Origin of the sequence: Luteimonas changyuni (genome assembly GCF_039548395.1) — a bacterium.
GTDB lineage: Bacteria > Pseudomonadota > Gammaproteobacteria > Xanthomonadales > Xanthomonadaceae > Luteimonas.
In genome coordinates this window covers 1-57,190 of record NZ_JBCLUZ010000010.1, presented here as the reverse complement: position 1 = coordinate 57,190, position 57,190 = coordinate 1, and the positions used below count along the sequence as shown (strand labels likewise).

46 protein-coding genes, 1 pseudogene and 1 riboswitch (1 of these 48 cut by a window edge) are annotated in these 57,190 nt (G+C 71.1%); of the genes and pseudogenes, 29 read left to right on the top strand and 18 right to left on the bottom strand.

The window, feature by feature from the left end:
• The 4 genes from acnD to WCD84_RS06020 form a co-directional block, all read left to right on the top strand.
• On the top strand, nt 1-1,307 hold the end of the coding sequence (gene acnD / locus WCD84_RS06035; protein WP_343280756.1) for a Fe/S-dependent 2-methylisocitrate dehydratase AcnD. The gene continues 1,309 nt to the left of window position 1, outside the view; 1,307 of the gene's 2,616 nt are visible here — the last part of the coding sequence; its start codon lies off the left edge, out of view; its stop codon occupies nt 1,305-1,307.
• Between the two features lie 7 nt (nt 1,308-1,314).
• Nucleotides 1,315-2,511, top strand: coding sequence for a 2-methylaconitate cis-trans isomerase PrpF (gene prpF / locus WCD84_RS06030; protein WP_343280755.1), 1,197 nt, complete (start codon nt 1,315-1,317; stop codon nt 2,509-2,511).
• Between the two features lie 2 nt (nt 2,512-2,513).
• Complete coding sequence (gene queD, locus WCD84_RS06025; protein ID WP_343255607.1) at nt 2,514-2,867, top strand: 6-carboxytetrahydropterin synthase QueD; 354 nt, start codon at nt 2,514-2,516, stop codon at nt 2,865-2,867.
• 317 nt (nt 2,868-3,184) lie between these two features.
• On the top strand, nt 3,185-3,583 hold the full coding sequence (locus tag WCD84_RS06020; RefSeq protein ID WP_343255608.1) for a phasin family protein: 399 nt from the start codon (nt 3,185-3,187) through the stop codon (nt 3,581-3,583).
• 123 nt (nt 3,584-3,706) lie between these two features.
• Here WCD84_RS06020 and WCD84_RS06015 read toward each other — a convergent pair whose 3' ends face one another.
• The 3 genes from WCD84_RS06015 to bioD form a co-directional block, all read right to left on the bottom strand.
• A complete protein-coding gene (locus WCD84_RS06015; RefSeq protein ID WP_343280754.1) occupies nt 3,707-6,895 on the bottom strand; it encodes a multidrug efflux RND transporter permease subunit in 3,189 nt (1,062 codons plus the stop codon).
• 5 nt (nt 6,896-6,900) lie between these two features.
• Nucleotides 6,901-8,151, bottom strand: coding sequence for an efflux RND transporter periplasmic adaptor subunit (locus tag WCD84_RS06010; RefSeq protein WP_343280753.1), 1,251 nt, complete (start codon nt 8,149-8,151; stop codon nt 6,901-6,903).
• Nucleotides 8,152-8,318: 167 nt separating this feature from the next.
• On the bottom strand, nt 8,319-9,041 hold the full coding sequence (gene bioD, locus WCD84_RS06005; protein ID WP_449280067.1) for a dethiobiotin synthase: 723 nt from the start codon (nt 9,039-9,041) through the stop codon (nt 8,319-8,321).
• Between bioD and WCD84_RS06000 the strand changes: the two genes are divergently transcribed.
• Together WCD84_RS06000 and WCD84_RS05995 are read left to right on the top strand one after the other, a co-directional pair.
• Nucleotides 9,034-9,519: a GAF domain-containing protein gene (locus WCD84_RS06000; RefSeq protein ID WP_343255612.1), complete on the top strand. Its 486-nt coding sequence runs from the start codon at nt 9,034-9,036 to the stop codon at nt 9,517-9,519. The two genes, bioD and WCD84_RS06000, sit on opposite strands and share 8 nt — an antisense overlap.
• Nucleotides 9,516-9,890, top strand: coding sequence for a TfoX/Sxy family protein (locus WCD84_RS05995; protein WP_343280752.1), 375 nt, complete (start codon nt 9,516-9,518; stop codon nt 9,888-9,890). The genes WCD84_RS06000 and WCD84_RS05995 overlap by 4 nt, the downstream gene beginning before the upstream one ends.
• A 13-nt stretch (nt 9,891-9,903) precedes the next feature.
• On the opposite strand, the gene cobS is transcribed toward WCD84_RS05995, so the two are convergent.
• Genes cobS through cobT form a run of 3 tightly spaced genes read right to left on the bottom strand, consistent with a single transcriptional unit; the run spans nt 9,904 to nt 12,298 of the window.
• Nucleotides 9,904-10,656, bottom strand: coding sequence for an adenosylcobinamide-GDP ribazoletransferase (gene cobS / locus WCD84_RS05990; RefSeq protein WP_343280751.1), 753 nt, complete (start codon nt 10,654-10,656; stop codon nt 9,904-9,906).
• Nucleotides 10,653-11,234 (bottom strand): histidine phosphatase family protein, encoded by a 582-nt coding sequence (locus WCD84_RS05985; RefSeq protein ID WP_343280750.1) that lies wholly within the window; start codon nt 11,232-11,234, stop codon nt 10,653-10,655. Before WCD84_RS05985 ends, cobS begins: the two co-directional genes overlap by 4 nt.
• Complete coding sequence (gene cobT, locus WCD84_RS05980) at nt 11,231-12,298, bottom strand: nicotinate-nucleotide--dimethylbenzimidazole phosphoribosyltransferase (protein ID WP_343280749.1); 1,068 nt, start codon at nt 12,296-12,298, stop codon at nt 11,231-11,233. Before cobT ends, WCD84_RS05985 begins: the two co-directional genes overlap by 4 nt.
• Nucleotides 12,299-12,406: 108 nt before the next feature.
• A riboswitch (cobalamin riboswitch) is annotated at nt 12,407-12,643 on the top strand.
• A gap of 126 nt (nt 12,644-12,769) precedes the next feature.
• Here cobT and btuB point away from each other — a divergent pair.
• Entirely contained in the window at nt 12,770-14,620 is a 1,851-nt protein-coding gene (btuB, locus tag WCD84_RS05975) for a TonB-dependent vitamin B12 receptor (protein WP_343280748.1), read from the top strand.
• A gap of 105 nt (nt 14,621-14,725) precedes the next feature.
• Here btuB and gph read toward each other — a convergent pair whose 3' ends face one another.
• Genes gph through WCD84_RS05960 form a run of 3 tightly spaced genes read right to left on the bottom strand, consistent with a single transcriptional unit; the run spans nt 14,726 to nt 17,428 of the window.
• Complete coding sequence (gene gph, locus WCD84_RS05970; RefSeq protein WP_343280747.1) at nt 14,726-15,403, bottom strand: phosphoglycolate phosphatase; 678 nt, start codon at nt 15,401-15,403, stop codon at nt 14,726-14,728.
• A gap of 53 nt (nt 15,404-15,456) precedes the next feature.
• Nucleotides 15,457-16,746, bottom strand: a complete 1,290-nt coding sequence (locus WCD84_RS05965; protein ID WP_343280746.1) for a sensor histidine kinase — start codon at nt 16,744-16,746, stop codon at nt 15,457-15,459.
• A complete protein-coding gene (locus WCD84_RS05960; protein WP_343255620.1) occupies nt 16,736-17,428 on the bottom strand; it encodes a response regulator transcription factor in 693 nt (230 codons plus the stop codon). The genes WCD84_RS05965 and WCD84_RS05960 overlap by 11 nt, the downstream gene beginning before the upstream one ends.
• Before the next feature lie 104 nt (nt 17,429-17,532).
• Here WCD84_RS05960 and WCD84_RS05955 point away from each other — a divergent pair, with 104 nt between their 5' ends.
• The 5 genes and pseudogenes from WCD84_RS05955 to WCD84_RS05935 all read left to right on the top strand — a co-directional run.
• Nucleotides 17,533-19,233: an ArnT family glycosyltransferase gene (locus WCD84_RS05955; protein WP_343280745.1), complete on the top strand. Its 1,701-nt coding sequence runs from the start codon at nt 17,533-17,535 to the stop codon at nt 19,231-19,233.
• Between the two features lie 100 nt (nt 19,234-19,333).
• Nucleotides 19,334-20,014: a phosphatase PAP2 family protein gene (locus WCD84_RS05950; protein WP_343280744.1), complete on the top strand. Its 681-nt coding sequence runs from the start codon at nt 19,334-19,336 to the stop codon at nt 20,012-20,014.
• Nucleotides 20,011-21,672, top strand: a complete 1,662-nt coding sequence (locus WCD84_RS05945; protein WP_343255623.1) for a phosphoethanolamine transferase — start codon at nt 20,011-20,013, stop codon at nt 21,670-21,672. The genes WCD84_RS05950 and WCD84_RS05945 overlap by 4 nt, the downstream gene beginning before the upstream one ends.
• A 2-nt stretch (nt 21,673-21,674) precedes the next feature.
• Nucleotides 21,675-22,451: a glycosyltransferase gene (locus tag WCD84_RS05940; RefSeq protein WP_343255649.1), complete on the top strand. Its 777-nt coding sequence runs from the start codon at nt 21,675-21,677 to the stop codon at nt 22,449-22,451.
• Nucleotides 22,448-22,738: pseudogene (locus WCD84_RS05935) on the top strand (lipid-A-disaccharide synthase N-terminal domain-containing protein); the annotation flags it as partial. The gene WCD84_RS05940 and the pseudogene WCD84_RS05935, both read left to right, overlap by 4 nt.
• A gap of 20 nt (nt 22,739-22,758) precedes the next feature.
• Here WCD84_RS05935 and dinB read toward each other — a convergent pair.
• On the bottom strand, nt 22,759-23,826 hold the full coding sequence (gene dinB, locus WCD84_RS05930) for a DNA polymerase IV (protein WP_343280743.1): 1,068 nt from the start codon (nt 23,824-23,826) through the stop codon (nt 22,759-22,761).
• 263 nt (nt 23,827-24,089) lie between these two features.
• Entirely contained in the window at nt 24,090-26,891 is a 2,802-nt protein-coding gene (locus WCD84_RS05925; RefSeq protein ID WP_343280742.1) for a bifunctional acetate--CoA ligase family protein/GNAT family N-acetyltransferase, read from the bottom strand.
• Nucleotides 26,892-27,106: 215 nt separating this feature from the next.
• Here WCD84_RS05925 and WCD84_RS05920 point away from each other — a divergent pair, with 215 nt between their 5' ends.
• Nucleotides 27,107-27,532: a DUF2231 domain-containing protein gene (locus WCD84_RS05920; protein ID WP_343255626.1), complete on the top strand. Its 426-nt coding sequence runs from the start codon at nt 27,107-27,109 to the stop codon at nt 27,530-27,532.
• Nucleotides 27,529-28,941, top strand: coding sequence for a PQQ-dependent sugar dehydrogenase (locus tag WCD84_RS05915; protein ID WP_343280741.1), 1,413 nt, complete (start codon nt 27,529-27,531; stop codon nt 28,939-28,941). The genes WCD84_RS05920 and WCD84_RS05915 overlap by 4 nt, the downstream gene beginning before the upstream one ends.
• 5 nt (nt 28,942-28,946) lie before the next feature.
• Here the strand turns inward: WCD84_RS05915 and WCD84_RS05910 are convergent, their stop codons facing one another.
• Complete coding sequence (locus tag WCD84_RS05910) at nt 28,947-30,398, bottom strand: bifunctional 2-methylcitrate dehydratase/aconitate hydratase (protein WP_343280740.1); 1,452 nt, start codon at nt 30,396-30,398, stop codon at nt 28,947-28,949.
• Between the two features lie 133 nt (nt 30,399-30,531).
• Between WCD84_RS05910 and iadA the strand changes: the two genes are divergently transcribed.
• From iadA to WCD84_RS05880, 6 genes are all read left to right on the top strand, one after another.
• Complete coding sequence (iadA, locus tag WCD84_RS05905; protein WP_343255629.1) at nt 30,532-31,731, top strand: beta-aspartyl-peptidase; 1,200 nt, start codon at nt 30,532-30,534, stop codon at nt 31,729-31,731.
• Nucleotides 31,731-32,570: a cyanophycinase gene (locus WCD84_RS05900; RefSeq protein WP_343255630.1), complete on the top strand. Its 840-nt coding sequence runs from the start codon at nt 31,731-31,733 to the stop codon at nt 32,568-32,570. Before iadA ends, WCD84_RS05900 begins: the two co-directional genes overlap by 1 nt.
• Before the next feature lie 16 nt (nt 32,571-32,586).
• Entirely contained in the window at nt 32,587-35,373 is a 2,787-nt protein-coding gene (cphA, locus tag WCD84_RS05895) for a cyanophycin synthetase (RefSeq protein ID WP_343255631.1), read from the top strand.
• Between the two features lie 11 nt (nt 35,374-35,384).
• The gene (locus tag WCD84_RS05890; protein WP_343280739.1) at nt 35,385-37,187 is read left to right on the top strand and encodes a Mur ligase family protein; all 1,803 of its coding nucleotides are present in this window, start codon (nt 35,385-35,387) and stop codon (nt 37,185-37,187) included.
• Nucleotides 37,188-37,343: 156 nt separating this feature from the next.
• A complete protein-coding gene (locus WCD84_RS05885; protein WP_343255633.1) occupies nt 37,344-37,769 on the top strand; it encodes a DUF2231 domain-containing protein in 426 nt (141 codons plus the stop codon).
• Nucleotides 37,766-39,175, top strand: a complete 1,410-nt coding sequence (locus WCD84_RS05880; RefSeq protein ID WP_343280738.1) for a PQQ-dependent sugar dehydrogenase — start codon at nt 37,766-37,768, stop codon at nt 39,173-39,175. Before WCD84_RS05885 ends, WCD84_RS05880 begins: the two co-directional genes overlap by 4 nt.
• On the opposite strand, the gene WCD84_RS05875 is transcribed toward WCD84_RS05880, so the two are convergent.
• The 5 genes from WCD84_RS05875 to glmS all read right to left on the bottom strand — a co-directional run bounded on the left by WCD84_RS05875 (nt 39,172) and on the right by glmS (nt 45,115).
• On the bottom strand, nt 39,172-39,702 hold the full coding sequence (locus tag WCD84_RS05875) for a DUF2894 domain-containing protein (protein WP_343280737.1): 531 nt from the start codon (nt 39,700-39,702) through the stop codon (nt 39,172-39,174). The genes WCD84_RS05880 and WCD84_RS05875 overlap by 4 nt on opposite strands.
• Nucleotides 39,692-40,354 carry an OmpA family protein gene (locus WCD84_RS05870; RefSeq protein ID WP_343280736.1) on the bottom strand — a complete coding sequence of 221 codons (663 nt, stop codon included), beginning with the start codon at nt 40,352-40,354 and terminating at the stop codon, nt 39,692-39,694. Before WCD84_RS05870 ends, WCD84_RS05875 begins: the two co-directional genes overlap by 11 nt.
• A complete protein-coding gene (locus WCD84_RS05865; protein ID WP_343280735.1) occupies nt 40,351-42,423 on the bottom strand; it encodes a DUF802 domain-containing protein in 2,073 nt (690 codons plus the stop codon). The genes WCD84_RS05870 and WCD84_RS05865 overlap by 4 nt, the downstream gene beginning before the upstream one ends.
• Nucleotides 42,420-43,202 carry a DUF3348 family protein gene (locus WCD84_RS05860; RefSeq protein WP_343280734.1) on the bottom strand — a complete coding sequence of 261 codons (783 nt, stop codon included), beginning with the start codon at nt 43,200-43,202 and terminating at the stop codon, nt 42,420-42,422. Before WCD84_RS05860 ends, WCD84_RS05865 begins: the two co-directional genes overlap by 4 nt.
• An 83-nt stretch (nt 43,203-43,285) precedes the next feature.
• Nucleotides 43,286-45,115, bottom strand: coding sequence for a glutamine--fructose-6-phosphate transaminase (isomerizing) (gene glmS, locus WCD84_RS05855; protein ID WP_343280733.1), 1,830 nt, complete (start codon nt 45,113-45,115; stop codon nt 43,286-43,288).
• Between the two features lie 195 nt (nt 45,116-45,310).
• Between glmS and WCD84_RS05850 the strand changes: the two genes are divergently transcribed.
• Genes WCD84_RS05850 through WCD84_RS05820 form a run of 7 tightly spaced genes read left to right on the top strand, consistent with a single transcriptional unit; the run spans nt 45,311 to nt 52,861 of the window.
• A complete protein-coding gene (locus WCD84_RS05850; RefSeq protein WP_343280732.1) occupies nt 45,311-46,612 on the top strand; it encodes an efflux RND transporter periplasmic adaptor subunit in 1,302 nt (433 codons plus the stop codon).
• Between the two features lie 2 nt (nt 46,613-46,614).
• Nucleotides 46,615-46,830 carry a hypothetical protein gene (locus WCD84_RS05845; RefSeq protein ID WP_343280731.1) on the top strand — a complete coding sequence of 72 codons (216 nt, stop codon included), beginning with the start codon at nt 46,615-46,617 and terminating at the stop codon, nt 46,828-46,830.
• 38 nt (nt 46,831-46,868) lie between these two features.
• Nucleotides 46,869-47,621, top strand: a complete 753-nt coding sequence (locus WCD84_RS05840; protein WP_343280783.1) for an ABC transporter ATP-binding protein — start codon at nt 46,869-46,871, stop codon at nt 47,619-47,621.
• Nucleotides 47,622-47,631: 10 nt separating this feature from the next.
• Nucleotides 47,632-48,933: an ABC transporter permease gene (locus tag WCD84_RS05835; protein WP_343280730.1), complete on the top strand. Its 1,302-nt coding sequence runs from the start codon at nt 47,632-47,634 to the stop codon at nt 48,931-48,933.
• Nucleotides 48,934-48,949: 16 nt separating this feature from the next.
• A complete protein-coding gene (locus tag WCD84_RS05830; RefSeq protein WP_343255643.1) occupies nt 48,950-50,185 on the top strand; it encodes an ABC transporter permease in 1,236 nt (411 codons plus the stop codon).
• Nucleotides 50,186-50,195: 10 nt separating this feature from the next.
• Entirely contained in the window at nt 50,196-51,551 is a 1,356-nt protein-coding gene (locus WCD84_RS05825; protein ID WP_343255644.1) for a sigma-54-dependent transcriptional regulator, read from the top strand.
• The gene (locus WCD84_RS05820; RefSeq protein WP_343280729.1) at nt 51,551-52,861 is read left to right on the top strand and encodes a sensor histidine kinase; all 1,311 of its coding nucleotides are present in this window, start codon (nt 51,551-51,553) and stop codon (nt 52,859-52,861) included. The genes WCD84_RS05825 and WCD84_RS05820 overlap by 1 nt, the downstream gene beginning before the upstream one ends.
• A 215-nt stretch (nt 52,862-53,076) precedes the next feature.
• Here the strand turns inward: WCD84_RS05820 and glmU are convergent, their stop codons facing one another.
• On the bottom strand, nt 53,077-54,465 hold the full coding sequence (glmU, locus tag WCD84_RS05815) for a bifunctional UDP-N-acetylglucosamine diphosphorylase/glucosamine-1-phosphate N-acetyltransferase GlmU (protein WP_343280728.1): 1,389 nt from the start codon (nt 54,463-54,465) through the stop codon (nt 53,077-53,079).
• A 62-nt stretch (nt 54,466-54,527) separates the two neighbouring features.
• Between glmU and WCD84_RS05810 the strand changes: the two genes are divergently transcribed.
• Together WCD84_RS05810 and WCD84_RS05805 are read left to right on the top strand one after the other, a co-directional pair.
• The gene (locus tag WCD84_RS05810) at nt 54,528-56,621 is read left to right on the top strand and encodes a hypothetical protein (protein WP_343280727.1); all 2,094 of its coding nucleotides are present in this window, start codon (nt 54,528-54,530) and stop codon (nt 56,619-56,621) included.
• Complete coding sequence (locus tag WCD84_RS05805; protein WP_343280726.1) at nt 56,618-57,001, top strand: GtrA family protein; 384 nt, start codon at nt 56,618-56,620, stop codon at nt 56,999-57,001. The genes WCD84_RS05810 and WCD84_RS05805 overlap by 4 nt, the downstream gene beginning before the upstream one ends.
• Nucleotides 57,002-57,190: the final 189 nt, after the last annotated feature.

Here is a 57,190-nt window from a genome sequence, read left to right as displayed (position 1 = left end):
CGCGCAAGCCCTGGGTGAAGACTTCGCTGGCACCCGGCTCGCGCGCGGTGCAGCTGTACCTGGAAGAGGCCAGGCTGCTGCCCGAGCTGGAGCAGCTCGGCTTCGGCATCGTCGGCTTCGCCTGCACCACCTGCAACGGCATGTCCGGCGCGCTGGATCCGGCGATCCAGCAGGAAGTCATCGACCGCGACCTGTACGCGGTGGCGGTGCTGTCGGGCAACCGCAACTTCGACGGCCGCATCCATCCCTATGCCAAGCAGGCTTTCCTGGCCTCGCCGCCGCTGGTGATCGCCTATGCCATTGCCGGCACGGTGCGCTTCGATATCGAGAAGGACGTGCTCGGCATCGACGCCGACGGCAATCCGGTCACGCTCAAGGACCTCTGGCCCAGCGACGAGGAAATCGACGCGGTGGTGAAAGCCAGCGTCAAGCCGGAGCAGTTCCGCCGCGTGTACGAGCCGATGTTCCGCATCGCCGTGGACGACGGCACGCGCGTGGAGCCGCTGTACGACTGGCGCCCGATGTCGACCTACATCCGCCGCCCGCCCTACTGGGAGGGCGCGCTGGCCGGCGAGCGCAGAATGAAGGGCATGCGCCCGCTTGCGGTGCTCGGCGACAACATCACCACCGACCACCTCTCGCCGTCCAACGCGATCATGGCGTCCAGCGCCGCCGGCGAATATCTGGCGAAGATGGGCCTGCCCGAGGAGGACTTCAACTCCTACGCCACCCACCGCGGCGACCACCTGACCGCGCAGCGCGCGACCTTCGCCAACCCGAAGCTGCTCAACGAAATGGTGCGCAACGACGACGGCAGCGTGCGCCAGGGATCGCTCGCGCGCATCGAGCCCGAAGGCAAGGTCACCCGCATGTGGGAGGCGATCGAAACCTACATGGCGCGCAAGCAGCCGCTGATCATCATCGCCGGCGCCGACTACGGCCAGGGCTCCAGCCGCGACTGGGCCGCCAAGGGCGTGCGCCTGGCCGGCGTTGAAGTGATTGCGGCCGAAGGCTTCGAGCGCATCCACCGCACCAACCTGATCGGCATGGGCGTGCTGCCGCTGGAGTTCGAGTCCGGCACCACCCGCGAAACCCTGGGCATCGACGGCACCGAGACCTTCGACGTCACCGGCATCCGTTCGCCGGGCGCCACGCTGACGCTGGTGATCAATCGCACCGACGGCAGCAGCACCGGCATCCCGGTGACCTGCCGCCTGGACTCCGACGAGGAAGTGCTGATCTACGAGGCCGGCGGCGTGCTGCAGCGCTTCGCGCAGGATTTCCTTGCCGCCAACACCACCGCCTGAGCACTCGATGAGCAACCGTCCCCACGCCCCGCAGCTGAAAATCCCCGCCACCTACATGCGTGGCGGCACCTCCAAGGGCGTGTTCTTCCGCCTCGAAGACCTGCCCGAGGCCGCGCACGTGCCCGGCCCGGCGCGCGACGCGCTGCTGATGCGCGTGATCGGCTCGCCCGACCCCTACGGCAAGCACACCGACGGCATGGGTGGCGCGACCTCGTCGACCAGCAAGTGCGTGATCATCGGCCCGTCCACGCGGCCCGGGCACGACGTCGACTATCTCTACGGCCAGGTGTCGATCGACACCGCCTTCGTCGACTGGTCCGGCAACTGCGGCAACCTCAGCACCGCGGTCGGTCCGTTCGCGATCGCCAACGGCTTCATCGATCCGGCGCGGCTGCCGGAGAACGGAAGCTTCGCCGTGCGCGTGTGGCAGGCCAACATCGGCAAGACCATCGTGGTGCACGTGCCGGTCACGAACGGCGAGGTGCAGGAAACCGGCGACTTCGAGCTCGACGGCGTGACCTTCCCGGCGGCCGAGATCGTGCTCGAGTTCATGGACCCGTCCGACGACAGCGGCGACGACGGCGGCGCGATGTTCCCCACCGGCAACCTGGTCGACGACCTGGAGGTTCCCGGCGTCGGCACGCTCAGGGCCACGATGATCAACGTCGGCATCCCGACGGTCTTCGTCAACGCCGCCGACATCGGCTACGCCGGCACCGAGCTGCAGGACGCGATCAACGGCGATGCGAAGGCGCTGGCCATGTTCGAGGCCATCCGTGCCCACGGCGCCCTGCGCATGGGCCTGATCGACGACCTCGCCGGCGCCGCCACGCGCCAGCACACGCCCAAGGTCGCCTTCGTTTCGCCCGCTGCGGACTACGCGTCGTCCAGCGGCAAGGCGATCGCCGCGGCGGACATCGACCTCAACGTGCGCGCGCTGTCGATGGGCAAGCTGCACCACGCGATGATGGGCACCTGCGCGGTGGCGATCGGTACCGCGGCGGCGATCCCGGGCACGCTGGTTGACCTGGCCGCGGGCGGCGGCGGGCGCGAGGCAGTCCGCTTCGGGCATCCCTCGGGCACGCTGCGCGTGGGCGCCGAGGCGCAGGAAGCCGATGGCCGCTGGACGGTGGCGCGGGCGATCATGAGCCGCAGCGCGCGGGTGCTGATGGAAGGCGCGGTCCGCGTGCCGGAAAAGGAATGAACATGGATATCTTCAAGGTCTTCACCATCGAGTCCGCGCACCGGCTGCCGAACGTGCCCGAGGGCCACAAGTGCTCGCGCCTGCACGGCCATTCGTTCCGGATCGAGCTGCACGTCTCGGGCGAGCCAGGCGCGGATACCGGCTGGGTCATGGACTTCGCCGACATCAAGGCCGCGTTCAAGCCCTTGTACGACCAGCTGGACCACCACTATCTCAACGACATCGAGGGATTGGAGAACCCGACCAGCGAGCGCCTGGCGGTGTGGATCTGGGAGCGCCTGCGGCCCGCGCTGCCGCAGCTGTCCGAGGTCGTGGTGCACGAAACCTGCACCTCCGGATGCCGCTACCGCGGCTGACGCCCAGTGCGCCGGGCCTGTGGGAGCGGCCCTAGCCGCGATGAGCAGCGTGTGGGAGCCGGCTATAGCCGCGATGGGTGGCCTGTGGGAGCCCCGGCTATATAGCCGCGCGATGAACGGCCTGTGGGAGCGGCTATAGCCGCGATGGCGGCATTCGCGGCTGTAGCCGCTCCTACGAAAAAGCCCCGCTCCCACACATGCCCTTGGCCCCGAACCTGAACATGCCGACGAGCGGTTGTTGCACCGCAACATCGGCTGGTTTATGCTGCAACGCACAAACCGGCACTCCCTGCCGGATACTCAGCAGGAAACCCGCCATGTACCAGAACACCAACGAGCAGTTCTCCGCCGCAGCCCGCCAGTTCGCCGACACCGCCGCCCAGGTCAACCGCTTGGCCCTGGCCGGCGCCGAGAAGGCCTTCGGCCTGCAGCTGTCGACCATCGAGCAGAACACCAACGCCGCCTTCGCCTTCTGGGGCGAACTGGCCGAGGTCCGTGACTTCGACGGCCTGAAGGCCGTGTGGCCGAAGGGCGTGCAGGTTGCCCGCGAGAGCGCCGAGCGCTCGGTCAGCGCCAGCCAGGAAGCCTTCGGCCAGACCGTGGCCACCAACGAAGCCATTGCCCAGATCGCCAAGGGCCAGGTCGAGTCGGCCGCCGCGCAGGCGCAGGAAGCCGTCCAGGGCGCCACCAAGGCCGCCGCCGGCAAGCGCAAGTAAGCAAACGCGTCACAGCGGTCCCGGCAACGGGACCGGGGCATCGCGCGATCCTCTCCCCGCGCGGTGCCCGCTTCAAGCGACCCGGCAGCTTCGGCTGCCGGGTTTTTTCATGCCTGCATCAGATCATCCGGCAGCCGGCGGCGTTGCGCCTCCACCACCCGGTCCCGGACCCGGTGCCGGATCATCCAGCCGCTCGCCCAGCAGGCGGCGCACGCTGACAAAAAACACCGGAATCAGCAGCAGGCCGAGGAAGGTCGCGAACAGCATGCCGCCGATCACGCCCGTGCCCAGCGCGTGGCGCGCGTTGGCACCGGCACCGCTGGACAGCGCAAGCGGCGTCACGCCCATGATGAAGGCAAAGGACGTCATCAGGATCGGGCGGAAGCGCATGCGCGCGGCCTCGATCACGGCCTCGCGCAGACTCTTTCCGGCGGCGCGCTCCAGCACCGCGAACTCGATGATCAGGATCGCGTTCTTGGCCGCCAGGCCGATCACCGTGACCATGCCGATCTTGAAGAAGATGTCGTTCGACAGCCCCGGCCGCAGCATCGTGAACACCACCGCGCCGAGGATGCCCAGCGGCACCGCCAGCAGCACCGCCACCGGGATCGACCAGCTCTCGTAGAGCGCGGCCAGGCACAGGAACACCACCACCACCGACAGCACCAGCAGCAGGGTCGCGGTATTGCCGGCGATGATCTCCTGGTAGGACATGCCCGCCCAGTCGTAGCCGAAGCCCGCGGGCAGCTCTTCGTCGACGATCCGCTCCATGGCGCCCATGGCCTCGCCCGAACTGTGGCCCGGCGCCTGGGAACCGACGATGTTCACCGCCGAATAGCCGTTGTAGCGGGTCAGCGAGGGCGTGCTCATGGTCCATTTGGCGCCGACCACGCTGGTCAGCGGGATCATGTTGGGCGTGCCGTCGGCGTTCGGCGCGGCCGGCGTATAGAAGCGCGACAGCGAGCCGGGGTCGGTGCGGTAGGGCGCATCGGCGCGCATGTTGACGCGCTTCACGCGGCCGTCGGCGAAGTAGTCGTTGACGTACACCGGCGCCAGCATCAGCTGGATCGCGCTGTAGATGTCGTTGACCGACAGCCCCATGGCCTGCGCCTGCACGCGGTCGACGGTGAGCTTGAGCTGCGACGCGTCCTCGAGCGTGTTGGGCCGCACCGCGGTCAGCGATGGATCCTGCGCCGCCGCGCCCAGCAGCTGGTTGCGCGCCGCCGTCAGCGCCTCGCGGCCGAGGCCGGCGCGGTCCTGCAGGTACATGTCGAAGCCGCCGAACTGGCCCAGGCCCTGCACCGTGGGCAGGTTGACCACGAAGATCTGCGCGTCGCGGATGGCGTACAGCGCGCCGTTGGCCTCCTGGATGAAGTCCTGCACCGTGCCGTCGCGCTCGCCCCAGTCGGTGAGTTTGATGAACGCCATGCCGACGTTCTCGCCCTGGCCGACGAAACTGAAGCCGGCGATCTGCATCATGCCTTCGTAGCCGGGCACCTGTTCCAGCGTGGTGCGCACGTCTTCGAACACCGCCTGCGTGCGCTGCAGGGTCGAGCCCGGCGGCAGCTGCACGATGGCCATGGCATAGCCCTGGTCTTCTTCGGGCAGGAAGCTGCCCGGCAGGCGCGCGAGCAGCACGCCGGCGAGCACGGTCAACGCGGCGAACACCAGCATCCAGCGCGGCGCGTGGCGCACCGCACCGCTGATGTGGCGCACGTAGGTGCCCGCGATGCGGTCGTAGTGCTTGTTGAAGGTGCGGTAGACCACGTTCTGGCGCTTGCCGCCGTCGGGCGCGTCGGGGTCGGGCTTCTCGTGCTGCTTCAGGAACGTCGCGCACAGCGCCGGGGTGAAGCCCAGCGCCAGGAACGCGGAGAAGCCCATCGCCACGGCGATGGTGATCGCGAACTGCTTGTAGATCTCGCCCGACGCGCCGCCCTGCAGTGCGCTCGGGATGAACACCGCCGCCAGCACCACGGTGATCGCGACCACCGCGCCGGTGATCTGGTCCATGGCCTTGATCGTGGCCTCGCGCGGCGCCAGGTGCTCCTCGGCCATGATGCGTTCGACGTTCTCGATCACCACGATCGCGTCATCGACCACGATGCCGATCGCCAGCACCATCGCGAACAGCGTCAGCTGGTTGATGGTGAAGCCGATCATGCTCAGGCCCAGGAAGGTGCCCAGCAGCGCCACCGGGATCACCAGCGTCGGGATGATCGTGGCGCGCAGGTTCTGCAGGAAGATCAGCATCACCAGGAACACCAGCACCATCGCCTCGATGAGGCTCTTCACCACTTCCTTGATGGAGATGGTGACGAAGGTGGTGCTGTCGAACGGGCTGAACCACTCCACGCCCTGCGGGAAGCTGCCCTGCAGCTCGTCCATGCGCGAGGTCACGCCCTCGGCGACGGTGAGCGCGTTGGCGCCGGGCAGCAGCTGGATCGCGAATGCGCCCGTGGGCTGGCCGTTGAACTTGCTGTCGAAGCCGTAGCCCTGGGCGCCGATCTCGATCCGCGCCACGTCTTTCAGGCGCACCGTGCTGCCCTCGGCATCGGCGCGCAGGATGATGTCGCCGAACTGCTCGGGGGTGGAGAAGCGGCCCTCGGCCGAAACCGTGGCGGTGAAGCCCTGGCCCTCGGGTGCCGGGTCGGCGCCGATCGATCCGGCGGCGAACTGCACGTTCTGGCCGCGCACCGCCGCCAGCACCTGGGTGGCCGACAGGCCGTAGCCCTGCATCCTGTCCGGGTTGAGCCAGATGTTCATGGCGTACTCGGAGCCGAACTGCTGGGTGCTGCCGACGCCGGGCACGCGCGCGATCTGCTCCAGCACGCTGGCGCCGATCAGGTTGTTGAGCGCGTTGCGGTCGAACGACGGCGTCGACGAACGCAGCCCCACCACCATCAGGAACCCGGCATTCGCCTTGGCCACCACCACGCCCTGCTGGGTGACCTCGGTCGGCAGGCGCGGCGTCGCCAGGGCGACCTTGTTCTGCACCTGCACCTGGGCGATGTCGGCGTCGGTGCCGGTCTGGAAGGTCAGGGTGATGCTGGCGCGGCCGGACGAGCTTGAGCTCGAACTGAAGTACAGCAGGTTGTCGATGCCGGTGAGCTGCTGCTCGATCACCTGGGTGACCGCGCGCTCGGTGGTGGCGGCGTCGGCGCCCGGGTAGCTCGCGCCCACGGTGACCTGCGGCGGCGCGACGTTGGGATAGGACTCCACGCCCATGTTGAGCAGCGCGATCACGCCCGAAAGCGCGATCAGGATCGAGATGACCCAGGCGAAGACCGGATGGTCGATGAAGAAGCGAGGCATCGGGGTCAGCCCTGCGCGGCGGCGTCGGCGGCGGTGTCATCGCCCGCGGGCGTGGCCGCGTCGGGATGGCCTTCGGCCGGTTCCGGCGAAGCCGCCGGGGCCGACGGAGGCGCGGCGTCCTGCCCGGCCGGCCCGGCGCCGGGAGCGCCAGGCGCCGCGGACGGCTGCCACGGCGTGGCGGTGGCAGGCTGGCCCGCCTGCGCGCGCTGCAATCCCGAGACCACCACGCGGTCGCCCGCGGCCAGGCCTTTGCTGACGATCCAGCTGCCGGCCTCGGCGCGCGCGGTGGTGATGTCCTTGCGGACCACGATGCCGTCGGCGCCCACGACCATCACATAGGGGCCGGTGGCATCCCGCTGCACCGCGGCCTGGGGCACGGTGAACACGCCGTGCTGCACGCCCAGCGTCGCCACCAGGGTCACGTAGGTGCCCGGCAGCAGGCGGCGGTCGGGATTGGGCAGGGTGGCCCTCAGCGACACCGCGCCTGTCTCGGGATCGACGACGTCGCCCGAGAAGTCGAGCTCGCCGGCGTGCTCGTAGACGCTGCCGCCCGGCAACAGCACCTGCACGGCCACCGGACCTTCGCGATCGAGCTGCATGCCGCGCACTTCATCGAGTTCGCCGGCGCCCATGCTGAAATTCACGTACAGCGGGTCGATCTGGTCGACCGTGGTCAGCAGCGTCGCCGTGCCCTGCCCGACCAGCGCGCCTTCGGTGACCTGCTGCTTGCCTGCTCGGCCGGAGATCGGCGCGCGTACGGTGGCGTAGCCGAGGTTGATGTTCGCGCTCTCGACCGCCGACTGCGCGGCCTGCACGGCGGCGTTGGCGCTGCGCTCCGCGGCCAGCGCGTTGTCGAGGTCGGACTGCGAGATGAAGCGCTCCGGCGCGAGGCTGCGCGCGCGCGTGGCGAAGGCGCGGGCGTTAGCCTGGTTGGCGCGCGCCTGGGCGAGCGCGGCCTGCGCTTCACCGGCGGCAGCGCGCAGCGGCGCGGGGTCGATCTCGAACAGCACCTGGCCTTTCTCGACGTCGCTGCCTTCCTGGTAGACGCGGCGCTGGATCACGCCGGGGACACGGGCGCGCACGTCGGCGCTGCGGTAGGCGGCCAGGCGGCCGACCAGGTCGCGGCGCAGGGGCTCGTTCGAGGGCTGCACGGAGACGACGCCCAGTTCGGGCGGCGGCGGCTGCTGGGCGTCCTGTTCGCCGCCGCATGCGGCCAGCGTCGCGGTCAGGATGGATGCAATCAGGGTGCGCCGCATGGGTGCCTCTCGGGGGAATGGCGAAACAGGTCGGCAAGTATGACGCCGCCGGGGGCGCTCGCGCCGTGCCTGAAGTCAGGGATCGCCAACGAGCACATGGTGCCGCCCACAGGGCACAACGATGTGAATGCCGCGTGTTCGGCCCGTGGACGCGGTCGCGGCGCCCCTTACTGCGTCCGTTCCGCCACGGCGACCGCACGCGCTGCCGCCGCCAGGCCGGCCGCCAGGGCGCCTGGATCCACGACTGGCCCGGCATGTGCGACCACGCCCAGGCAGGGCGCCGGCAACGCGGCGTCGAGCAGCCCCAGGTAGTCATCGCGGCGATCGAACGCGGGGTCGACCGCGCAGCCCACCCAGCCCAGCAGGCGACAGCCGTCGGCGGCGATCGCGCGGGCGCTGAGCCGGGCGTGGCTGAGGCAGCCCAGGCGCAGGCCCACCACCAGCAGCACCGGCAGCTCCAGGGCACGGGCCAGGTCGGCATGCTCGATGCCGTCGGCAAGCGGCGACAGCCAGCCGCCGGCGCCTTCCACCACCACCGCGTCGGCACCCGCCGCGAGCCGCGCGTAAGCCGCCACCACGGGGGGCACGGAGACCTCGATGCCAGCCGCGCGCGCCGCGAGCTGCGGCGCAGTGGCTTCAACCAATGCCCAGGGATTGACGTCCGCGTAGGTCGGCACGGGGTCGCTTGCGGCCTGCAGGGCCAGCGCATCTTCGTTGCGCAAGCCCTGTGGCGTCGCCTCGCAGCCCGCGGCCACGGGCTTCATTCCCACCGCGCGCAGCCCGCGCGCGCGCAGCGCATGCAGCAGGGCCACGCTGACCACGCTCTTGCCGACGCCGGTGTCGGTGCCGGTCACCAGGACCCCGCGCGCTACACTTCCGGTCATGTTCACCACGCAGAGTCTAAGCGGCGACAAGCCGCAGCAGTACGCCCAGCTGGCGGCCCAGGCACGCGCGCTTCTCCACGGCGAACGCGACCGCATCGCCAACGCCGCCAATCTTTCGGCGCTGGTCTACCACGCGCTGCCGGAGCTCAACTGGGTCGGCTTCTACTTCTTCGACGGCACCGAACTGGTGGTCGGCCCGTTCCAGGGCCAGCCGGCCTGCGTGCGCATTCCGCTTGATCGCGGCGTCTGTGGCGCCGCCGCGCGCACCGGCGAAACCCAACGCGTCGAGGACGTCAACGCGGTCGCCGACCACATCGCCTGCGACGCCGCATCGCGTTCGGAACTGGTGGTTCCGCTGTTCCACGCTGGTGCGCTGGTCGGCGTGTTTGACCTCGACAGTCCGGTTCCGGCCCGCTTTGACGTTGAAGACCAGAGGGGACTCGAGGAGATCGCACGCGTGTACGTGGAATCGCTGGGAGCATGAGCGCCCAACCGCTCAAGATGCGCAACATCGGGCCGAAGTCGGCCGCATGGCTGCGCCAGGTGGGTCTGAGGACGCCGGAAGACCTCATAGAAGCGGGTCCGCTGGAGGCATTCATGCGCATCAAGCGCGCGGGCTTCAAGCCCAGCCTCAACCTGCTGTATTCGCTTGAGGGCGCGCTCTGCGACTGCCATTGGCAGGACGTACCCAACGAGCGCCGCCTTGAGCTGGTGACCGCCGCGGAAGCCGCCATCGCCGAACTGCCGCCGCCGCGCAACCGCCCGCCTGCCGGGCCGGTGACCACCACGGTCATGCAGGAAGACGACGACGCGATGCCTGCGCCGGACTACTTCGACCGGCCCGACGGCGACTGAACCCCGCCGCGCGCTAGAAGGCCTGCCACCACGCGCCCGGCGACCAGCCGGCCGCGAGCACCAGCGCCAGCAGCAGCAGGCTTTCCACCACCTCCACGCTCGCGCCCAGGCAGTCGCCGGAAATCCCGCCGAGGCGGCGGCGCCAGTAGGCCGCGACCAGCGGCGCCAGCGGCAGCGCGACCAGCAGCGGCGGCACCAGCACGCTGGCCGCGGCCAGCGCGATCGCCCACAGCCAGACCACGTGCAGGTCCAGCTTCCAGGAGAAGCGTTCGGCCATGCCGGCCTGCTGGATCGGCGGCAGCAGGCGGCTCCACCACAGCGTGCCCCAGCGCGCCCAGGCCGGCACCAGCACGATCCCGAACCACCACGGCGATCCCGCGAGCTCGGCCAGCAACACCAGCTTCACCAGCAGCTGCATCACCACCGAGACCACGCCGAACACGCCCATGTGCGGATCCTTGAGCACCGCCAGGAAGCGCTGTGGATCGCGGTGCGCGGCGCCGAAGGCATCGGCCACGTCGCCCAGGCCGTCCAGGTGCAGCGCACCGGTCACCCACACCCACATGAACAGTGCCAGCACCGCCGCCAGCCACGGGCGCTGGTCGAAGCCCCACAGCGGCAGGGCCAGCAGCAGCCCGATCAGCACGCCGACCAGCGGGTAATACCCCGCGGAGCGCGACAGGTCGTCGTCGCGGAAATCACGCACCTGCGGCGTCGGCAGGCGGGTCAGGAACTGCACCGCCAGGATCAGCCGGCGCAGGCTCATGGCTGCGCCAGCTCGAGCACTTCGCCCCAAGGGCGGCCGTCGTCGCCGGCCTCGAGGCGCAGGCGCAGGCGCGTGCCGTAGTCGATGCGCAGCGCCCAGGTCGACACGAGCGGCAGGCCGCAGGCGAGCGCCAGCGCCATGCGCAGCGTGCCGCCATGGCTGACAACCAGCTGCGGTCCTGGCGCCGCATGCGCGAGCAGCGCCTGGAGTCCGCGGCCAATGCGCGCTTCGAACGCATCCCAGGCTTCGCCGTTGGGCGGCGGATTGGCGCGTGGATCGTGGTGGAACGCGGCCAGCGCGGCAGCCGGCAGGTCCGCGCCCGCGCGGCCGTCCCAGTCCCCGAAGTCGAATTCCACCCAGCCGTTGTCGAGTTCCACCGGCAGGCCCGTGGGCAACGCGAGCGCCAGTGCGGTGTCGTGTGCGCGGCGCAGCGGCGAGCTGGTCACCCGCGTCCACGCGATGCCGGCATGGCGCCGGCACGGGCCGTCGGTGGCGCCGTCGCGCAGCGGCGGATCCTCGCGTCCGTCCAGGTGCCCGCGGCGGCCGGTATCGGCGTGGCGCACCAGGTCGACGATCACGCCGGCGGCCTGTCGGCGACCGCGGCCTCGGCGAAGGTCGCCATGTCGTTGTGCAGCGCGCAGGCCAGGCGCAGCAGCGGCAGCGCCAGCGCTGCACCCGAGCCTTCGCCCAGACGCAGGTCGAGCTGAAGCAGCGCCGACGCGTCCAAGGTGTCAAGCACGCGCTGGTGGCCGCGCTCGGCCGAGCGGTGCGAGAACAGCAGCCAGGCGCGCACGCCCGGATTGAGCCGTACCGCCGCCAGCGCCGCGACCGAGACGATGAAGCCGTCGACCAGCACGGGCGTGCCGCGCTGCGCCGCGGCGAGCATCGCTCCGGCCAGCGCGGCGATTTCGAGGCCGCCGACGCGGCGCAGCGCTTCCAGCGCCGGCAGCGGCGCCGCCTCGATCGCCGCGCCGTGCAGCGCCAGCGCGCGCTCCACCACCGTCTGCTTGTGGGCCATGCGCGCGGCATCGAGGCCGGTGCCGGCACCGACCAGGTCGGCGACCGGCAGCGCGGCCAGCGCGCAGGCCAGCGCGCTCGCCGCCGTGGTGTTGCCGATCCCCATCTCGCCGGGCAGCAGCAGGTCGGCACCATCGGCCAGCGCCTCGTCGACCGCGCGGCGTCCGGCGGCCAGCGCATGCGCAAGCTCGCCGGCCGCCATCGCCGGCTCCACGCTGAGGTCGCGCGTACCGCGGCAGGGCTTGTCGACGACAGCTCCGGGCAGGGGCCCCTCGGCCAGCGTGCCGACGTCGCGCAGATGCAGCGGCAGGCCGAGTTCACGAGCCAGCACAGCGATCGCCGCACCGCCGGCCGCGAAGTTGGCGAGCATCTGCACCGTGACTTCGGCCGGATACGCGGAGACGCCCTGCGCCACCACGCCGTGGTCGGCGGCGAACAGCAGCACCGGGGCACGCGACGCCGCGGGGCGGTCGCTGGACTGCAGCGCCGCGAGTTCGACCGCCAGCGTTTCCAGCCGGCCGAGCGCGCCGGCAGGCTTGGTGAGCTGCTGCTGGCGCGCGACCGCGCGGGCGCGGTGCGCCTCCGAAGGCAGCGCGCAGCGCTGCGTGAACCATGACTCCGTCATTGCGCCCCGATGTGCATATCGCAGCCGCGCATTCTATCCGCCCGCCGCGGCCCGCCCTGCCCGCCCCGCAGGGCCGGGTGCCTTTGCCGCGCCGCGGAGCGATGCCGTAGACTGCGCGCTCTTTCTGGTGACCGGCGGGGTTCTCCCCAACGGTTGAAACGGGAAGCCGGTGACCTTCCGCCCGCCGCCACGGCGCACGAAGCATTCCGGCGCTGCCCCCGCAACGGTAAGCGTGGAACACCCCGGCAAACCGCCACTGTGCATCGCACGGGAAGGCGCCGGGGCTGGAGCAGCTGCAGCGCTCCGCCCGCGAGCCCGGAGACCGGCCTGGAAGACACACACTGGTTGTGACGCGGAGGGCGTTGCGGCGGTAGCGCGCCGTGTCGTCCACGTCACCCTCCCGTCCCCTGTTCCCTGCCCGCAACCCCACGACACAAGTCGCGCGGGCGTGCGCGACGCATGGAGAACCCGATGAAGCCGCAGCACCAGATCCTTTCCCTCGCAGTGGCGTTCGCCCTGTCCCCGGCCGCGATGGCCAGCGGTGCAATGCAGGCCACCGACCTCGACGAGGTCATCGTCACCGGCACCCGCACCGAGGTGGCGCTGGCTGACAGCCTCGTCCCCGCGCAGGTCATCGATCGCGACGAGATCGAGCGCAGCCAGGCCACCTCGCTGCAGGAGCTGCTGCGCGGCCGTGCCGGCATCAACCTGACCAACAGCGGCGGACTGGGCAAGCAGTCTTCGCTGTTCCTGCGCGGCACCAACTCCGCGCATACGCTGGTCCTGGTCGATGGGATGCGCATCAATACCGCCGACCTGGGCATGGCCACCCTCCAGGACCTGCCGCTGGAACAGATCGAACGCATCGAGATCGTACGCGGCCCGCAGTCGAGCCTGTACGGCGCCGATGCCATCGGCGGCGTGATCCAGATCTTCACCCGCCGCAACCGCGGCGATTTCCAGCCGCACTTCCGCGTGGGCGGCGGCAGCAACGGCCTGCGTGAAGCCGCCGGCGGCTTCGGCGGCAGCGGCGAGCGCGGCTGGTTCGGCGCCGACGTCGCCTACCAGCGCACCGACGGCATCGATTCCTGCCGCGGCTCGGGCACGCTGTTCACCGGCTGCTTCGCCGACGAGCCCGACCGCGACGGCTACCGCAACCAGTCGCTGAGCCTGCGCGGCGGCTACGCACTGAGCGACACCTTGGCCATCGAAGGCTCGGCCCTGCGCGCCGACGGTGAGAACCAGTACGACGGCTACTACAACTATTCCGAAACCCGGCAGCAGGTCGTGGGCGGCAAACTGCGCTACACGCCTTCGGATCGATTCGACCTCACCGTCAGCGCCGGCCGCAGCGACAACGAATCCGACAACTACAGCGACAGCACTTACCTCGGCAGCGCCGAGTCCCACCGCGACAGCGCATCGGCACAGGCCGATTTCGGCCTGGCCGAAGGCCATCTGCTCAGCGCCGGCGTGGACTGGAGCAAGGACACGCTGGACGGCAGCACCACCGAGTACACGGTCGACAGCCGCGACAATACCGGCGTGTTCATGCAGTACCAGGGCCGGCTCGGCAGCCAGTCGTTCCAGGCCAGCCTGCGCAACGACGACAACGAGCAGTTCGGCAGCCACGCCACCGGAAGCCTCGGCTGGGGCCTGTCGTTCGGCAGCGGTTTCAAGCTCACCGCCAGCTACGGCACGGCCTTCAAGGCACCGACCTTCAGCGACCTCTACGACCCTTGGAGCGGCGTGCCGACGCTGGATCCGGAAGAGTCCCGCAGCGCCAACATCGGTCTTGCGCAGTACGGCGACGGCTGGCACTGGAGCCTGGATGCGTACCAGACCCGCATCGATGACCTGATCACCTACGATTCGTCGACCTGGATGATGGCGCAGGTGGAGGAGGCGCGGATCACCGGCGCCGAACTGACAGGCGCAATCGAGCTGGCGGGCTGGAACCTCGCCGCGCAGCTCAGCCACACCGACCCGCGCAACCGCACCGGAGGCAGCAGCCAGTACGACAACCTGCTCGCCCGCCGGGCGCGCAACACCGGCCGCGTCGACGTCGACCGGGCCTTCGGTGCGATCCGCATCGGCGCCACGCTCAACGGCAGCGGCGCCCGCTATGACGACGCCGCGAACGCGGTGCGCCTGTCGGGCTACGCCACTACCGACCTGAGGATGGAGTACGCGTTCAACAACGCGTGGTCGCTGCTGGCACGGGCGAGCAATGTGTTCGACCGCGAGTACGAAACGGTGTCGTGGTACCGGCAGCCGGGGCGGGAGTATGGGTTGGCGTTGAGGTACCAGCCGGGGCGGTGACGGGACACTCCCGGAAGCTTCGCCCCCATCTGCCCTTTGGGCATCTTCCCCCGCTTCGCGGGGGAAGAACGTCGGCTTCGGGAGGGGGCTTTTGCGAGCTCGTTTCTACCTGCGCAATCCCATCAACCCCTCCAGGCTGTCCATCACCGCCACCGCACCCGCCCGCTCCAGGTCGAAGTCCCGCGGATAGCCATGGCGCACCAGCACCAGATCCATGCCGGCCGCATGCGCGGCGCCGGCGTCGGCTTCCGAGTCGCCCACCATCAGGCACTCCTCCACGCGCCGTCCGTGCTGCGCCACCAGGTGAAGCAGCGGCATCGCGTGCGGCTTGCGCTCGGGCAAGGTGTCGCCGCCGACGATGCCGTCGAAGTAGCGGGTGATCTCCATCGCATCCAGCAGCGGGCGCACGTAGCGCTCGGGCTTGTTGGTGCAGATGGTCATCCTCACGCCGTCAGCGGCGAGCGCGTCGAGCATCTCCACCGTGCCCGGATACAGTCGCGCATCGAGCAGCAGGCAGTCGCCGTAGTGGCGCATCAGTCGCGGCATCTCCTCGTCCACCGTGCGCTTGCTGCCGACATGGCGCAGCGCGCTGTCGAGCAGCACGTGCGTGCCCAGGCCGATCCAGGCGCGCACCAGCGCCTCGGGCTGGCGTGGATGGCCCAGCTCGTCGAGCGTGCGGTTCACCGCTTCGGCGATGTCGGCGGCGCTGTCGACCAGGGTGCCGTCGAGGTCGAACAGGACCAGTGGATACGGGAACGGCACGCGGCATCTCCTCGGGTTCATGCGAACGCCATTATCGCCGCAGCGGTGGGCGCGGACCAGAGTGCCGGGCGGCGTCAGCGCACGCCGTCGCCCACGCAGGCCATCGACAGGTCCAGGCGCGTGGTGGTGCCCTGCCCCGGACGCGACGTGATCTCGAGCCTCCACCCCAGGTGGTCGCACAGCCGCGAGATCAGCTCCAGCCCGATGCCGCCGCGTTCGCGGCCGCCGCCACGTGCCATCCGCGCATAGATCGCGCTGATCTCCTCCGGCGTCATGCCGTGGCCCGGATCGTCGATGACCACCGCACCCGAATCGATGCGGATGCCGATCTCGCCGCTGTCGCTGTTCTCGATGGCATTGCGCAGCAGGTTGCCGATCGCCGCCTGCACCACCGGCATCGGCGCCAGGATCTCGCAGCGCGGTGTCGGCTGCAGGGCCAGCACCAGGCCCTTTTCGCGCGCCATCGGCAGGTGGTCATCGATGATCTCGGGCAGCAGCTGCGCAAGGTCGATGCGATCGCTGGCCTGCGCCAGGCGTCCCGGCTCCTTGGCCAGGACCAGCAGCAGCGCGATCAGGCGCTCGATCTCGCGGCCGGTGCGGCTGATGCGCGCGATCTGCTGCCGCGCGGCGTCCGGCACGCCGGGCTGCGCGGCGGCAAGCTCCGCCGCGCCCGCGATCACCGAGATCGGCGTCCGCAGCTCGTGGCTCATGCTGTCGATGAACACCCGTTCGCGCTGCACGTACAGCTCGTTGCGGGCGATGTAGTCGTTGAGCGCCTCCGCGATCACCACCAGTTCGGAGCTGGCATCCGCCGGCAGGTCGATGCGCTGCCCGCTACGGTCGGGGCGCAGGTGCCCGATGCGCTGCGCGAAGGCGCGCAGCGGCCGCGTCAGCCGGTCGACGCCCCAGCCGATCGCCAGGCCCAGCAGCAGCACCATGACCAGCATCGCCGCCAGCACGCTCGCGGCAACATAGATCTCGCGACGCTCGAAATCACCGATGTCCAGCGCCAGCGCCCACGGCCGGCCGTCCACCTCGCGGACCAGCACCACCCACTGCTTGCCGTCGAAATGCACTTCGTCGTGCAGCCCCGGCGCCTTGCCACGCAGCGCCTCGGGAAGCGACCGTCCGGCATCGTCTCCGAACAGCGACATGGTCTCGGTGTCGACCCAGCGCTCGTCCGGCGACAGCGCGCGACGACCTTCGATATGGTCGAACTCGGCTTCAAGCAGCGCGGTCCAGACCAGCTGCTCGGCGTGCTCGTTGACGACGAAGCCATAGGCGAAGATCGCCGCCGATGCCAGCAGTGCATAGCCGACCAGCCCCCACACCATCCGCCGGCGCAGGCCGTGCCTAGCCACCATCGTCACTCCCGAGCGGCTCGCCCAGGCGATAGCCGATGCGCGGCAGCGTGTGCAGCAGCTTCACCGGCCAGGGGCCGTCGATGCTGCGGCGGAGCTCATAGACATGCGAGCGCAGCATGTCGCCGTCGGGCGGATCATCGCCCCACAGCGCCTGCTCCAGGCGCTCGCGGGTGACCGTCGCGGGGCTTGCGCGCATCAGCACTTCGAGCAGCTTGCGGCAGGCCGGGTACAGGTGCAGCGTGCGGCCGGCGCGGGTGACGTCGAGCGTGGTCAGGTCGTAGCGCAGGTCGGCGACCTCCAGCACGCGGCCGCGCTGCCGGCCGCTGGCGCGGGCGACCAGGGCCTCGATGCGCACTTCCAGTTCGGGCAGCTGGAAGGGCTTGGTCAGGTAGTCGTCGGCACCGGCGCGGAATCCGGCGATCTTGTCCGGCAGCTCGTCGCGCGCGGTCAGCATCAGCACCGGCACGTCGTGGCCGGCCTCGCGCAGGCGCCGCAGGACTTCGCGTCCGTCCAGCCGCGGCAGCATCCAGTCCAGCACCACCGCGTCATAGGCCTGGGTGGAGGCCAGGTGGTAGCCGGTGGGGCCGTCGGGGGCAGCGTCGAGCACATGGCCGCGCGCCTCGAAATAATCGAAGAGGTTGGCGACCAGGCTCTGGTTGTCTTCCACCACCAACAGACGCATGCGAGCTCCCGTGAAGGCACAGGCTGCGCGCCGCGACGTCGGAACGGTGTCGGAGGCGCAGGCCTCCGACGATTCTCCCACGCGGCGCCCGGCACCATCGGCGGATGACAGCATCGTCCACGCACCGCGCCTCCGTGCCGTACTGGTTCCTGGTCCTGCTGGTGCTGTTCGCGCTGGCCGCGGGCATCGGCCTGCGCGAACCTTCGCCGCCCGACGAGCCGCGCTTCGCCTTGGCCGCACGCGCCATGGTCGAGAGCGGCGACTGGCTGGTGCCACGGCGCGGCCGCGAGGCCTATGCCGAGAAGCCGCCGGTCTTCATGTGGATGCAGGCCGCCAGCTGGACCCTGGTGCGCGACTGGCGCGTGGCCTTCCTGCTGCCTTCGCTGCTGGCCGCAGTGGCAACGCTGGCGCTGGTGCACCGCGCCGCCGGGCGGCTGTGGGCGCGCCGCCACGCGCCCTGGGCCGCGGGCGCGCTGTTCGTGTGCCTGCAGTTCGGCCTGCAGGCCAAGCGTGCGCAGATCGACATGGTGCTGGTGGCGCTGACCACGCTGTCGCTGTGCGCGCTGCTGCACTACCTGCTCCACGGTCGCGAACGGCGCTGGCTGGCGCTGGGGATGTTCGCGGCCGGGCTGGGCACGGTGACCAAGGGCGTGGGCTTCCTGCCGATCCTGGTCCTGCTGCCGTGGCTGGGGCTGCGATGGCGGGAACGCATCCCGCCCGGCCCGCCCCGACGCGGGCCGGGCGATGCCGCCGCAGCCGCCGCCGGGTTCGTGGCCGGCGCCGCGGTCTGGCTGGCGCCGCTGGGCATCGCCTTGCTGCGCAACCCCGACCCGGCGCTGCAGGCCTACGCGCACGAGCTGCTGTTCCGGCAGACCGGTACGCGCTATCTCAACGCCTGGCACCACGTGCAGCCGCCCTGGTACTACGCGCAGACCATCGCCACGCTGTGGCTGCCGGGCGTGCTGCTGCTGCCGTGGCTGCTGCCGGCCTGGTGGCGGCGCCTGCGCCGGGGCGATCCGCGCTACGTGCTGCTGCTCGGCTGGGCGGCGCTGGTGCTGCTGTTCTTCTCGCTCAGCCCGGGCAAGCGCGAGGTCTATGTGTTCCCGGCGCTGCCGGCCATCTGCCTGGCGGCCGCGCCGCTGCTGCCGGCGCTGCTGCGCCGCAGCGGCGTGCGCTGGACGCTGTGCGGCTGGCTGCTGTTGTTCGGCGCCCTGCTGCTGGGCGCCTCGGGCAGCGGATTGGCCGATGCCGCCTGGGCCGCCCGCCTTGGCGAAACGCGCGGCATCGCGGCGGCGGACATGCGCATGCTGCTGTGGGCGCTGGGCGGGCTCGGCGCCGCGGCCTGGCTGCTGGCGGCGGTGCTGCGCGGGCGACGCATCGCCTTCGCACTGGTGCTGTTCTCGGCGCTGACGTGGACCATGTATGGACTGGTCCTGGCCCCGGCGCTCGACGCCTCGAGCTCCGGCCGCGCGCTGATGCAGGACGTGGTGGCGCGGATCGGCGTGGACGGCGAGCTTGGCGCGGTCGCGTGGCGCGAACAGCACCTGCTGCAGGTGGAGCGCCCGATGGTCGAATTCGGCTTCCGCCGGCCGTGGCACCTGCAGTGGCGTGACGCCGCGGCGTGGGTGGCCGAGGCCCCGGAACGGCGCTGGCTGTGGCTGCCGGAGGACGCGCTGGGCCCCTGCGTCGACCGTGGCCGGGCGCGGATGATCGGCCATGCCAGCAGGCAGGACTGGTGGCTGGTGCCGGGTTCCGCGATCGATCCGCAGTGCCAGGTGCCGCCGTTCGCGGGCGACGGGAATTAACGAAGCGCGAACGTCGCTCCAACGGCTCTCCGACAGGCGCACCGCAATCATCGCGCTGCCCACCCTGCCGATGCCTGCAATGCGCACTGCCCTCCCCACCATGGACGCCACGGATGTCACCGCGCACGCACCCCATGCGTCCCGCGCATGGACGCTGCTGCCGTGGGCGCTGCTGCCGGCGGCGCTTGCGGTCCTCGCGCATGCGACGGCGTTCGATACCATCTTCGCCGACACGCTGTTCGCTTGGGAGGGCCACCAGTGGGCGCTGCGTGACGGCCCCATCACCCGTGGGCTCCTGCATGACGGGGGCCTGATGGCCTGCAGGGCCGCCTGGCTGGGCGTCGTGCTGGCGTGGGTTTCGACGCACATCAGCGACCGGCTGCAGCGGCATCGCCAGCGGCTGGCGCGTCTCGCGGTATCGGTCCTTGTCGCCACCGGAATCGTCGCCACGCTGAAACAGCTGACCGCCGTGCATTGCCCCTGGGATCTCGTCCGCTACGGCGGAACCGCGCTGCCGGGAGACGGCGGCGGCGCCTGCTTTCCCGCCGGCCACGCGGCCGCCGGCTATGCGTGGCTCGCGCTTGCCTTCGTGCCGGCAACCCCGCGCGGCCGCCGCATCGGGCTCGCCGCCGGACTCGCCGCCGGACTCGTGTTCGGCCTGGACCAGCAGCTGCGCGGCGCGCACTTCCTCTCCCACGACCTGTGGTCGGCGGCGCTGTGCTGGGCCGTTGCGGTCGTCGTGGCCGCGCTGTGGCCGACATCGGCGGGGATCGCGTCGTGAGCGTGGTCGCACTGCCGCTGTGGCGCCCGCAGCAGATGGTCGACCGGCTGCTCGCCTGGCGGCCCACCATCACCACCGAAGCCCTGGCGCTGTGGGCCAGCCTGTACTTCGCGGTCGCCGGCAACCTGCCGTTCTGGCGCGCGGTGTTCGCGACCGGTGCGCTGGCCGGCGGCTCGGGCGCGCGCGCCGCAGCCTGCCTGCTGCTGCTGGTCTTCGCCCTGCAGGCCTTCCTGTTCTGCATCCTGCTCCACGGCCGCCTGGCCAGGCCGGTGCTTGCCGTGCTGCTGCTGGCGGGCGCCGCGGCCCACCATTACATGGTTGCGTACGGCGTCTATTTCGACACCGACATGGTGCGCAACGTCCTGCATACCGATACCCGCGAGGCTGGCGAACTGCTCGGCTGGAGCCTGCTGCCCTCGCTGCTCGCATACGCCGGCCTGCCGCTGCTGGTGCTCTCGCGCGTGCGGCTGCGGCGGCGGCCCCCGGTACGCGCGGCGCTGCTGCGGCTGGGGATCATGCTGGCACTGGCGCTGCTTGCCGCCGGCAGTGCGCTTGCCGGCTTCCAGGACCTGTCCGCGCTGATGCGCAACCACCGCGAACTGCGGCATCTGATCACGCCCGGCAACCTGGTCATGGCGACCGCAGCCATCGCCCATGGCGACGGCGTTGCGCACGGACCACGCCGCGAACTGGGCCATGACGCCGCGATCGCCGCCCGGCCCGCCGATGCGAAGCCGCGCCTGCTGGTGCTGGTGGTCGGCGAGACCGTGCGCGCGCAGAACTGGGGATTGAACGGCTACGAGCGCCAGACCACGCCGCGGCTCGCCACGTCCACCGCGATCAACTTCACCGATGTCACCGCCTGCGGCACCAGCACCGAAGTGTCGCTGCCCTGCATGTTCTCGCCCGATGGCCAGGCCGGCTATGACAAGGCGCGCCTTGCCAACTCGGAATCGCTGCTGCACGTGCTTGAACATGCCGGAGTGCATACGCTGTGGCGCGACAACCAGTCCGGCTGCAAGGGCGTCTGCTCCGGACTGGCCTTTGAAGCGATGCGCCACGACGCCGCCGCCGGCTGTGGCGCGCACGAATGCCATGACGGGATTCTCCTAGCCGGCCTGGATGCCGCGATCGACCGCTGGCCCGGCGACCAGGTGATCGTGCTGCACCAGATCGGCAACCACGGCCCGGCCTACCACCGCCGCACGCCGCCCGAACTGCGGCGCTACACACCCACCTGCGACAGCGACGACCTCGGCCACTGCAGCCGCGAGCAGGTGGTGAACAGCTACGACAACGCCGTGCTCGCCACCGACGCGCTGGTGGCCGATGCCATCACGCTGCTTGCCGCGCGCGACGACCGCGACAGCGCCCTCATCTACGTGTCCGACCACGGCGAATCGCTCGGCGAAAACGGCCTCTACCTGCACGGCCTGCCCTATGCGATCGCACCGGACACGCAGAAGAAGGTGCCGATGCTGGCCTGGCTGTCGCCAGGCATGGCCGGGGCGCGGCACGTCGATCGCGCGTGCCTGCAACGCCGCGCCGATGCAGCGGCCAGCCATGACGACCTGTTCCATTCCGTCCTCGGCCTGCTCGAAGTGCGCACGGCGCTTTACGACCGCGACCTTGACGTTTTCTCGGAGTGCACCGCATGACCATGAACCCGCCACCGGTACGCGGCCCGTGGGCCCCCGCGCTCAGCGTCGTGGTGCCGGCATGCAACGAGGCCGACAACCTGCCGGCGCTGATCGACGAGATCGATGCCGCGCTGTGCAAGGCCGTCGACAGCTACGAGATCATCTGCGTCGACGATGCCTCCGACGACGACACCGACGCCGCGCTGGCCAGGTGCGCGGCATCGCGCCCGCAGCTGCGGGTGCTTCGCCACCGCGCGCGCAGCGGCCAGAGCGCGGCGCTGCGCAGCGGGGTCAGGGCGGCGCGGGCGGACTGGATCGCCACGCTCGACGGCGACGGACAGAACGATCCCGCCGACCTGCCGCGCCTGCTGCAGGCGCGCGCCGCCGCGGACGACGACGTGCGCCTGTTTGCCGGCTGGCGGGTGCATCGCGAGGATTCCGCCAGCAAGCGCTGGGCCTCGCGCATCGCCAACGCCATCCGCGCCCGCCTGCTGCACGACGCCACTCCGGACACCGGCTGCGGCATCAAGCTGTTCGCGCGCGATGCGTTCCTGGAACTGCCGGCGTTCGACCACATGCATCGCTATCTCCCGGCGCTGATGCAGCGCGCCGGCTGGCGCACGCTGAGCGTGCCGGTCAACCACCGCCCGCGCCTGCATGGACGCAGCAAGTACGACAACCTCGGCCGCGCGCTGGTCGGCATCAGCGACCTGCGCGGGGTGCTGTGGCTGCTGCGGCGCGGAACGCGCGTGGCCGCCGACGAGCGCATCCCGCATGACCTGGAGGTCCTGCCATGAACGAGACCATTGCCGCGCTGGCCTGGACCGGCGTCGCGGTGACGCCCTGGAAGCTGATCGGGCTGTTCGGCGCGCTGCTGTTCGGCGCGCGATGGCTGCTGCAGTTCGGCGCATCGCGGCGCGCCGGGCGCGCGGTGGTGCCGCGCAGCTTCTGGATCATGAGCCTGTGCGGCAGCGGGCTGACGCTGGCGTACTTCGTGTTCTCGGACAAGCAGGACGCCGTGGGCGTGCTGCAGAACCTGCTGCCGGCGCTGACCGCCGCCTACAGCCTGTGGCTGGAACTGCGCCCCGCGCGACGCGAGGCAGCTCAGCAGGAGGCGAACAGCGGCGCCTGGAGCGGCGCTTCCTCCGGATCGCGAAAGCCGGCCAGCCCCACCCCGGCCAGCCGGTAGCGCGTCGACGCCGGCAGCGACACGCGCTCGCGCAGCGCCAGCGCGATGGCGGTGAACTCCGCAAGCGTCGCCGGAGGCACGTCGGGCGTATGGCTGCGGGTAAGGATGCGGAAATCCGAGGTCTTGAGCTTCAGCACCACCGTGCGCCCGACGCGCGGCGTCTTTCGCGTGGCGTCCCAGGCCTTGCCGGCCAGGCGGCGCAGCGCGTCCTCGAACGCGTACAGCGTGAGGTCATGCTCGAAGGTGTCCTCGGCCGAGATCGACTGCACCGGCTGGTCGGGCTCGACCTGGCGCTCGTCGATGCCGCGCGCGCGCCGGTACAGGCCGGCGCCGAAGCTGCCGAAGCGCGCCTGCAGCTCTTCCAGCGCGAACGCGCGCAGGTCGCCGACGGTGGCCACGCCGATGTCGGCGAGCTTCTTCTCCATCACCTTGCCCACGCCGGGGATCTTCGATACCGGCAGCGGCGTGAGGAACGCTTCGACCTGCGACGGCTTGACCACGAACTGGCCGTCGGGCTTGTTCCAGTCCGAGGCGATCTTGGCGAGGAACTTGTTCGGCGCGATGCCGGCCGAAGCCGTCAGTGCCGTCGCCTCGCGGATCTCGGCGCGGATCATGCGCGCGCTTTCGGTGGCGCTGGGAGAGGCGATCTTCGGCGCGGTGACGTCGAGGTAGGCCTCGTCGAGCGACAGCGGCTGCACGAGGTCGGTGTGGCGCAGGAAGATGTCCCGAACCTGCTTCGACGCCTCCTTGTAGCGGACGAAGTCCGGCGGCACGAACACGGCGTCGGGGCACAGGCGCTCGGCGCGCACCGCCGGCATCGCCGAACGCACGCCGAACACCCGCGCCTCGTACGAGGCCGCGCACACCACCGAGCGCGCGCCGCGCCAGGCCACGACCACCGGGCGGCCGCGCAGGGACGGATCGTCGCGCTGCTCCACCGACGCGTAGAAGGCGTCCATGTCGATGTGCAGGATCTTGCGCATGCCCGCATTATCCCGCAGCCGCCGCCCCGGGAAGCCCTGGACCGCCGCGGTCATCCTGTGGGAGCGGCCATGGCCGCGATTTCGCAGGCCCGATCGCGGCCATGGCCGCTCCCACAGTTTTCACAGGTCCCACAGTCTTCCGGTTCCCACAGTCTTCACAGTCTTCACAGTCTTTACAGTTCCAACAGTTCCCACAGTCCCACTGCTTCCACTGCTTCCACTGCTCCCATTGCTCCCACAGCGCCAACGTGGTGCGAGGGACCTCAGTCAGCGGCCTCGACCGGCAACTCCACCAGCATCAGGGTGGCGTCCTCCGGGTCGGGCACGACCTTGAAGCCGAGCTTCCGGCACATGGCGAGCATGGTGCTGTTCTCGCGCAGCACCTGGCCCTCGATGGTCTCGAGCCCCATCCAGCGCGCAACCTCGATCATCTGCTGCATCAGCCGCCAGCCCAGGCCCGCGCCCTTGAGGTCGGAGCGCACCATGATCCCGTACTCGCCGCGCTTGAAGTCCGAGTCGGCCAGCAGCCGCACCGCGCCAAGCATCTCGCCGCTCGCAACGTCGGTCGCCACCAGCGCCATCGAACGCGCGTAGTCGAGCTGCACGAGGCGGGCGATGAAGTCGTGGCTGAAGTCGCGCACCGCGCGGAAAAAGCGCAGGCGGAGGTCTTCGGCGCTGACGTGCTCGAAGAAGCGGCGGAACATGGCGTCGTCTTCCGGCCGCACCGGGCGCACCAAGGCCTGGCGGCCATCGGACAGCGTGAGCGTGCGCTCAAGCTCGCTGGGGTACGGGAACACCGCGAAGCGCGGGTGGCCGCGGCCTTTGTGCAGGCGCGTCGACGGCGCCACCGCGATCCGCGCATCCACCGCCACCGCGCCGTCGGCATCGACCAGCAGCGGGTTGATGTCGACCTCGCGCACTTCGGGAATGTCGGCGGCCAGCTGCGCGAGCTTCACCAGCACCAGGGCCAGCGCGCGCTCGTCGGCGGCGGGCACGTCGCGGTAGGCGCGCAGGATGCGGGCAACGCGGGTGCGGCCGATCAGTTCATGCGCAAGCCGGAGGTCCAGCGGCGGCAGCGCCAGCGCCTTGTCGTCGATCAGCTCGACCGCGGTGCCGCCACGGCCGAACACCACCACCGGGCCGAACACCGGGTCGTCGGCGATGCCGGCGATCACCTCGCGCGCCTTCGCGCGCAGCACCATCGGGTGGACGCTGACGCCGTCGATGCGGGCATCGGGCCGCAGCCGGCGCGCGCGCTCGATGATGTCCGCGGTGGCCTCGCGCACGGCATCGGCGCTGCCCAGGTGCAGGCGCACGCCATCGACGTCCGACTTGTGAGTGATGTCGGGCGACAGCACCTTGACCGCGACCGTGCCGCCGCCGTCGAGCATGGGCGCGGCCAGGGCCACGGCGGCATCCGGATCGGCGGCCTGCACGGGCATGGCGATGTCAATGCCGTAGGCGCCCAGCAGGCGCGCGGTATCCGCGGGATCCAGCCACTCACGGCCATCGGCCAGCGCCGCGTCGACCAGCACCTGCGCCGCTGCGCGATCGAACGCGAAGTCGTCGGGCAGGCTCGGCGGCGTCTCCATCAGCGCCGCCTGGGCTTCGCGGTGGCGGACCAGGTACATGAAGCCACGCACCGCTTCGGCCTCGCTGGCATAGGTCGGCACGCCGGCATCGCCGAGCAGGCCGCCGTCATCGCCCAGCCACAGCGCGAGCACCGGCTTGCGGGCCGTGCCGCGCGGCCGCGCCTTGAGCACGGCGACCGTGGCTTCCGCAGTCTCCCGCGGCGCCGACAGCACGGTCGGCACGTTCACGGCAAGGACGGCGTCGTTGCCGGGATCGTCGAGCAGCGCCTCCAGGCCCGCGGCATAGCGCGGGCCGTCGGCATCGCCAAGCAGGTCCACCGGATTGGTCCGCGACCATCCGCGCTCGAGCGCAGCTTCCAGGCGTTCGACGGTCGACGCCGACAGCACGGCCGGCTTGCCGCCGAGGTCCTGCAGGCGGTCGAGCGCAAGCAGGCCGGCTCCGGCGCCGTTGGTCAGCACCGCCAGGCGCCTGCCCGGCACGCTGCCCAGGTGCGAGAGCGTTTCCGCGGCGGCGAACATCTCGTCCAGCGCGCGCACGCGCAGCAGGCCGGCGCGTCGGAAGGCGGCGTCATAGACATCGTCGGGCGTGGCCAATGCCGCGGCATGGCTGGTGTACGGCGGCGCGCGGCGCAGGTGGCGGCCCGGCCGCACGATCACCACCGGCTTGCCGCGCGACGCAGAGGGAGGGGGAGAAAAGGAAGTGTGCGGACCTCCCCCCTCCCTCCCCCCCCCCCCCTCCTCCCCCCCCCCCCCCCCCCCCCCCCCCCCCCCCCCCCCCCCCCCCCCCCCCGCGCGCGCGGCCGACAGGAACTTGCGCGCATCGCGCACGTGTTCGAGGTACAGCAGGATCGCCCGCGTGTGGCGGTCGACCGCGAACCAGTCGAGCAGGTCGGCGAAATCGACGTCGATCGCATCACCCAGCGACACCACCGCGGAAAAGCCGACCCCGCGTCCCTGCGCCCATTCGATCATCGCCGCGCCCACCGCCCCCGATTGCGACACCAGGGCGACATCGCCCGGCGGCGGCCGGTGCGCCGCGAAGCTCGCGTAAAGCTTCGAGTGCGGCGCGATCACTCCCAGGCAGTTGGGCCCGACCACGCGCAGCCCGCGCGCGCGCGCGACCGCCGCCAGCGCGGCATTGTTCGAGTCGGGGCCCTCGCCCATGCCACGCGTCAGCACGATGACCGCGCGAGCGCCGGCATCGGCGGCGGCGGCGGCCACTTTGGCGACCTTGGACGGCGGCGTCGCGATGATGACCAGCTCCGGCGCGAAGCCGAGCGCGTCAAGCCGCGGCGAAGAGTCGACGCCGGCGATCGACGGATAGCGCGCATTGACCACGCCCACGCGCCCCGGGAAGCCGCCTTCGACGATCTGCTCCAGCACCAGCCGGCCCAGCGAGCGTTCGCGCGGGCTGCCACCAACCAGGGCCACCGAGGCCGGTGAGAATACGGAACCGAGTGCGTAGGTACCCATCGGATGGCAGGCCAGGCATGCGGAACGGCCCCTGACGATATCACCGGCGCGCGACGCGCCTGCACCCGGGCTTCCGGCGCGCCCGAGCCGTCGGCCGCCGCGGCATGGGTCTGCACGCCTTCCTCAGATGCACTGGAGTAGCGTCGTGCAGGATCGGCTCCTGCCGGGAGCCGCAACCCATCCGGACGCTGCCCGTCCATGCAGGAGGCCCGCCCATGGTCGCTACCGTTCCACGCAGATTCGCACCCGCATACCATCCTGCGCACGCAGCCCTGCTCGGCGGCGCGCTGACGCTGTTCCTCGGCGCCCTGCTGAGCGACATCGCCTACGCCCGAAGCTACGAGATCCAGTGGAACAACTTCGCCTCTTGGCTGATTGCCGGCGGCCTGGTGGTGCTGGCGTTCTCGCTGGTGTGCGCGCTCTTCGGCCTGGCGCCGTCCAGGCGCACGCGCGCATCCGTCCTGCACGCACTGCTGCTGCTCGCGGCCTGGATCGTCGGCTTCTTCAACGCGCTGATGCACGCCCGTGACGCTTGGGCCAGCATGCCCGGCGGGCTGGTGCTGTCGGTGGTCGTGTTCGTGCTGATCTGCGTGGCGACCTGGCTTGGCCTCTGCGCTCCACGCCTCGGAGACCCGAAATGAACCGTCCCGGCTTGCCCGTCGTGGCCACCCTCGCCCTTGCCCTGGCCGCCTGCGGCCAGGAGTCCAAGCCCCTCCAGCAGGGCGTCAATCCCGAACTGCCCAAGCCCACGCGCGGGATCCTGCCCGACATGGTCATCGCCGACCCGGCCAACTGGGGCGACCGCCTGCCGGTGGTGCCCGAGGGCTTCGAGGTCCGCGCCATCGCCACCGACCTGCTCATCCCGCGCCAGACCCTGGTGCTGCCCAACGGCGACATCCTCGTGGCCGAAGGCCGCGGCGGCAACGCGCCCAAGCTCAAGCCCAAGGACATCATCGCCGGCCCGATCAAGGCCGCCGGCAACACGGGGGTGACGAGCGGCAACCGCCTGACCCTGCTACGCGACGCCGACGGCGACGGCAACTACGAGCTGCAGACGGTGTTCGCCGACAAGCTCAATGCGCCCTACGGGATGGCACTGGTCGGAAGCAAGCTCTACGTCGCCAACCAGGACGCCGTGGTGCGATTCGACTACCAGCCCGGCCAGACCCAGGCCAGCGCCGGCACGCCGGAGACGCTCACGGAGCTGCCGTCGGAAATCAACCACCACTGGACCAAGGCGATGACCGCCAGCGCCGATGGCCGCTTCCTGTACGTCGGCATCGGCTCCAACAGCAACATCACCGAGCGCGGCATGACCGCCGAAGCCAACCGCGCCATGATCTGGGAGATCGACGCCGAAACCGGCATGCATCGCCCCTACGCCACCGGCCTGCGCAACCCCACCGCGCTGGCGATCCAGCCGAGCAGCGGCCAGCTGTGGGCCGTGGTCAACGAGCGCGACGAGATCGGCCCGAACCTGGTGCCCGACTACCTGACTTCGGTGCGCGATGGCGGCTTCTACGGTTGGCCCTGGGCCTACTGGGGCCAGAACGTGGACGACCGCGTGCGGCCGGAGAATCCGGAGAAGGTCGCCGCATCGATCACGCCCGACTACAGCCTTGGCGCGCACGTCGCATCGCTGGGCGTCGACTTCTCCAGCGCGGTGATGGGCCCGGAGTTCGCCGATGGCGCCTTCGTGGGCATGCACGGCAGCTGGAACCGCTCCGACCCGGTGGGCTACAAGGTGGTCTTCGTGCCCTTCCGCAACGGCCAGCCGGCCGGCGATCCGATCGACTTCGCCACCGGCTTCCGCGAGGACGACGGCACCACCCGCGGCCGCCCGGTAGGCGTGACCGTGGACCCGCGTGGCGCGGTGATCATCGCCGACGACCTGGCTAACACGATCTGGCGCGTGGCACGGACGGGTGGCGCGGCAACTCTGCCGCCGGCAGGCGCCGCCGGCTCGCCGGACGCAGCCGACGCGGCCAATCCGGCCGGCACCACCGACGCCGCCGATGCAGCGGAGGCCGTGCCCGCGGAGACGATGTAACGGCGTCAGATCACATACAGATCGACGTAGTCGTGCACGGGCATTGCTTCCAGCGTCGCCTGGTCCAGGCTGGCGGCCAGGATCGCGGCCTGCTGCTGCTCCGGGAACCGTCGCGCCAGGTTGCGGCGGAACTTGGCCTCCAGCAGCGGAATGCCCTCTTCGCGCCGGCGCCTGTGTCCGACCGGATATTCCACCGCGACCTCGGCAAGTGAGCTTCCGTCGTTGAAGGTCACGGCCAGCGCGTTGGCGATGCTTCGCTTGTCGGGGTCGTGGTAGTCGACGGTGTACCGCGCATCCTCGACGCAGGCGATCTTCGCGCGCAGCGGGTCGATGCGCGGGTCGGCGGCCACCTCGTCCCCGTAGTCGCCTGAGGTCAGGCGCCCGAAGATCAGCGCCACCGCCACCATGTACTGGATGCAGTGGTCGCGGTCGGCCGGATTGTCCAGCGGGCCCTGCTTGTCGATGATGCGGATGCAGGCCTGCTGGGTGCGGATGGTGATCGTGGCGATGTCTTCGACGCCCCTGCCGGCGGCCGCGAGCTGCCCATGCAGGATCATCGCCGCCTCGACCGCGGTCTGGCCGTGGAATTCGGCCGGGAAGCTGATCTTGAACAGCACGTTTTCCATCACATAGCTGCCGTAGGGGCGCTGGAAACGGAAGGGCTCGCCCTTGAACGATACGTCGTGGAAGCCCCAGGTGGGCGCGGTCAGCGCGCTTGGATAGCCCATCTCGCCCGTGGCCGCGATCAGCGCCAGGCGCACCGCGCGGCTGGTGGCGTCGCCCACAGCCCAGGACTTGCGGCTACCGGTATTGGGCGCGTGGCGGTAGGTGCGCAGGCTCTGTCCATCCACCCAGGCCTGCGACAGCGCGTTGATGATCCCGTCCTGCGGCAGGCCCAGCAGCCCGGCCACCACCGCGGTCGATGCCACCTTCACCAGCACCACATGGTCCAGGCCGACGGCGTTGAAGCTGTTCTCCAGCGCGATGCAGCCCTGGATCTCGTGCGCCTTGACCATGGCGCGCAGCACATCCTTCATCAGCAGCGGCGGCCTGCCGTCGGCGACCGCAGTGCGGCTCAGCCAGTCGGCCACGGCGAGGATGCCGCCGAGGTTGTCCGACGGATGCCCCCACTCGGCGGCCAGCCAGGTGTCGTTGAAGTCCAGCCAGCGCACCATCGCGCCGATGTTGAAAGCGGCCTGCACCGGATCGAGCTGATAGCCGGTGCCGGGCACCCGCGCGCCGTTCGGCACCACCGTGCCCGGGACGATCGGCCCGAGCAGCCGGGTGCAGGCGGGATACTCCAGCGCCTCCAGGCCGCAGCCCAGGGTATCGAGCAGGCAGTGGCGCGCGGTCGTCCAGGCCAGCGGTGATTCGACCGCGAAGCCGGTGACGTAGTCGGCGATGTCGACCATGGCCTGGTCGGGCTCCGGACGGACGTTGGGAACGAGCGTGGACATGGCGGCCTCCGCCTGCGGTGATTCCCCGACGCTACTCCCCCGTCCGCGGCGCGGCCATTGCGTGCCGTTCACGGCGCCACGCCGCGCATCCGCCTTGCTTGACGCCATGCCCGGCGCATTCCAACCTGCCTCGATGAAGACAACGCTGGTCCGCAACGCGGACGTATACGCTCCTGAATCGCTGGGACGCCGCGACCTGCTGCTTGGCGGCGGCAAGCTGCTGTGGATCGGCACCGATGCGCCCGACCTGCCCGAAGCGTTCGGCGCCTCCACCGTCGACCTCGGCGGCCGCCGGCTGCTGCCCGGCTTCATCGACGGCCACGTGCACGTCACCGGCGGCGGCGGCGAAGCCGGCTTCGCCAGCCGGGTGCCGGCGCCGATGCTCTCGCACTACACCCGCAGCGGCGTGACCACGGTGGTCGGCCTGCTGGGCACCGACGACGTTGCCCGCGGCACCCGTGACCTGGTGGCCCAGGTCAATGCGCTGCGCGAGGAAGGCCTGTCCGCCTGGGGCTACGCGGGTGGCTACCACCTGCCGCCGGCCACGATCACCGGCAGCGTGCGCGCCGACCTCGCCTTCATCGACTGCCTGATCGGTGTCGGCGAGCTGGCGATCAGCGACCACCGCTCCAGCCAGCCAACGCTGGACGAGCTGCTGCGGATCGCCTCCGAAACGCACGTGGCCGGGCTGATGACCGGCAAGGCCGGCATCGTCCACCTGCACCTGGGCGACGGCGCGCGCGGCCTGGACCTGGTGCGCCGCGCGCTCGACCAGAGCGAACTGCCGCCGCGGGTGTTCAACCCCACCCACGTCAACCGCCGCAAGGCGCTGTTCGACGAAGCCATCGAACTGGCGCGGCGCGGCTGCACGATCGACATCACCGCCTTTCCGGTGGCCGAGGATGAAGACGCATGGAGCGCGGCCGATGCGCTGGTCCGCTACCTCGACAGCGGCGCTCCGCGCGAGCGGGTCACCGTCAGCTCCGACGCCGGCGGCTGCCTGCCCTGCTTCGATGCCGAAGGGCGGGTCGCCAGCATGGACGTCGGCCACTCCGGCGCCCTGGTCGACACCCTGCAGGAACTGCTGGCGCGCGGCGTTGCGCTGGAAGACGCACTGCCGGCCTTCACCAGCAACGTCGCCGACCTGCTGCGGCTGCCCGGCAAGGGCCGGATCGCCACCGGCGCGGACGCGGACTTCGTGGTCATCGACGCGGGCGGCGCGGTCACCGACGTGTTCGCCGGCGGACGCCCACACCTGCGGAACGGCGCGGTGGTTCGGCATGGTACGTTCGAGGGTCGACCCACAGACCACCATCAAGCAGGAGCCAATTGATGCCGAGCAAACCCGCCAACGGGGAACAACGCGGCTGGATCATCCCGATCGGCGGCGCCGAGGACAAGGAGACCAACCCCCGCATCCTGAAGCGCTTCGTCGAACTCAGCGGCGGCAGCGAGGCCGACATCGCGGTGATCCCGACCGCCAGCCGGCTGAAGGAAACCGGCGTGCGCTACGAGGAACTGTTCGGCGGCATGGGCGCGGCCAACGTCGAGGTCGTCGACTTCGACACCCGCCGCGACTGCCAGGAGCCCAACCGGCTGGCGCGGCTGGAGCAGGCCAGCGGCATCTTCTTCACCGGCGGCAACCAGCTGCGGCTGTCGACCATCCTCGGCGGCACCGACGTGGCACGCACGATCCGCCTGCGCAACGCGCAGGGCGTGCCCGTGGCCGGCACCAGCGCCGGCGCCGGCTTCCTCAGCGAGCACATGATCGCGTTCGGCAGCGAGGGATCCTCGCCGCGCGCCAGCAGCGTGCGGCTCGCGCCGGGGCTCGGCCTGACCAACCGCTTCGTGATCGACCAGCATTTCCGCCAGCGCGACCGCCTCGGCCGGCTCACCGCCGCGCTGGCCTACAACCCGTTCGCGATCGGCATCGGCCTGGACGAGGACACCGCGGCCTTCATCTCCCCCGAAGACGTACTGGAAGTGGAGGGCAGCGGCGCGGTCACCGTGGTCGATGCCCACGACCTGCAGTTCTCATCGATGGCGCACGCCGACGAGGACGACCCGGTGTGCATGCTGGGCCTGGGCGTCCATATCCTGATCGCCGGCGCCACCTTCAACCTGCACACGCGACGGGCCTCGGCCGGACGCCTGGCCACCCGCAAGACCTGACCGAAGGCAATCATCCATGCGCATCCTCGAACGCTCCGTCTACGTCGGCCCTTCGCTCCACGCGCACTTCCCGGTGATCCGCCTGCTGCTCGACCTGGGTGAGCTGGAGCAGTGGCCGACCGCACGCCTGGGGCCGGAGTTCATCGACGGCCTGGTGGCGGCCCTGCCCGGCCTGGCCGAGCACGGCTGCTCCTACCGCGAGCCCGGAGGCTTCCTGCGCCGCATGCGCGAGGACGAGGGCACCTGGCTCGGGCACGTGCTTGAACACGTCGCGATCGAGCTGCAGAACATCGCCGGCGAGGACGTCACCTTCGGCAAGACCCGCAGCGTCGACGACCGCCCCGGCGTGTACACGGTGGTCTACGAGTACGTGCAGCGCGAAGAGGGCATCGCCGCCGGCAACCTGGCGCTGCGGCTGATCGCCTCGCTGCTGCCCGCCGACATCCGTCCCGCCGGCAGCGTTCCCGAAGACTGGGAATGGGATGTCGCCCGCGACGAGTTCATCCGCTACGCACAGCGCGGCGCACTCGGGCCGTCCACCGCATCGCTGGTGCGCGCCGCCGAGGAGCGCAACATCCCCTGGCTGCGGCTCAACGCGCAGTCACTGGTGCAGTTCGGCCACGGCCGCTACCAGCAGCGCATCCAGGCCACGGTCACCGGGCGCACGTCCTACATCGCGGTGGAGCTCGCCAGCGACAAGGAAGAGACCAACAAGATCCTCGCCGCGCTCGGCCTGCCGGTGCCACGCCAGCAGATGGCCTCCAGCCAGACCGACGCGCTCAAGGCGGCGCGCAGGCTGGGCGGGCCGGTGGTGCTCAAGCCCTGGAACGGCAACCACGGCCGCGGCATCACCATCGACATCACCGGCGACGACGAGATCCGCGAGGCCTTCGTGGCCGCGCAGGCGCACTCGCGCTCGGTGATCGTGGAGACCTTCCAGCCGGGCGACGACCATCGCCTGCTGGTGGTCAACGGCGAGCTCATCGCCGCCACCCGGCGCACCCCCGGCCATGTGGTCGGCGATGGCCGCAGCACCATCACCGAGCTGATCGAACAGGTGAACCAGGACCCGCGCCGCGGCGTCGGCCACGAAAAGGTGCTGACCCGCCTCGAGCTCGATGCGCAGGCCGAACTCATGCTCGAGCGCGCCGGCCATACCGCCGATTCCGTGCCGGCCGCCGACGAAGTCGTGCCGCTGCGCTCCACCGCCAACCTGTCCACCGGCGGCACCGCCACCGACGTCACCGACGTCATCCATCCCGACAACCGCGAGATGGCGATCCGTGCGGTGCGCGCGATCGGCCTGGACGTGGGCGGCGTCGACTTCATCACCCCCGACATCACCGAAAGCTACAAGCGCATCGGCGGCGCGATCTGCGAGGTCAACGCCGCGCCCGGCTTCCGCATGCACGTGGCGCCGAGCGAAGGCACGCCGCGCGACGCCGCCGGACCGGTGATCGACATGCTGTTCCCGCCGGGCTCGCCGGCGCGGGTGCCGATCGCCGCGGTCACCGGCACCAACGGCAAGACCACCACCGCGCGCATGCTCGCGCACATCGCAAAGATGGCCGGCCACACCCCCGGCCTGACCACCACCGACGGCGTCTACATCGACGGCCAGCGCACGGTCGAAGGCGACATGACCGGCCCGGTTTCCGCGCGCATGGTGCTGCGCGATCCGACGGTGGATCTCGCGGTGCTGGAAACCGCGCGCGGCGGCCTGCTGCGCGCCGGCATGGGCGTGACCCGGGTCGACGTCGGCGCGGTGATCAACGTCCAGCCCGATCACCTCGGGCTGAAGGGCATCGACACGCTTGAACAGCTGGCCGAGATCAAGCGCATCGTGGTCGAGGTGGCCGACGAATGCGCGGTGCTCAACGCCGACGATCCCAACGTGCTGCGCATGTCCGGCTACACCAGGGCGCGCACCATCTGCTACGTGACCATGAACACCGGCCACGGCCTGGTCCGCGAGCACGTGCGCGCCGGCGGCCGCGCCTGCGCGCTGGAAGAAGGCGTCAACGGCCACATGATCACGCTCTATGACAAGGGCAGCCAGATCCCGCTGCTCTGGACCCATCTGATCCCGGCAACGCTGGAAGGCCGCGCCCTGCACAACGTGCAGAACGCGATGTTCGCCGCGTCCATGGCGTTCGCGCTCGGGTTGAAGCTCGACGACATCCGCCACGGCCTGCGCACCTTCGACACCACCTTCTTCCAGGCGCCGGGCCGGATGAACGTGTTCAACGAGCATCCGTTCAAGGTGCTGTTCGACTACGCGCACAACGCGCACGCGGTCGGGGTGATGGCCGACCTGGCGCAGCGCCTCGACGTGGACGGACGCAGGATCGTGGTCGTCGCCGGGCCGGGCGACCGCCGCGACGAGGACCTGGTGGCGATCGCGCAGGCGGTCGCCGGACGCTTCGACCACTACATCTGCCGCCGCGACGACAACCTGCGCGGCCGCGACGGCGACGAGGTGCCGAACATCATCGCCAGCGCGCTGCGCGACGCCGGCGTCGACGACGCCGCGATCTCGGTCATCCCCGACGAACAGGAGGCGATCGACGCCGCCCTGCGCATGGGCCAGGCCGGCGACCTGCTGCTGGTGTTCGCCGATGCGCTGGCCCGCTCCTGGAAGCAGGTCACCAAGTTCAGGCCCGAAGGCGCTGCGACCGGCCCGGCGAAGCCCGTCCAGGCACCGCCGCTGGCCCTCGCCATCGAGGAGTCGACGTTCGACCTGGAAGGCCTGGTGCGCGAAGAGCGCGGCCTGGTATTCCTCCCCGACGAAGACAGCGACTGACCGCACGCCCGATGACCGCACCCGCGCCGCTGCCCTTCGACGACTCACGCCGCCTGACCGGTCCGAACCTGTACTTCGCCGACGCCGGCGCGGTGCTGGAAACCGGGGTCGGCGCGCCGGTCCCGCGCGCCCTGATCGACGGCTGGAAACAGCGGATCGAGCGCGCACGTTCTGTCCTGGACTGGCCCGATGGCCCGGTCCTGGTGCGCGATCACGCCACCGGCGCCAGCCTCGCCTTCGCGGCGCCGGCCGACCGGCTGTACACCGCCACCGAAGTCAACGAATGGGCCTGGCTGTCCACGCTTGCAGCGGCGGGCATGGACACCGGCGAACCCGCCCTGCAGCCGGCCCACGCGCCAATCAACGATGACGACGCAGCGTTCCGCATCCTGCGCGCCGCCGCCACCGCCGAACACCTTCCCCGTCTTCGCGCCCTTCGCGAGGGCGCCCTTGCCCACGAGCTGCCGCTGCTGCTGGACGACGAACAGCTCTCCATCGGCCTGGGCACCGGAAGCCTCACCTGGGACAACCCCGCGCTGCCGCTTCCCCACGAGGTGCCGTGGCAGGAGCTGCACACCATCCCCGTCGCCCTGGTCACCGGGTCCAACGGCAAGACCACCACCGTGCGCCTGCTCACCGCGATGGCGATCGCGCACGGCTGGCACACCGCCAACAGCTGCACCGACGGCATCTACCTTGACGGCGCGCTGATCGAAGACGGCGACTACTCCGGCCCCGGCGGCGCGCGCGCACTGCTGCGCAACCGCCAGGCCCAGGCCGCGATCCTGGAGACCGCGCGCGGCGGCCTGCTGCGCCGCGGCCTGGGCGTGGAGCGCGCCGACGTGGCCCTGGTCACCAACGTCAGTCCCGATCACTTCGGCGAATACGGCATCCACGACCTCGACGGCCTGGCCGAGGTCAAGCTGACCGTGGCCCGCGCCATCGGCACTGCCGGCACGCTGGTGCTCAACGCCGACAACGAACTGCTCCGGCGACATGCTGCCGGCCTCGACGCGCCGCTGGCCTGGTTCTCCACCGACGACGGGCATCCGCTGCTGAAGCAGGCACGCGCCGATGGCCGCCGCAGCTGCGGCGTGCGCGACGGCCGGCTGCGACTGTTCGACGGAGTCGCTGCCCATGACCTCGGCGCGGTCGCCGACATGCCCCTGACCCTCGGCGGCCTGGCCGCGCACAACGTGCAGAACTGCGCCGCCGCCGCGCTCGCGGCCGCATGCCTGGGGATCAGCCCGGACACCATCCGCACCGTGCTCGCGCGCTTCGGCCGCGCCCACGACGACAATCCCGGCCGGCTGCAGCGCTGGACGCTTGGCGGCGACGTGCAGGTCTACGTCGACTACGCGCACAACCCGGACGGCCTGCAGCACCTGCTTGGACTGGTGCGCCAGGCGCATCACCCAGGTGGCCGCCTGCACCTGCTGCTGGGCCAGGCCGGCAATCGCAGCGACCAGGCCATCGCCGAACTTGCCGCCACCGCCGCGTCCTTCCGGCCCGACCATGTCGTGCTCAAGGACATGGACAGCGCCTATATGCGCGGCCGCGAAAGCGGCGCGGTGGCACAGCTGCTGCGCGACGCATTGCTGCACGGCGGCGTGGCCGCCGATGCCATCGTCGAATGCCTGGACGAAGCCGAGGCCACGCGCCTGATCCTGGCCGATGCACGTGCGGGTGACAGCCTGGTCCTGCCGGTCCACGGCGCCGCCACGCGCGCACGCGTGGTCGCGCTGCTGGACCAGCTGCAGGCGCAGGCCTGGTCCGCGGGCGACGCCCTGCCCGCACCGGCGCCCGCCGGGTAGCCGCAGCGCCGGCCCGCAGCACCGGGAACGCAGCGTCCCGGGGCAGCGCACGGTGGTGGAGGAGCCCTGGCCTAAGATGAACAGGCCCCACGCAGCGCGTGGGATGCCGCCATCCCTCCCGACGCCGCACCGGCGTCCGCTCCCCGAAGGACCCCCATGGCTTCGACCATCGAACGCCGGTACGCACCGGCTTTTCATCCTGTCCACGCACTGCTGCTCGGCGGTGCGACCGCCCTGTTCCTCGGCGGCCTGCTCAGCGACATCGCATACGCCCGCACCTTCGAGATCCAGTGGAACAACTTCGCGTCCTGGCTGATCGCCGGCGGCCTCGTGGTCGCGGGCGTAGCGCTGGTGTCCGCGCTCGCCGGCCTGATGCCGTCGCGCCGCACGCGCGGCTCGCTGCTGCACTTCGTGCTGCTGCTGGCGACCTGGGTCGTCGGCTTCTTCAACGCGCTGATGCACGCACGCGACGCCTGGGCCAGCATGCCCGGCGGCCTGGTGCTGTCGGTGATCACTCTCGTCCTCGCCATCGTGGCGACCTGCTTCGCGGTCCGTGCCCCGCGCATCGGAGGTGTGGAATGAACCGCCTGAGCCTGCTTGCCATCGCCACCGCCGCCGTGGTCCTCGCCGCCTGCAACCCCGACCCGGGTCCGATGCAGTACGGCAGCGACGTCAACCTGCCCGAACCCAAGCGCGGGCTGCTGCCGCAGATGGTGATCGCCGATCCGTCCGACTGGGGCGACCGCGTGCCGGTGGTGCCCGAGGGCTTCGAGGTGCGCGCGATCGCCACCGGCCTGGGGATCCCGCGCCAGACCCTGGTGCTGCCCAACGGCGACATCCTGGTGGCCGAGGGCCGCGGCGGCAACGCGCCCAAACTCAAGCCCAAGGACGTGATCGCCGGCCCGATCAAGGCCGCCGGCACCACTCCGGTGAAGGGCGGCAACCGCCTGACCCTGCTGCGCGACGGCGACGGCGACGGCGAATACGAAGTGCAGACCGTGTTCGCCGATGAACTCAACGCGCCGTATGGCATGGCGCTGATCGGCGATGACCTGTACGTGGCCAACCAGGACGCGGTGGTGCGCTTCGACTACACGCCGGGCCAGACCCAGGCCACGGCCGGCGAGCCCGAGGTGCTGACGCTGCTGCCGTCCGACATCAACCACCACTGGACCAAGGCGATGGCCGCCAGCGCCGACGGCCGCTTCCTGTATGTCGGCATCGGCTCCAACAGCAACATCACCGAGCGCGGCATGACCGCCGAGGTCGATCGCGCCAGGGTCTGGGAGATCGACGTCGCCACCGGCATGCACCGCCCGTACGCGACCGGCCTGCGCAACCCCACCGCGCTCGCCATCCAGCCCGGCAGCGGCCAGCTGTGGGCGGTGGTGAACGAGCGCGACGAGATCGGCCCCGACCTGGTGCCCGACTACCTGACCTCGGTGCGCGACGGCGGCTTCTACGGCTGGCCCTGGGCCTACTGGGGCAAGAACGTCGACACCCGCGTGAAGCCGGAGAAGCCGGAGAAGGTCGCCGCCTCGATCACGCCCGACTACAGCCTGGGTGCGCACGTGGCCTCGCTGGGCGTCGACTTCTCCAGCCCGGTGATGGGCGCGGAGTTCGCCGACGGCGCCTTCGTCGGCATGCACGGCAGCTGGAACCGTCCGGATCCGTCCGGCTACAAGGTGGTGTTCGTGCCGTTCCGCAACGGCCGCCCGGCCGGTGATCCGATCGACTTCGCGACCGGCTTCCGTGACGACGACGGCAGCACGCGCGGCCGCCCGGTGGGCGTGACCGTGGATCCGCGCGGCGCGGTGATCATCGCCGACGACCTGGCCAACATCATCTGGCGCGTCGCGCGCGTGGGTGGTCCGGCGGTGGCGCCGGAAGTGCCCGCGATCGAGGCGGATGCAGCAGATGCGGACAGCGACACCGACGGCGCAGGCGGCAGCGCAGCGGAGCCGAACGGCCCCGCGACCCGCTCCTAGCCGGCGTCCGCCGGGGGGCGTGCCGCTCCCCGGCCCCGGCGCGCCTTTGCGCGCTTGCTGGCCGGCGACGCATTGCCGCCGCGGCCGGCGTCGCCACCGGCCGACGCAGCGCGGGCCTGCACGTCCTGCAGGTCCGCCAGCATGCCGATGTAGGCGGTGAACTGCCGCAGGTAGTCCGGCGACTGCGCCTGCATCAGGCGCAGCATCCGTCCCGCCAGCGCCCCTGAATTGAGCGGTCCCGCATCGTCGGGCGTCGGCGCCAGCGCGCGACGCACCTGCTCGCGGTTGCGCAGCTGTGCCCACAGCCCGCGGACCTCATGCAGCGCCGGTAGCGCCGGCCATTGCGCAGGCCCCGGCAGGCCCAGATCGATCCCGCCGGCCAGGGCCTGCCGCTCGATGGGCCAGGCTTCCAGCGCATCCAGCAGGCTTGGGAGCGGCCGTGCCATTGCTGCCATCGGTGCCGCCGCCGCGGCCTCCGCGTCCTGCGGCGCCCGTGCCGCACTGTCCCGGAAGTCGCTACCGCCCATGCGCAACCTGCGTGCCCTGCTCCCGCCCTTGCGCCTGCCGCGGCACCGGGGCCATTTCCACGCGGCGGTTGCGTGCACGGCCTTCGGCGTGGGCGTTGCTGTCCACCGGCTGTTCGGCGCCGAAGGCCGCGGCGAACACCGATGACGCCGGCACGCCCTGCGCCACCAGCGCGCGGGTCACGGTCAGCGCGCGCTGCGCGGACAGCTCCCAGTTGTCGGCGTAGCGCCGGCTGTCGCCGCGCACCAGGCGGTCGTCGGTGAAGCCGCTGACCATCAGGATCTCGTCGCGCCCGGCCAGGAAGTCCGCCAGCGGCGCAGCCAGGCTTTCGAGCAGCGCCTCGCCGTCGGGCTGCAGGTGGTCGGAGCCGAGTGCGAACAGCACGCTGCCGCTGATGCCGATGCGGCCATCGACCAGGGTGATGCGGCCGCTGGCCAGCGGCGCAGCCAGCGCCTGCTCCAGCGCCACGCGACGCTGCTGCTCGACCTCGCGCTGCACGATCTCCTCGGCAAGCTTGGCCTCGAGATGCAGCTGCACGCCGATCACGCCGACCAGGATCAGCACGAACACGCCCAGCAGCACCGACATCAGGTCGCCGAACGCGGCCCACACCGGGACCGTGGAATCGACGTCCCCCTCGACCTCCAGGCTCATGCCGCGGCGCCGGGCAGCTGGCGCAGCTCGGCGATGATCTGCTTCTGCGCCAGCACGCTCAGGTCGACCAGCTCGCGCGCCTGGGCGACGTAATAGGCCAGCTGCTCGTCGCTGCGGGTGCCGGACGCGTCCAGCGCGGCGGCAATCCCGTCCAGGCGCCCGGTCAGCTCAGCGTTGCGTTCGCCGAACTGCTGCACGGCGCCGGCCAGCGCCTCGCCCAGGCCGGCCACGCTGGTGGCGCCCGCGTCCAGGCGCGCCACCGCGGCGTCGATCGCACCGGTGCCGGCCTCGACCTGTTCGCCGAAGCGGCCGCCGGCCTGCTCCAGCAGCGTGGCGCTGGTGGATACTAGGGCGTCGATCGCGCCGCGCTGCTCGGTGGAGGCGTGGTTCACGGCATCCAGCAGGGTCGACAGCGTCGCCATCAGCTGGCTGCGCTCGGCCAGCAGCGCGGTGTCGCGCACCATGCTGTCGGAAAGCTTCTGGCGGAGCTCGGCGACCACCTCGGCGGCGGCCCGCGGGGCTTCCGACGCGGCCTCCACCAGGGTGGAGATTTCGGCGATGGTCGCGGCGGCGTGCGCCTGCGACTGCGCGCCGATGTCGGCGGCGGCGACGGCCAACGCCGAAGCCACGGCCTCGTGCCGCCGGGCGGCGTCCTCGCCGGCACGGGCCCAGTCCTCGCGCAGCGACGCGGCCATCGTTGCGAGCTGCTCCTGCCAGGCGGCCAGGCGCTCCCGGTCCTGCCCGGACAGCGCGGACTGCAGGCGCGCATGCGTGCCTTCGAGCTGCTCGAGCAGGGCCGCGGACTGGCCGGCGAACGTCGCGCCGGCCGCGTCCAGCGCCTGGCCATGGCGTTCGGCCAGGACATCGTGCTGGGCCTGCTGGCGCGCGAGCGCCCCGTCCCACGCGGTGGCGAGCTGGTCCGTGGTGGCCTCGAGGCGCGTCGCCACCTCCTCGACCATGCCGCCGGTGCGCTCCACGAGGCGCTCGCCGGCCGCGTCCAGGCCCGTACGCAGCGCTTCGGCCAGCACCTGCTGCGATCCCGCCTGCTCGGCCAGCGCGTGCTGCCACAGCGTCGCGGCGGCGGTCGAGCTGCGTTCGAAGCCGGCGTCGAGCGCCGCCAGCTGGCGGTCGACCGACGCGGCGACCGTCGCGTTGAGCTGCACGGCTTCGCGCGTGACCGTGTCCATGGCCGCGGCGACGGCCGGCTGCACGGCCTCGACGGCCGCGCGCGCGCTGTCGGCCGCACCGCGCTCCAGCACCGCCGACAGCGTGCCGGCCAGCCGCTCCCAGGCCGCCGTGCTGCCGGCGTGGAACGCGTCCTGCTGCGATGCCTGGCGCTGGTGCGCGGCCTCGCCCTGCCGCTCCATCGCCGCCGCCATCGACTCCAGGCGCTCGACCAGGGCCGGCAGCGCGTCGGCCTGCGCCTGCATCAGGCGCAGCGATTCGTCGCGCTGGTGGGCACGGGTGTGCACGCGCAGGCCGTCGGCGCTCGCGGCATCGAGCAGGCGCACCGCATCCGCGCGCTGGCGCCGGCACAGCGCGGCCAGCAGTCCCAGCATCGCCGAGGCGGCCACGCCCGCGATCGAGGTGCCGAAGGCCACGCCAAGGCCCTCCACCGGCGCGGCCAGGGAGTCGCGCACCGCTTGCAGGTCGCTCGCCGACTGTAGCGCCATGCCGGTGCCGCGCAGGGTGAGCAGCATGCCCAGCAGGGTGCCGAGCATGCCCAGCAGCACCAGCAGGCCGACCAGGTAGGGCGTGAGCGCGGGCGCCGGCAGCGGTGCCTGGCCGCTGGCGATGCGCTGGCGCACCGCGCCGCGCAGCGTCGGGTCGAGGCCGGCAAGCCAGCCGGCCAGGCCGTCGGGGCCGGGCGGCGCGTCCAGCGCGGCGATCAGGCCATCGGTCGCGCGCCGGTAGCGGTACAGCTCGACGCCACCGATGAGGTACAGCGCGCCGATCAGTGCGGTAACCGCGAGTGCCAGCGCATGGCTGCCGACGTAGCCCGCGCCGATCCAGCACACGACCAGCAGGCCGAGGGCGAAGACGAGGCTGTCGAGGAGGGTTCTTTTCATGCATCCGGGCCTGGGCTGCGAAGCGCGGAAAGCAGGGCTTCGATGGGATGGAAACGGAGATCGAGTTCGGCCGACAGCAGCTGTCGCGCCTCATCGCGGAAAGCGGCGCGCCACCCGGCGGTATCCACGCGTGCCGGCGCCGCGGCGTCGGCATGGAGCGCATGCAGGCGCTCGAAGCGCGCGACCAGCGCGGGGACGACGGGCACCAGCAGCGCGTGTTCCCGCGGCGCCAGCAGGCCTTCCATCACCGCGTCGACTGCGGCCAGCCGCGCCTGGCCATCGGCGCGCCGCGCCAGCCGCTCGCGCAGCTCGCCGCGCAGGCGCCCGGTCGCCGACTGCATGTCGCGCTGCAGCCCCTGGCAGTGGCGCAGTACGGCGCCGGCACCCGCGGCGGCGCCGGTGCCGTCATCGCCGGCGCGGGGATGAAGCGGCAGCGTCCAGTCGCGTGCGTCTTCGTCGATGGCCTCTTCCAGCGCGCCGCGAACGCGCAGGCATTCAGCGGCGGCGTCCACATCCAGCGTGGCGCCGGCGTGACCGGTCGGGTCATCGCTTGCACCGGCGGGATGGGAGGCGCCACCGGAATCCTCGCCGTCGTCCCGGCCCGGGGGCGCGTCGTCGAGCGCCCGCGACAGGGCCACGGCGCGCTGCCAGTCCAGCCAATCGCCCAGCACGTCCGCCGGGGACCGCGCCTGCTGGCCGGGTTCTACGCCCGCCAGCCGGGCCAGCAGCCTGGGAAGCGCGGCGCCCGGGACGGGCGCCCGGGTGCGTGGTTCAAGCATGCTGGTGGCCAAAAAACGACCATTTTAGCGCGTTGCCGCCGGACACTGCCCGCTGTTCCGGGCCGGGTGCCGCGCGGCGCCGCTTACTCCACCGTCACGCTCTTCGCCAGGTTCCGCGGCTTGTCCACGTCCGTCCCTCGCGCAAGCGCGACGTGATACGCCAGCATCTGCACCGGGATCGTATGCACGATCGGGCTCAGCACGCCGACGTGGCGCTCGGTGCGGATCACGTGCACGCCCTCGCTCTCGCTGAAGTTGCTGTCGGCGTCGGTGAACACGAACAGCTGGCCGCCGCGCGCGCGCACCTCCTGCATGTTCGACTTCACCTTCTCCAGCAGGCTGTCGTTGGGCGCGATCACCACCACCGGCATGTCGTCGTCCACCAGCGCCAGCGGGCCGTGCTTGAGCTCGCCCGCCGGATAGGCTTCGGCGTGGATGTACGAGATTTCCTTGAGCTTGAGCGCGCCTTCCAGCGCGATCGGGTAGTGCACGCCGCGGCCCAGGAACAGCGCGTGCTCCTTGGGCGTGAAGTGCTCCGACCACAGCGCGACCTGCGGCTCCAGGTTCAGCGCGTGCTGCACGCTGCCGGGCAGGTGGCGCAGGGCTTCGATGTACTCGGCTTCCTTCTCTTCCGGCAGGCGGCCGTTGATCTTGGCAAGCGTCGCCGCCAGCGCGAACAGGCCCACCAGCTGGGTGGTGAAGGCCTTGGTCGAGGCGACGCCGATCTCGGCACCGGCGCGGGTGTAGAACACCAGCCGGCTGGCGCGCGGGATCGCGCTCTCGGGCACGTTGCAGATCGAAAGCGTCAGGTCCTGGCCCAGCGACTTGGCGTACTTCAGCGCCTCCATGGTGTCGAGGGTTTCGCCTGACTGGGAAATGGTGACCACCAGGTGCTTGGGATTCGCCACTGCCTTCCGGTAGCGGTACTCGCTGGCGATCTCGACGCTGCAGGGCAGGCCACTGATCGCCTCGATCCAGTAGCGCGCAACGGAGCCGGAATAGAAGCTCGTGCCGCAGGCGAGGATCTGCACGCCCTCCACCTGGGCCAGCACGTCCGCCGCCTCCTTGCCAAACAGCGTCGGCTCGAAGGCGTTGGCGTCGATGATCGCTTCCATCGTGTCGCCCAGCGCGCGCGGCTGCTCGTGGATCTCCTTCTGCATGAAGTGGCGGTAGGGGCCGAGCTCCAGCGACGCCAGCGAGACATCGGACAGGTGCTCTTCGCGCAGCACCGGCTGGTCGTCCCCGCCGAACACCTGTACGCCGGCGCGCGTGATCTCGGCGGTGTCGCCTTCCTCCAGGAAGATCACCCGGCGCGTGGCCTGCAGGATCGCGGAGACATCGGAGGCGACGAAGTTCTCGCCTTCGCCCAGGCCGACCAGCAGCGGGCAGCCCATGCGCGCGACCACCATGCGCTCGGGCTCCTTGCGGCTGACCACGGCCAGCGCATAGGCGCCGTGCAGCTCCTTGACCGTGCGCTGCAGCGCGCCGAGCAGGTCGGCGCCGTCCTGCAGGTAGTGGTGGATCAGGTGTGCGATGACCTCGGTATCGGTCTGCGATTCGAACTCGTAGCCCATGCCGCGCAGGCGTTCGCGCTGCGCTTCGTGGTTCTCGATGATGCCGTTGTGCACCAGCGCCACGCCGTGGCTGACGTGCGGATGCGCGTTGGATTCGGTCACTCCGCCATGCGTGGCCCAGCGCGTGTGGCCGATGCCGAGCGTGGCCGAGAAGCCTTCGCTGCCGGCGGCGCCTTCCATCTCCGACACGCGCCCGGTGCGGCGCACGCGGCGGATCTCGGTGCCATCGACCACGGCGATGCCGGCGGAGTCGTAGCCACGATACTCGAGACGCTTGAGTCCTTCGATCAGGACCGGAACCACATCGCGATCCGCAATCGCGCCGACGATGCCGCACATAAGCAGGTGAACCCCTGGATTGGTGACCTGCCAGTTTAACGGGGAAAGGCAGCGGGACCGTCCGCGCGGACGCTGCGACTGTCCGCGCGGACACCCGGACACAGGGGGCCGTGCCAGCAAAATCAACGGCTTGCGGTTGGCACGCGCCTTGCGCATACACAGATCAGACCCGCCCCTTTCGCAAGCAGCCGCCGCATGGACTCTCCCCGCTCCCGTATCCGCGACACCTCCGCCCAGGACCATGCGCCGACCACGCAGGGCTCGCCGCGCCGGCACCTGCGCAAGCCCTGGGTGGCTGGCGGGGTGGCGGCCGCGGTGGTGCTGGGACTGGCCGCGTGGGTCGCGGTCGGCTGGAGCGGCGGCGGCCGCTCGCACGACGCCTCGCGCCTGCGCTTCGCCGAAGTGGTCCGCGGCGACCTGGTCCGCGACCTCTCCGCCGACGGCCGCGTGATCGCCGCCAACAGCCCGACCCTGTACGCCATCGCCGGCGGCACCGTGGCACTCAAGGTCGTGGCCGGTGATGCGGTGGAAAAGGGCCAGGAGCTGGCGGTGATCGACAGCCCCGAACTGCGCAGCAAGCTGGTGCAGGAGGAGTCCACCCTCGCCAGCCTGCAGGGCGAAGCCAACCGCGCGGTGCTCGATGCGCAGCTGACCCGCTCGGACGCGCAGAAGCTGCTCGACCAGGCGCTGATCGACCAGGTCGCGGCGCAGCGCGACGTCGAACGCTACCAGCGCGCCTTCGAGGGCGGCGCCGTCTCGCGCAACGAGTACGACCGCGCGCTCGACGGCCTGAAGAAGGCCGAGATCGGCGTCGCCGCGGCGCGCCAGGACTTCACGCTGCAGGGCCGGGGCGCAGGCATCGACGCCGGCAACAAGCGCCTGCTGGCGGAGCGCCAGGAGGCGGTGGTCGACGAACTGCGGCGCCAGGTCGACGCGCTCACCCTGCGCGCGCCCTTCGACGGCCAGGTCGGCCAGGTGCAGATCGCACAGGGCACCAACGTCACCGCCAATGCGCCGATCCTGGGCGTGGTCGATCTTTCGCAGTTCGAGGTCGAGATCAAGGTGCCGGAAAGCTTCGCCCGCGACCTCGGCATCGGCATGCCGGCCCAGGTCAGCAGCGTCGGCAAGCAGTGGCCGGCGGAGATTTCGGCGGTGTCGCCGGAGGTCGTCAACGGCGAGGTCAACGCCCGCCTGCGCTTCGCCGACGGCGGCCAGCCGCCAGGCCTGCGCCAGAACCAGCGCCTGTCGGCGCGGATCGTGATGGACACGCGCGAGGACGTGCTGATGGTCGAGCGCGGCCCCTTCCTCGAGCAGGACGGCGGCAACTTCGCCTACGTCGTGCAGGGCGGCAGCGCCGAGCGGCGTGCGATCCAGGCCGGCGTGTCCAGCCTGTCGGCCGTCGAAATCCTTTCAGGGCTGCAGCCCGGCGAACGCATCGTCGTGTCCGGCAGCGACCAGTTCCAGCAGGCGGACCGCGTCCGCATTTCCGGAGAGTGACCATGTACGCAATGACCGGCTTCCCCCACCACCTGCACTGGAGTTCGTACGAACTGGCCGAGGCCGTGCCGCGCCGGCTGAGCGAGCTCTACCGGTTCGACGTGCGGCTCGACGCGCCGGACGTCGACTGCGCCAACGGCGATGGTCGCCGCGCCCACGCCGCGACCCACCGCTACGTACCGGCATCCACTCTTCCCGACATGTTCCGCATCGACTGATGCCGTCCACCACATCCACCGAACAAGGATCCACCGCCATGCTGGACATGCGCCAGGTCACCAAGGTCTACCGCACCGAACTGGTCGAGACGCACGCGCTGCGTTCGCTCGACCTGCGCGTGGCGGAAGGCGAATTCGTCGCCGTCACCGGGCCGTCCGGCTCCGGCAAGACCACCTTCCTCAACATCGCCGGCCTGCTGGAGACCTTCACCGGCGGCGAGTTCAGGCTCGATGGCGAGGACGTGCGCGGGCTCAGCGACAACCAGCGCAGCAAGCTCCGCAACCAGAAGATCGGCTTCATCTTCCAGGGCTTCAACCTGATCCCGGACCTGAACCTGTTCGACAACGTCGACGTGCCGCTGCGCTACCGCGGCATGCCGGCCAACGAGCGCAAGCTGCGCATCGAGGACGCGCTGGGCATGGTCGGGCTTGGCTCGCGCATGAAGCACTTCCCGGCAGAGCTTTCGGGCGGACAACAGCAGCGCGCCGCGATCGCGCGCGCCATCGCCGGCACGCCGCGCCTGCTGCTGGCCGACGAACCCACCGGCAACCTCGACTCGCAGATGGCGCGCAGCGTGCTGGAGCTGCTGGAGGACATCAACCAGCAGGGCACGACCATCGTGATGGTCACCCACGACCCGGAGCTCGCCGCGCGCGCGCACCGCAACGTGCACATCGTCGACGGCATGGCGACCGACCTGTCGGTGGAGCCTGGTCTGACGCGGGCAGCGCGTGCCGAGCGCATCGAAGCCGACGCCGAAGCCGACGCCCGCGCCGCCACCGACGCCTGAGGAGCCCACCATGCTCGCCTACTATTCGAAGCTCGCGCTGCGCAGCTTCCGCCGCAACAAGGTGCTGACCGCGCTGATGGTGCTGGCGATCGCGCTCGGCATCGGCGCCTGCATGACCACGCTGACCGTGTTCAAGGTGCTGTCCGGCGATCCGATCCCGGACAAGAGCGACCGCCTGTTCTACGTGCAGCTCGATCCGGCCAGCATGCGTGGCTTCGTCGCCGGCGAGGAGCCCGCCGCCCAGGTCACGCGCTTCGACGCCGAGACCCTGCTGCGCGAAGGCCGCGGCCTGCGCCAGGCGATGATGACCGGCGGCGCGGTCTCGATCACGCCCGAAAAGGCCGACATCCCGCCGTTTTTCTCCGACGCACGCTACGCCACCGCCGACTTCTTCGCGATGTTCGCGGCGCCCTTCCTGCACGGCACCGGCTGGACGCCGGCCGACGATGCGGCAAGCACGCGCGTGGCGGTGATCTCGAAGTCGCTCAACGACCGCGTGTTCGGCGGCGCCAACAGCGTCGGCCGCACGCTGGTGATCGGCGGCAATGCGTTCCGCGTCGCCGGCGTGCTCGACCACTGGCGCCCGACGCCGCGCTTCTACGACATGAACAGCGACCGCTACGGCGAGCTGGAGGACGTCTTCCTGCCCTTCTCCACCTCGCGCGCGCTCGACTTCGGCCGCAGCGGCAGCATGGACTGCTGGGGCGACGGCGGGCTCGACGAGACCGCGCTCAACGCGCCCTGCGTCTGGATCCAGTACTGGGTCGAACTCGAGGACGCCTCGCAGGCCAGCGACTACAAGGCCTACCTCGACAACTATTCCGCGCAGCAGAAGGCCGCGGGCCGCTTCGAGCGCGAACCCAACGTCCGCCTGCGCGACGTCATGGAGTGGCTGGACTTCAACCGCGTGGTGCCGCGCGACGTGATGATGCAGCTGTGGCTCGGCTTCGGCTTCCTGCTGGTCTGCCTGCTCAACACCGTCGGCCTGCTGCTGGCCAAGTTCCTGCGCCGCAGCGGCGAGATCGGCGTGCGCCGGGCGCTGGGTGCCTCGCGCGGCGAGATCTTCAAGCAGTGCCTGGTGGAAGCCGGCGCGGTCGGCCTGGCCGGCGGCATCCTCGGCCTGGGCCTGGCCCTGCTGGGGCTGTGGGCCGTCCGCCAGCAGCCCTCCAGCTATGCGGAGCTCGCGCAGCTGGACCTGCCGATGCTGCTGACCACGTTCCTGCTTGCCGTGGCCGCCAGCATCATCGCCGGCCTCCTTCCCGCGTGGCGCGCCATGGACGTCACGCCCGCCATCCAGCTCAAGTCGCAGTGACTCCGGGGAACGCCTGATGGACATCCGACCGATCCTTTCAACCCTGCTGCGGCACAAGACCGCGGCCGCGCTCATCGTCCTCGAGATCGCGCTGACCTGCGCCATCATCTGCAACGCGCTGTTCCTTGTGGGCGAGCGCATCACCGAGATGAACCGGCCCAGCGGCATCGCCGTGGACGAGCTGGTGCGCATCCAGATCATCCCGATCGGCAACGATGCCGACGCCGCCGCGCAGACCCGCTCGGACCTGCAGATGCTGCGCGCGATGCCCGGCGTCAAGGCCGCCACCACCAGCAACCAGGTGCCGTTCGTGAACTCGTCCTGGAACACGGGGGTCAACCTGAAGCCCGACCAGCAGCAGTCGACGCTCAGCGCCACCATGTACATGGGCGACGAACACTTCCTCGACGCATTCGGCGTGGAGCTGGTGGCCGGCCGCTACTTCACGGCTGACGAGCTCGTCGCGCACGCGGCCCTCGGCGATCCGGAGCAGGACGTCACCCTCCCCGGCGTCGTGGTCACCCGTACGCTGGCCGAGCGGCTGTTTCCCGGTGAGGACCCGTTGGGCAAGTCGATCTACCCCGGGGGCGACGACGAGCCGGTGCGCATCGTCGGCGTGGTCGCGCACCTGATCCGGCCCAGCAGCCTCGGTGGCCCGGAAGGCAGCCAGTACTCGATGATCCTGCCTGTGCGCGTCAGCTATGACCTCGGCGGCCAGTACATCATCCGCACCACCCCCGAGCGGCGGCAGGAGATCCTGGCCAGCGCCGCCGACGCGCTGCGCGCCAACGGGCCCAGGCGCATCATCCTGGAGGAGAACACCAGGACCTTCCGCGAGCTGCGCGACCAGTACTACCAGCAGCAGCGCTCGATGGTCTGGCTGCTCGGCATCGTCTGCATCGCACTGCTGCTGATCACGGCGCTGGGCATCGTCGGACTCGCCAGCTTCTGGGTGCAGCAGCGCAGCAAGCAGATCGGCATCCGCCGCGCGCTGGGCGCCACCCGCGGCCAGATCCTGCGCTATTTCCAGACCGAGAACTTCATCCTGGCCACCATCGGCATCGTGGTCGGCATGGTGCTGGCCTTCGGTATCAACCAGATGCTGATGGGCCGCTACGAGCTGCCGCGGCTGCCGCTGGTGTACCTGCCGGTGGGTGCGGTGGTGCTGTGGCTGCTGGGGCAGATCGCCGTGCTTGGCCCGGCGCGGCGTGCCGCGGCGGTGCCGCCGGCGGTGGCGACCCGGAGCGTATGATCGCGGACCGATGCCGACCATCCTGATCATCGACGACAACGCCGCCGTCGCCAGCGCGCTGGAGCTGCTGTTCTCGCTGCACGACATCGACGCCGCCAGCGCGGAGTCGCCGGACGCTGGGCTGGCGCGGCTGCGCCAGGGCGGCATCGACCTGGTGATCCAGGACATGAACTTCCAGGCCGACACCACCTCGGGCGAGGAAGGCCTGGCGCTGTTCCACGCCATCCGCGAGCGCGAGCCGGACCTGCCGGTGATCCTGCTGACGGCATGGACGCACCTCGAATCCGCGGTCGACCTGGTCAAGGCCGGCGCCGCGGACTACCTGGCCAAGCCATGGGACGACCGCAAGCTGCTGGCCACGGTCAACAACCTGCTGGAGCTGTCGGAGGCGCGGCGCGAGCTGGACCGCCACCGCAGCGGCGAACGCCGTCGCCGCAGCGCGCTGTCGCGGGACAACGACCTGCGCGGCATCGTCTATGCCGACCCGGCCAGCGAGCGGCTGCTGTCGCTGGCCTGCCAGGTGGCGCGCTCGGAGCTGCCGGTGCTTGTGACCGGGCCCAACGGCGCCGGCAAGGAAAAAATCGCCGAGATCGTGCATGCGAACTCGCTGGTCAAGGACGGGCCCTTCATCGCGCTCAACTGCGGTGCGCTGCCGGGCGAGCTGATCGAGGCCGAGCTGTTCGGCGCCGAGGCCGGCGCATACACCGGCGCGGGCAAGGCGCGCGAGGGCAAGTTCGAGGCCGCCGACGGCGGCACCCTGTTCCTCGATGAAATCGGCAACCTGCCTGCGGCAGGCCAGGTGAAGCTGCTGCGCGTGCTCGAGACCGGCCGCTTCGCGCGCCTGGGCGGCAATCGCGAGCGCCAGGTCAAGGTGCGCGTGGTCAGCGCTACCAACGCCGACCTGCCGGCGATGATCCGCGACGGCCGCTTCCGGGAGGACCTGTACTACCGGCTCAACGCGGTGGAACTGGCATTGCCTGCGCTGGCCGAGCGCCCCGACGACATCCTGCCGCTGGCCCTGCACTTCCTGCCCGCCGGCAAGCGCCTGGCCGCCGATGCCGAGCGCGCCCTGCTCCGCCATGCGTGGCCGGGGAACGTCCGCGAGCTGCGCAACGTGGTGCAGCGCGCGGCGCTGCTGTCGTCCGGCGATGTCGTGGCGGCGACGGCACTGGGCCTTCCCGTTCCTTCCGCCACCGGGACGGCGTCGGCATCTGCATCAGCCGGCGGCGAAGAACCCGACCGGGCGGCGATCGAAGCCGCGCTGGCGCGCAGCGGCGGCGTGCTGTCGCAGGCGGCCATCGAGCTGGGGCTGTCGCGACAGGCGCTGTATCGCCGCCTCGACCGCCTTGGCATCCGGCGCGACTGATGGCGCGGCGCCGGCGCCTGCCGCTCAGCGTCGCGTTCACCGGCATCGCGCTGGCCTACATGGCGCTGGCTGCAGGACTGACGCTGCTGCTGGAGCATTGGATCCAGGCGCGCTGGCTGGCGGCGCTGGTGGCGGTTGCGCTGCCGCTGCCGCTGCTGCTCTACCACGTGCACCGCCTGCTGCGGCCGGCGCATTCGCTGTTCCGCGCGCTGGCCGGAAGCGTGGCCAGCTACCGCGACGGCGACTACAGCTTCGGCGTGAGCTGGGACGGCGGCGGCGAACTGGGCGCCCTGGTGGCCAGCCACCGCGCGCTTGGCGACACGCTGCGCGACCAGCGCCTGCGCCTGGTGCAGCGCGAGCTGCTGCTCGACACCATGGTCCAGAACACGCCGGTGGCGATGCTGCTGGTGGATCCCGGCGGCCACGTGGTGCTCGGCAACCTGGCCGCGCGCAAGCTGCTCGGCGATGGCCGCAAACTCGAGGGCGTGGCCTTCGACGAACTGCTTGCCCACGCACCCGAGGCGCTGCGCGACGCCTTTGCCCGCGGCGGCGACGGCATGTTCACCGTCGGCCACGACGACGAGGAGGACATCTACCACCTGTCACGCCGGCTGTTCCGCCTCAACGGCCGCCGCCACGAACTGGTGCTGCTGCGCCAGCTCACCGCCGAGCTGCGGCGCCAGGAAGTGCAGACCTGGAAGAAGGTGATCCGGGTGATCAGCCACGAGCTCAACAACTCGCTGGCGCCGATCGCCTCGCTCGCGCACTCCGGCGCGGAGCTGCTGCGGCGCGGGCAGCTCGAGCGCCTGCCGGGCGCGCTGGCGACGATCGAAGAGCGCGCGCGGCATCTGGAGGGATTCCTCCGCGACTACGCGCGCTTCGCCAAGCTGCCCGCGCCGCGGCTGGAGGCGATCGACTGGCAGCAGTTCCTCGGCCGCCTGCGCAACCAGGTCGAGTTCGGCATCGAAGGCCACGTGGAAGGCAGCGCACGCGCCGATGTCCCCCAGCTGGAACAGGCCCTGCTCAACCTGCTGAAGAACGCGCACGAGTCCGGCTCGGCGCCGGGCGGAGTGCGGCTGGCGCTGCGCCGCCTGCCCGACGGCTGGCGCATCGACGTGCTGGATCGTGGCAGCGGCATGAACGAGGCGGTGCTGTCCAACGCGCTGCTGCCCTTCTATTCCACCAAGCGCCACGGCACCGGCCTGGGCCTGGCGCTGGCGCGCGAGATCGCCGAAGCCCACGGCGGCCGCATCGCCCTGCTCAACCGCGAAGGCGGTGGCCTGTGCGTGAGCCTGGTGCTGCCGGCCTAGGCCCCCGACCGGGCTCCTGTAGGAGCAGCTACAGCTGCGATCGCGGGCCACAGCCCCCCCCCTGTGGGAGCGGCTATAGCCGCGATTCGCGCCGCCTGATGGGCTGATCGCGGCTGTAGCCGCTCCCACAGGATTGGGCCGATCGCGGCTGTAGCCGCTCCCACAAAGAGGGTTGCCTGGTCGCGGCTATCGCCGCGTCCACAGATTTGCCTTTTCTACTTCGGCTTTTTCTCGGGGCGCTGCCAGCCTTCGATCGTCTGCTGGCGGCCGCGGGCGATGCTGAGCTTGCCTTCGGGGGCATTGCCGGTGATCACCGAGCCGGCGCCAATCGTCGCATCGCGGCCGATGGTCACCGGCGCCACCAGCGATGCGTTCGAGCCGATGAAGGCGCCGTCCTCGATGGTGGTGGTCGATTTGTTGGCGCCGTCGTAGTTGCAGGTGATGGTGCCGGCGCCGACGTTCACCCCGGCACCGATCGCGGCGTCGCCGAGGTAGCTCAGGTGATTGGCCTTGCTGCCGACGCCAAGCACCGCGTTCTTGGTTTCAACGAAGTTGCCGATGTGCACGCCGTCGGCCAGCACCGTGCCCGGGCGCAGGCGCGCGAACGGACCGATCTGCACCGCGCCTTCGGTGCGGGCGCCGTGGATGTCGCAGTGGGCGCGGACTTCGGTACCGGGACCGAGCTCGGCGTCGCGGATGCGGCAGAAGGGGCCGATGCGCACGCCGTCGCCGAGCACCACGCGGCCTTCGAACACCACGCTGGCGTCGATCTCGACGTCACGACCGACGACGACCTCGCCGCGGATGTCGACCCGCGCCGGATCGGCGAAGCGCACGCCCTCGACGCACAGCGCGCGCACCAGGCGCGCCTGCATCGCGCGCTCGAGCTGCGCGAGCTGCCAGGGGTCGTTCGCACCTTCGGTCTCGATCGCCTCGTCGACGAACACCATCTCCGCGGCGCTGTACTCGCCGGCGGCCATGGCGAACACGTCGGTCAGGTAGTACTCGCCCTGGGCGTTGTCGCTCGACAGCCGGCCCAGCCAGTTCTTGAGCGCGGTGGCCTCGGCGGCGAGCACGCCAGTGTTGACCGTGGTGATGCGGCGCTGCTCGGCGTCGGCGTCCTTCTCCTCGACGATGGCACCGACGTTGCCCTCGGAATCGCGCACGATGCGGCCGTAGCCGCGCGGGTTGTCGAGTTCGGCCACCAGCACCGCAAGCCGGTCGCCGGCCGCGAGCAGGCGATGCAGCGTGCCAGCGGTGATCAGGGGCACGTCGCCGTACAGCACCAGCACCTGGGCGCCGTCGGGCACGCCGGGCATGGCCTCGCGCACGGCATGCCCGGTACCGAGCTGGCGCGCCTGCTCGACCCATTCCAGGTCCGACTGGCCGGCGAAGGCTTCGCGCACCTGGTCGCCGCCGTGGCCGTGGACGACGTGGATCGCAGCGGGCTCGAGCGCGCGCGCGGCGTCGATGACGTGCGCGAGCATCGGCCTGCCGGCGATCTTCTGCAGCACCTTGGGCAGCGCGGACTTCATGCGCTTGCCTTCGCCGGCGGCAAGGATCACGACGTGGAGTTCGTTTGCGGTGCGGTCCTGTGCGGGCATGCTCGTCCTGGCCTGGTTGTTCCGGCGGCCATTCTAGGATGCCTGCTGCTAGCATGCGCGCGATGTCGCGAGCCGCGCCCCCCGAATCGAGCACCGGAACAGGCACAGCCACGGCCGAAGCCGCCGGTCCGCCGCAGACGGCAGCCCGGCACGTCAGCGCGATAGTGCTGTGGACCGGAGGCATTGCCTGCGCCGGCGGCGTGCTGTTCCACGGCATGTTCGCGGACTGGGTGCCGGCACGCACCACTGCGCTGATGGTGATCGCCTTGCTGGCGCTGGGATTCGCCTGGGGCCTGCGGCGCGCCACCGGAGTGGCCATCGCGCACGGACTCGCGCTTGCCTGGCTGCTTGCACTGGCCTGGTTCGGCGACCCCCTGCCGCTGCTCGCGACGCTGCTGATGGCCACCGCCGCCATCGCCCTGGGCGGCCTGCTGCTGCCGCAGGCTCCGGCAGCCGCGCAGTGCATCACCGGCCTGGCGCTCGGCGCAGGCGTGCTCGGCTGGATGTTGCCGCTGCCGCTGCATACGCGCTGGACCTACCTGGCGGTGCCGCTGGTGCTGGTGGCGTGGCGGCAGCGCGCGCTCCGCACCACGCTGCGCGCCACCGCGGAAGACTGGCGACGCACGGTGGCCGCCGACCCGCGGGCGATGGCACTGGTGGTGCTCGTGCTGGGCCTTGCGTCCACGGCATGCTGGCCACCGACCACCCAGCACGACGACATCGGCTACCACCTGCTGCTGCCGTGGTCGCTGCAGCTCGACGGCCGGCTGGCGATGGATCCCGATGTCCATGCATGGGCGCTGGCCCCTTGGGCGGCCGACGTGCTGCAGGCGGTACCGCAGCTGCTGGCCGGCGCCGAAGCCCGTGGGGCCGTGAATGCGCTGTGGCTGGTGCTCATCGCGACCGCGCTGTGGCGCCTGGCGGGCCTGCTCGGCGGCGACCTGCGCGCGCGCGCCTGGACGGTCGCGCTGTACGCGAGCATTCCGCTGACCGCAGCGCTCGCGCTTGGCATGCAGACCGAACTCCCCAGTGCCGCGGCGCTGGCGTGGACGGCGTGCCTGGCCTTCAGCACGCCCTCGCGGAGACTGGTGCTTGCGGCGTGTGCGCTGCTGGGCCTGTTGCTGGCCACCAAGCTTGCCGCGGCCGGGTTCGCCGCCTTGCTGTTGCCCTGGCTGGCATGGCGGCAGCGCAGCGTGCTGGACGTGCGCACCGCGCTCGGTGGACTCGCCCTGCTGGTCGCGCTGGGCGGCAGCAGCTACGCCTTTGCCTGGTTCATCGCCGGCAATCCGGTCCTGCCACTGATGAACGATGTCTTCGCCTCGCCCTACTTCGGCGGCGCCTTCAGGGACCCGCGCTGGCATGCCGGCGCCGGCCCGCTGCTGCCGTGGCGGATGACGTTCGATACCGGCCGCTACCTCGAGGCCTTCCCGGGTGGCGGCGGATTCGTGCTGGTCGCGCTTGCGGGCGCCTGGCTGGCGGCGCTCTGGCAACGCCGCACGCGTGCACTCGCTGCGCTTGCGCTGGCGATGATGGCGGCGCCCCTGCTGGCCACCCAGTACCTGCGCTACGTGTACCCGGCGCTGCTGCTCGCCCTGCCGGCCGTGGTGGTGGCGGCGCGTGCGGCGGCGCCGCGCAGCGCCCATGTGCTGCTGGCGGCCACCTGCATCGCCAACCTGCTGTTCCAGGCCAACGGTCACTGGATGCTCCGCACGGGCATGGTGAAGGACACCGTGGTGGCCGCCGGCCGCGATGCACCGACCTTCAGCGAATACGCGCCGTCGCGCCTGGTGGCCGCGACCATCCGTGGGCAGCGGGCGTCCGGAGACGGTTCCGCGGGCCCGGTGCTTGCGCTCGCGCTGGACGTGCCGATGCTGGCGGAGTTCGGGTCCGACGCGCGCAGCGTGTCCTGGTACGACCCGTCGCTGGAGGCGGAGGCGCAGCGCGCAAACGCCGACGCCGGCGGCGCGGCCTGGGTGGCGCTGTGGCGCTGCGAAGGCATCGTCGACATCGTGCTGCGCGCGGACCGCCTGACGCCTGCACAGCACGCCGGCCTGGCCCTGTCCGGCGCACGCCGCGAGTCCGCCGTGGGCGAAGTCGAATGGTGGCGCCTGCCGCCGGCCGACGCGGTGGACGCCCCGCAGGAGCCGGCGCGATGACCCTGCGCAGGCAAGGCCCCCGTTACCTGGTGATCGGCGGCATCCAGTGGCTGCTCGATTGGGGCGTCATGGTGCTGCTCAGCCACTTCGGCCTGCGTATCGGGCTGGCCAACGTGGCCGGCCGCGTCACCGGCGCGATGCTTGGCTTCTGGCTCAACGGCAAGGTCACCTTCACCGGCGACGAGCACGTGCTCGGGCGCCGCCAGCTGATGCGCTTCATCGTGATGTGGCTGGTGATGACCCTGCTGAGCACGGTCGCGATCGAAGCGATCGACGACGTGTTGGGGCGCAAGTGGGCGTGGCTTGCGAAGCCGCTGGTGGAAGCCTGCCTGGGCGTGATCGGCTTCCTCGGCTCCAGGCACTGGGTCTACCGCCGCTAGCGCCCCGGACGCGCGGCCAAAAAGAAGGTTCTTCTCCCGATTGCGTGGAGCTTGCGGGTGATTGTTCCGGGAGGGTGCGCGCTGCCCGCCGTGGAGGCAGGGGGGATGCCCAGCCGGAATATGCGCATCCTGCTCCCAGTTCCGGCCGCCGGCCATCCATGGCCGGCTCGGGGCATCCCCCCTGCCTCC

Bases quoted from the DNA above. Each gene is read 5' to 3' on its own strand.
- prpF (WP_343280755.1), top strand. From the start codon at position 1,315: ATGAGCAACCGTCCCCACGCCCCGCAGCTGAAAATCCCCGCCACCTAC.
- queD (WP_343255607.1), top strand. From the start codon at position 2,514: ATGGATATCTTCAAGGTCTTCACCATCGAGTCCGCGCACCGGCTGCCG.
- WCD84_RS06020 (WP_343255608.1), top strand. From the start codon at position 3,185: ATGTACCAGAACACCAACGAGCAGTTCTCCGCCGCAGCCCGCCAGTTC.
- WCD84_RS06015 (WP_343280754.1), bottom strand. From the start codon at position 6,895: ATGCCTCGCTTCTTCATCGACCATCCGGTCTTCGCCTGGGTCATCTCG.
- WCD84_RS06010 (WP_343280753.1), bottom strand. From the start codon at position 8,151: ATGCGGCGCACCCTGATTGCATCCATCCTGACCGCGACGCTGGCCGCA.
- WCD84_RS06000 (WP_343255612.1), top strand. From the start codon at position 9,034: ATGTTCACCACGCAGAGTCTAAGCGGCGACAAGCCGCAGCAGTACGCC.
- WCD84_RS05995 (WP_343280752.1), top strand. From the start codon at position 9,516: ATGAGCGCCCAACCGCTCAAGATGCGCAACATCGGGCCGAAGTCGGCC.
- cobS (WP_343280751.1), bottom strand. From the start codon at position 10,656: ATGAGCCTGCGCCGGCTGATCCTGGCGGTGCAGTTCCTGACCCGCCTG.
- cobT (WP_343280749.1), bottom strand. From the start codon at position 12,298: ATGACGGAGTCATGGTTCACGCAGCGCTGCGCGCTGCCTTCGGAGGCG.
- btuB (WP_343280748.1), top strand. From the start codon at position 12,770: ATGAAGCCGCAGCACCAGATCCTTTCCCTCGCAGTGGCGTTCGCCCTG.
- gph (WP_343280747.1), bottom strand. From the start codon at position 15,403: ATGAACCCGAGGAGATGCCGCGTGCCGTTCCCGTATCCACTGGTCCTG.
- WCD84_RS05965 (WP_343280746.1), bottom strand. From the start codon at position 16,746: ATGGTGGCTAGGCACGGCCTGCGCCGGCGGATGGTGTGGGGGCTGGTC.
- WCD84_RS05960 (WP_343255620.1), bottom strand. From the start codon at position 17,428: ATGCGTCTGTTGGTGGTGGAAGACAACCAGAGCCTGGTCGCCAACCTC.
- WCD84_RS05955 (WP_343280745.1), top strand. From the start codon at position 17,533: ATGACAGCATCGTCCACGCACCGCGCCTCCGTGCCGTACTGGTTCCTG.
- WCD84_RS05950 (WP_343280744.1), top strand. From the start codon at position 19,334: ATGGACGCCACGGATGTCACCGCGCACGCACCCCATGCGTCCCGCGCA.
- WCD84_RS05940 (WP_343255649.1), top strand. From the start codon at position 21,675: ATGAACCCGCCACCGGTACGCGGCCCGTGGGCCCCCGCGCTCAGCGTC.
- dinB (WP_343280743.1), bottom strand. From the start codon at position 23,826: ATGCGCAAGATCCTGCACATCGACATGGACGCCTTCTACGCGTCGGTG.
- WCD84_RS05925 (WP_343280742.1), bottom strand. From the start codon at position 26,891: ATGGGTACCTACGCACTCGGTTCCGTATTCTCACCGGCCTCGGTGGCC.
- WCD84_RS05920 (WP_343255626.1), top strand. From the start codon at position 27,107: ATGGTCGCTACCGTTCCACGCAGATTCGCACCCGCATACCATCCTGCG.
- WCD84_RS05915 (WP_343280741.1), top strand. From the start codon at position 27,529: ATGAACCGTCCCGGCTTGCCCGTCGTGGCCACCCTCGCCCTTGCCCTG.
- WCD84_RS05910 (WP_343280740.1), bottom strand. From the start codon at position 30,398: ATGTCCACGCTCGTTCCCAACGTCCGTCCGGAGCCCGACCAGGCCATG.
- iadA (WP_343255629.1), top strand. From the start codon at position 30,532: ATGAAGACAACGCTGGTCCGCAACGCGGACGTATACGCTCCTGAATCG.
- WCD84_RS05900 (WP_343255630.1), top strand. From the start codon at position 31,731: ATGCCGAGCAAACCCGCCAACGGGGAACAACGCGGCTGGATCATCCCG.
- cphA (WP_343255631.1), top strand. From the start codon at position 32,587: ATGCGCATCCTCGAACGCTCCGTCTACGTCGGCCCTTCGCTCCACGCG.
- WCD84_RS05890 (WP_343280739.1), top strand. From the start codon at position 35,385: ATGACCGCACCCGCGCCGCTGCCCTTCGACGACTCACGCCGCCTGACC.
- WCD84_RS05885 (WP_343255633.1), top strand. From the start codon at position 37,344: ATGGCTTCGACCATCGAACGCCGGTACGCACCGGCTTTTCATCCTGTC.
- WCD84_RS05880 (WP_343280738.1), top strand. From the start codon at position 37,766: ATGAACCGCCTGAGCCTGCTTGCCATCGCCACCGCCGCCGTGGTCCTC.
- WCD84_RS05875 (WP_343280737.1), bottom strand. From the start codon at position 39,702: ATGGGCGGTAGCGACTTCCGGGACAGTGCGGCACGGGCGCCGCAGGAC.
- WCD84_RS05870 (WP_343280736.1), bottom strand. From the start codon at position 40,354: ATGAGCCTGGAGGTCGAGGGGGACGTCGATTCCACGGTCCCGGTGTGG.
- WCD84_RS05865 (WP_343280735.1), bottom strand. From the start codon at position 42,423: ATGAAAAGAACCCTCCTCGACAGCCTCGTCTTCGCCCTCGGCCTGCTG.
- WCD84_RS05860 (WP_343280734.1), bottom strand. From the start codon at position 43,202: ATGCTTGAACCACGCACCCGGGCGCCCGTCCCGGGCGCCGCGCTTCCC.
- glmS (WP_343280733.1), bottom strand. From the start codon at position 45,115: ATGTGCGGCATCGTCGGCGCGATTGCGGATCGCGATGTGGTTCCGGTC.
- WCD84_RS05850 (WP_343280732.1), top strand. From the start codon at position 45,311: ATGGACTCTCCCCGCTCCCGTATCCGCGACACCTCCGCCCAGGACCAT.
- WCD84_RS05845 (WP_343280731.1), top strand. From the start codon at position 46,615: ATGTACGCAATGACCGGCTTCCCCCACCACCTGCACTGGAGTTCGTAC.
- WCD84_RS05840 (WP_343280783.1), top strand. From the start codon at position 46,869: ATGCTGGACATGCGCCAGGTCACCAAGGTCTACCGCACCGAACTGGTC.
- WCD84_RS05835 (WP_343280730.1), top strand. From the start codon at position 47,632: ATGCTCGCCTACTATTCGAAGCTCGCGCTGCGCAGCTTCCGCCGCAAC.
- WCD84_RS05830 (WP_343255643.1), top strand. From the start codon at position 48,950: ATGGACATCCGACCGATCCTTTCAACCCTGCTGCGGCACAAGACCGCG.
- WCD84_RS05825 (WP_343255644.1), top strand. From the start codon at position 50,196: ATGCCGACCATCCTGATCATCGACGACAACGCCGCCGTCGCCAGCGCG.
- WCD84_RS05820 (WP_343280729.1), top strand. From the start codon at position 51,551: ATGGCGCGGCGCCGGCGCCTGCCGCTCAGCGTCGCGTTCACCGGCATC.
- glmU (WP_343280728.1), bottom strand. From the start codon at position 54,465: ATGCCCGCACAGGACCGCACCGCAAACGAACTCCACGTCGTGATCCTT.
- WCD84_RS05810 (WP_343280727.1), top strand. From the start codon at position 54,528: ATGTCGCGAGCCGCGCCCCCCGAATCGAGCACCGGAACAGGCACAGCC.
- WCD84_RS05805 (WP_343280726.1), top strand. From the start codon at position 56,618: ATGACCCTGCGCAGGCAAGGCCCCCGTTACCTGGTGATCGGCGGCATC.